The organism is Ornithinimicrobium cerasi, assembly GCF_003702705.1.
In the GTDB taxonomy this organism is placed as follows: Bacteria; Actinomycetota; Actinomycetes; order Actinomycetales; family Dermatophilaceae; genus Ornithinicoccus; species Ornithinicoccus cerasi.
This window is the reverse complement of sequence record NZ_QZMN01000007.1, coordinates 1-54,971: the sequence shown is the minus strand read 5'-3', so window position 1 is coordinate 54,971 and position 54,971 is coordinate 1. Positions and strand designations below refer to the sequence as shown.

The following is a 54,971-nucleotide window of genomic DNA, read 5'->3' as shown; positions in this document are numbered from 1 at the left end:
GAGCATGGTGTCGGCGATCGCGGCGTAGTCGGGCCGCGGCGCCTCGATCGCCGGACGCTCCTGGGCGGGGGCGTCGAGGGCGGGCTGGCCACCGACCCCACCGACCAGCTCGACGAGGCGGGCCTTGGTCACCTGCAGGTCGAGCACCGGCACGACGAACCGGGACGTCTTGCCGTCGCGGATCGCGCGGCGCTCGATGAGGTGCAGGTTGGCCGGGACCAGGTCGCCCACGTGCATGGCCAGCTCGGCCATGGCGGGGATCTCGGCGGCGGCGTTCCACCCGTGGGACTCCATGCGCCAGACGCCCAGGGTCTCGATCTCGGTCAGCATGACGGAGAGGCGGGTGGTGGGCTTGGCGTTGACGTGGTTGGGGTCGCGCGGGTCGCACGGTTCGTCGGTGAGGACGTTGCGCTCCCCGTCGCAGCGGTGGACGCACCCGCCGCCGGACCAGGTCTCCATCCACTGCGACAGGCCGCCCTTGGTGACGATGACGGGGACGGACGTGGCGTCGGTGATGACCTCGTGCTCGGGCTTGCCGCCGTTGTCCCAGGGGCGGGCGGTGCCGCCGTACTGCTCGGCGATCGCGGCGATGAGGCCGGCGTTGGGGGAGGTGAAGCGGAACGTGGAGAGCTTGGCGGGGCGGGTCTTTCCGCTGGTGCCGACCGGGGCCTTCACCCCCAGGCGGATCCTGCCCTGCTCGGCCATGCGGCGCTGGATGTTGATGATCGGCATGTCATGCCGCCTTTCCGTCGGTACTGCTCTTCTTGGTCCTGGTGGTGGTGCCCTTGGCGACCGGCGCCCCGGTGGGGGTGATGCGGGGGACGTCCTTGGTGTGCTCGCCGTGCAGCCACTGCGTGCCGGCGAGCAGCCCGCGGTAGGCGGTCCACTCCGGCGTGCCGGAGGGGAGCGGGATGAGGGCGTAGTCGTTCGTGCGCAGGTTGAGCACGGCGGCACCCTTGATGGGGGCGGGCATCGGCGCGACGGTGTCGTCGGGCAGCCACGCCTCGGTGCAGTGGCGCAGCGCGGTCAGCTGCAGCGCCATCTCGGGGTAGACCGTGGTGGCGGACTTGGTCGCGGACGTCTTGATGTCGACGACCCACAGGGCCCGCTGGCCCTCGGGGAGCGCCTTGACGCGCCCGTCGTTGGTGCGTCCGTCCAGGCGCAGGTGCAGGAGCAGGTCGAGCGTGCCGGCCAGTCCCAGCTTGGGGTGGGCGACGGTGAGCTCGGCGGCCTCGACGTCGCGGGTGAGGTCGATGTCGAAGTCGGTCAGGAACCGCAGGTACTGCTCGAGGTAGGGCTCGACCTCCTCGTCGTGCTCGAGCTGGGCGCCGGTGACGTGGGCGTCGGCGTGGTGGTGGATGCGGGTGCCGAGGTCGGAGGCCTTCTCCTTGACGAGGTTGACCTCGCGCTTGGCGGCCTTGACGAGGCAGTCGGTGCAGGTGCCGCACTCGTCGGCGACGCGGCGGGGCTTGCACGGTGCGACGAGGGCGGCATGGACGAACGCGGGGAGGAGGTCGAGGGCCTTCTCGGCGGTGATCTTGGCGGCCCAGGGCACGAGAGCGGGCTTGGCGACGGCGGTGGACAGGACGTTGGTGACGGAGACGAGCTGCTGTCCGGTGACGGGGTGGAGGTAGTACCTGCCGGTGTCGCCGGTGTCGAGGGCGTGCCTGGGGGAGGTCATCGGCTGTGCCGTCCTTCGGTGGTGCCGACGCCGTCGAGGATGTCGAGCGGTGAGAGGTCGGCGTGGGTGGTGTCGTTGTTGTGGGCGCGCGGTGCGAACGCGGCGGCCAGGAGCACGAGGAGCGCGAGGGCTCCGGCGCTGTAGAGGAGCGTGCGGACGAGGGCGTCGGCGAGGTCGGCGAGGGTCACCGCGACTCACCCGCCTCTGCGACGGCCTGCTTCACGCGGTACATCGCGGCCGGGTCGACGTCGCCGCCAGAGGTGTCGAGCAGGTCGGCGAGGTGGGGTGCGGCGGCCAGAAGCAGCTCGACGAGGCGCAGCGCCTTGTCCTCGGGCAGGGTGTGAGCGAACCAGGACGGGGTGCCCCAGCCCTCGGTCAGGACGTGGAGGGTGGCCATACCGTCCTCGTCGCGGGTGACCTGCAGGTCAGGTGCGTCGTCGAGGGCGCAGCGCAGCAGGTCGGCCGCGGTCGTCGCGGGGGTGGTGGTGGCGTGCATGGTCAAGCTCCCTTGCGGGCGAGGTGGGTGGGGTGGGCCGCGTCCCGCAGGGCGTCGGCCAGGGCGTCCGCGTCGTCGACGCCCAGCTGGACCGTGGTGGCGTCCAGCAGCCACGCGGCGAGGACCGCGGCGGCGGCGTCGGTGCCGGTGCGGTAGTGGACGGCTTCGAGGATGCGTTCGGTGGCGCGCTGGTTGGCGCGCAGCCAGGCCAGGAGGTCCTTGGCCTGGGCGACGACCGCGTCGCCGTCGGGGGTGACCTCGACGTAGGGGTGGCCGTTCTGGCCGACCTGGGCGGTGACGGTGGGCGGGCGGTTCATGCCGACACCGCCTCGAGCACGGCGAGGGCGTCGCGCAGGCGGGTCGCCTCGTCGGGGGCGAGGTTGCCGCGGCGCAGGACTCCGGCGATGGTCTGCCGGGCGAACCCGACGGCGAAGGCGTCGTTGAGGGTGACGCCGGTGAGGGTGTAGCCGGAGGGGAGGGTGAACCCCGGGGAGGCGGGGGCGGTCGGGGGAGCCGCCACCGCCTCACCCGGGGCCTCGACCCCGGCGCCACCGTGGGGAGCGGTGGGGGGTACTGCCGGGGGAGTGTGGGAGGCGGCGTGCGCGGCCTCGGCCAGGGCCGCCCGGCCGAGGGGGGTGAGGCTGGGTGCGCCGTTCGGGCCGCCGATGCAGTCGGTGAGGCCGCGTGCGTGGAGTGCTCGCTCGCGGGTTGGGTTGACCATGGTCCACATGCCGTTGGCGATGTCGCGCAAGGCCTGGACCTGGGGCCGGGTGAGCGGCGGGCCGGTGTAGGTGTAGCCGGTGATGGTGTCGGTGCTGGGAACGGTTCCCATCTCGGGATACCTTTTCTGTGAGAGTTGGAGCCCCTGGTCTGTCTTGTCGGATGGCCGGGGGCTCCGGCTTGCGGAGGGGGTGGGTCAGGCCGGCTTGCGGCCGGTGGCCCGGTGCTCGGTGACGGACCTGCGGATGCGGGCGGCGATCGAGGTGATGAGGTGGTCCGGCAGCGGTCCGCGCTCGGCGATGAGGCGTGCCGCCACACGGGCGCCGGGGGAGTCGGGAGCGGTCGGGGTGCTCATGCCGCTGTCACTGTCGTCCGACGCTTGCCAGGACGTCCGGTGTCGTGCGACTTGTTGGGCGCGAAAAGGGTGTGGGGGAGCACGCGCAGGCCCTCCTCGATGCGGTCGGCGACCGCAGGCGTGCAGGTGGTGCGCTCCCCCGTGCAGAGCTGGTTGATGAACTGGCGGCTCACGCCGGCGTAGCGGCCGAGCCGAGCCTGGGAGAAGTCGCCGAGCTTCATGTACTCCAGGAGCAGCTCGCGGTCCTTGAGCTTCATCCATCGTCCTCTCGCGTTGCGGCGGCGCCTGTACGCCTCTGTCCTCATCGTGGTCTCCCTCGTCCTGGTTGTCAAGCGGTACATGACAGATAGTTGCACAACGCTTGTCATCGTGTCAACGGATCACACGAATGTGCTTCTGCACTTCACCGTTCACCTGCGGTTTCGAGGTGTCGCAGGTTGCTTGACGGTAATACGGGGTATGTACCGGTTAACCTGCTTGACACGTCCGGCACGGAGGAGTGGCCGGCACCCGAGCCGGTAGGAGAACGTCGTCCCATGCACGCGCTGCGTCGGTACCTGCAGGACGGGATGGATGCCCGTGGCTGGCAGCAGTCCGAGCTCGCGCGCAGCAGTGGGTTGACCCGGCAGCGGGTGTCGCAGATGTTGGGCGACGACCGCGAGCTCCTGCCGGCGGTTCCTCGGCGGGAGACGCTGCAGGCGATCGCCAGGGCGTTCGGGGTCAGCGAGTCCACGGTCACGGCCGTCGCCTTCGAGGCGATGGGTTACGACCTGGACGCGGTCCGCCGGGAGACGGACCTGTCCACTGCGACCGACGAGCAGCTCGTCCGGGCGCTGGCCGACAGGCTGGGGGTCGGACTCGGCACAGAGGACGTGATGGGCAATGCACAGCATCCCGCCCCCACCAGCAACGTGACGGAGCTTCACGCCAGGGTCGGCGACGTCGACGAGACGCCGCCGGCCGACGTGGCCGCCCGGACCACCGGCAGGAAGTCTCGCGCCCAGCGAGCGCGGGAGGAGCAGGATCGAGACGGGGACGGATCGTGAGCAAAACTAGTGGCCCGAACGGTCCTGACAGCACTCAGGGTCCTGGGGTACCGTCGGAGAATGGCAAGGAAGGGGACCATGTTGACCACCGTGCGACGAGGCGTGAAGACAGGTCGATTCCTGTCGGCGACCGGCAGCAAGACGATCATCCGAAAGCGCCGCAAGCAGGTGGAGAACCAGAATCTGGTGAACGTAGCGTGGAGCGCTACCGGCAAGTCGATGAGCCGCGCCATGGGGTCATCTACGACCCAGAAGGCGATCCAAACGCGCGTCAGCTGACCGGTCTGGAGCTGGGGAGGTCCTTCTCCTACTCCCACTCGGGGCCGCTCCCCGACCCGTCTCAGCTGGGGCACTACGAGCAGATTCTCCCCGGCCTGGCTGACCGCATCGTGTCGATGGCCGAGCAGGAGATGACGAGCCAGCAGAGTGACCGTCGGACGTTGGTCAATGCTGAGTCTCACTCGACGGTGGTGGCCACCTGGATGCTGGGGCTCTTGCCTTACGCGCTGGCGATCATGGCCGCCTGGTTCGCATGGCAGGGGCTAGACGCGGTCGCAGCCATCACTGCGATCGGTGTCGTCGCGGCCCTGCTCCCAAGGCTCATGGAGGCGTGGCGGGGACGGCCCGGCGATGACGCCAGCCTGACCGACGAGGAGTGAGCCCGCCACTGTCGGTGGCCGCGTCTACGGTCTCCGGGCATGGGGATCCACTATCACCCGTGGCGTGAGCTGCGGACGCTGACACACGTCGCCCTTCACTGGCGCGAGCTGCACCCGGGCGTCTGGGGCGTCAACGACGGGCGCACCCGCATCTGGCTCGACCACAGCCTCGGCCAGGTCGAACGCCGCTGCACCCTCGCCCACGAGCTCGAGCACATCCGCAGGGGGCACCGCGGCTGCCAGCCACCTGCCGTCGAGGCGTCCGTCAACGCGGCGGCGGCCCGACGGCTCATCCCCGACCCGCACACCCTCGCCGACGCGATCGTCTGGGCCCGCGGCAACCTCGACCAGGCCGCCGAGGAGCTGTGGGTCGACGAGCCGACGTTGCAGGCCAGGCTCGACCCGGCGCACCTGCACCCGGCAGAGAAGGCCATCATCACTGCGCGCGTGGACGGGCTCCACGGATGGCACTGAGTGACGTCGACCGGGCCATCGTGCGTGCGGCCGCCGGCACCTACCGTGATGCCGGCGCTGAGCTGGAGGCGCTCACGTGGGCGTCGGGGCAGAGCCTGACCCGGACGTGGCAGCGGCTCAACCAGCTCATCTCCGACCCGGAGGCGTGGGAGGCGGAACCAGCTGCGCTGCTCGAGCTGCGCCGTCGCCGGGACCGGGGGTCGCGCTTCACCAGCGGGGGGTGACGTCGACGCGGGTGTCGTCGAGGCCCCGCTTCCCCCAGTTGCCCCTGCCTGCCGGGCGAACGGTCACGGTGACCAGTTCCCGCACGAGCTGGCGGCGGGCCACGATGTCGGTGCACGGCGAGTCCCACCAGGTGGCAGGGTCGGCTTCGGTGAGGTCGGGGAGGGTGCGCGGCAGCAGGAGCCGGCGGACGTCGCGCTCTGCCGTGGCGATGCGGGGCGCCAGGTCGGCCTCGACGGCGGACAGTGTGGCGGGGGAGAGCCTTCCCGCACCGGCCTCGGTCACGAACCCGGCGAGGCGGGCCCGCAGGTCCTGCAGTTGCGTCCGGGCCGTGTGGAGCTCGGTGTCGTGTCCGGTGTCGGCGACGCCGGCGGCGAGCGCGTCGCGGTGCTGCTCGAGCAGGGTGAGGACGACGTCACGGACGAAGGCGTCGAGATGGGGGGCGGCGATCGCCACGCCGTAGCAGCCTTGCCGGGCGCACCCGTACGTGCCCCACCGGCCGCGGTTGCGCAGGTGCCGCAGCTCGGCCCCGCACTGTGCCCCGACCTCGTCGGTCTTGCCGCACCGGGCGATGCCTGCGAGGAGGTGGCGGGAGGTCGAGTCACCGGTGCGGGTCGCCCGGGCGGGGTCGGTCAGGATCGCGACGGCCCGCTCCCAGTCCTCGAGGGGCACGAGCGGTTCCCAGTCGGCGTCGCCGACCACGACGCCACGGTGGGTGCGGCGGGCCGCGTACGTCGGCGACGTGGCGATCCTGCGCAGGGTGATCGAGAGCCACTCCTGCTTGCGGTCGTGCCTCTTCGTCGGCGGCCGCGGCGGCGTGACTTGGCGGGCGGTCAGGTCGTTCGCGATGCCGTAGAGGCTGTCGCCGGCGAGGACGCGGGCGTAGATCTCCCGCACCACCGGCGCCTGGTCCTCGTCGGGGACCTGCTGCAGCAGCCGCCCCGTCGTCGGGTCGTACTCGCGCCGGTAACCGTAGGGCAGCTTCCCGTGGGGGCGACCCTCCCTGGCCCGCGCGCGCACGGCCCGCTGCACCCGCTCGGACGTGCGGGCCGAGGCGTCCTCGGACATGAGGGCGTCCAGGCCGGTGGCGAACCGGTCGGAGGGGTTGCGCAGGTCGTAGGTGCGGCCGGAGTACCCCCAGAGCACGCCGTGGAGGTCGCAGAGGTTGCGCAGCTGGGCGTACTCGCCCAGCTGGCGGGTCGCGCGGGATGCCTCCCAGGTGAGGAGGATGTCGTGCTCGCCGGAGGCGACGGCGGCGACGAGGTCGGGCCAGCGGGTGCGGGCACCGGTGGAGCGGGCGTACCGTGAGGCGGACCCGGTCTCGGTGATGACCCGGGTGACGGTCCACCCCTCCCGGGCGGCCCAGGCGCGGCACTCGGTCTCCTGCTCGACGACCGAGCGGCCCTCGGCTTGGTCGAGGGAGACACGGGCGTAGATCAGGGCTCGCATGCGAACAGGTGTACACATCGGCTCCGACATACCTACACATCTCCTCGACGGACGTTCATCCCGCTGACGGCCGACAGGTGGGTCATCCCGGTGGCGCGCATCGCCTCCGTCAGGTCCTCCGGGGTGAGGGAGGTGTCGCCGATGACGAGGCCGGGCACGAGGCCGCGGGCGTCCGCGGGGAGCGGCTGCACCGCGCTGCGGAACCGGTCCCGCACGTGGTCCACCCCGGCCAGCAGGCCGGACGGCTCCGCGCGCTGCTGCGGGGCGCCGACGGGGGTGAGCACGGCGACGTGACGCTCCCCGGGCTCCGGGGGACGCAGCCGCCCGGTCGCGCGGACCGACCCGCGCCAGCTGAGGTCCTCCCAGCCCTCGCCCGCGTTCGCCATGACCAGCACGGGGGTGCGGACGGCCGACACGACCCCGCGCCCTCGCACCACGGACAACCGCGCGTGCAGGACCACGAGGTCGGTCCGCTCGTCACCGCGGCTGACCACCCTCGGTTCGGTGGTGACGACCCCCTCGACGGACACGACGGCACGCTCCTGCGCCCACGCACCCACCGGGCCGGCCCGGTCTGTGGCGAGGTGGGCGGACGCGCCGGTGCAGACCAGGCCCGTCGCGGCCAGGGTGAGGCTGAGGAGGCCGCGCACGCCCGGGCCGGCCGGGCGGGCACGGTGCCGGGGTGGCGACCGGGCCGCGCGCCGCCAGCCCGCCGCGGCCAGGGTGAGGCCCAGGCAGGCCAGCCCCACTCCCGCGCTGACCTCGACCGGCCGCGGGAGGAGGGCGGTCAGCACCGCCCACGCGCTGAGCGCGGGGACGAGCAACCGCCCGTCCAGCCGCGTGACGGGCAGCCGCTCGTCACGCCCGCCCGCGCGCCCGACGTCGGGGACGCGATCGTCCGGGGCCGTGCCGCGCCCCCGGTCAGCCACCGACGGTCACCAGCGGCTCGAGCCGCTCCAGCGTCCGTTCGCCGATCCCGCTTACCTCGAGGAGCTCGTCCACCCGGGTGAAACGACCGTGGGCGTCCCGCCAGGCGAGGATCTGCCCGGCCGTCACCGGGCCGACGCCCGGGAGCTCCTCCAGGTCGGCCTGCGTCGCCGCGTTGAGGTCGAGCAGCGTCCCGGCACCCACGCCGGGAGCGCCGCCAGCCCCGCCGCCACCGCCACCGCCGCCGGCGCCGGACCCGCCGGCGGAGCCCGGCGGCATACCTGGCGGGAAGGCGTGCGCCGGAGCGGCCTCGCCGGGACGCCCGACCCACACCTGCTCGCCGTCGACCACCGGGCGCGCCAGGTTGAGGGCGGCCTGGTCCGCGTCCTCGGCGAAGCCGCCAGCAGCGTGCACCGCGTCGATCACCCGCGCGCCGGCGGGGACCTCCACCACCCCGGGGTCACCCACCCGCCCCGCGACGTGCACCAGCAGGAGGGCGGGCGTCACCGTCGACGGGGCGGAGCCGCCTGCAGCCACGGACCCCTGCCCGTCGCCCGCCGTCGCCGCGACGGGGTCCACCGGCGGGACGGTCGTGCCAGGACCGCTCTCCTCCACCGCAACAGCGTCGGGCGCACCGGGTCCGGCCACGACCGGGCCGACGACCTCGCCGGTCGTCGGCGACGCCTCGCGGAGCGCCCAGGCCCACCGGCCGCCCAGGACGAGGGTCACCACCACCGCCACGACGAGCATCCCGCGCACGGCGCGCAGCCCCACGCCGAGGTCGACCGAGCGCAACGACGGCGGGAGCGAGACGAACCGCACCGGTGACGGCCGGTGCCGACCCCCGTCGCCGAGGTCGGGGGCAACGGGAGGGTCCGCCCCGGGCGCCGGGCCGGCTGCGTCCGGCGCACCGTGCGACACGCGGGCGTCCGCGCGGAGGTCGCGCAGGAGGCCGGCGAGAGGGTCCGGCTCGTCGTCAGGATCAGGTGCGACGCGGGTCATGTCGCGACCGTAGGAGCCCGTCCCAGCGACCGACAGGCCTTGCGCCCAGGCTGTGGACGGTCACCGCGCCGACCCTCGGCGTGTGGACGGTCACCCACCAGCGGACGCCTCCGTCGGTCACGTGTCACCTGCTGGCCGCCCGCAGGTCGGCGCGGTATTCATCCTCCCGTCACCGGTGCACGGTTGCGTGGCAGGGTGCTCCACCACGGACCAGGACACCCGCCCTCGGCCTCGGCCGACCTCGCCTCGGCCCAGCTGGAGGCGGCCCGGGCCACCGCGCACCACGGACCCTCGGCCCGCCGTCCCCGCACCGGGACGGCGCTGTGCCTCTCGGGCGGCGGCTTCCGGGCCGCCCTCTTCCACCTCGGCGCCGTCCGCAGGCTCGACGAGCTCGGGATCCTCGGGCGGCTCCGCACGATCTCCGCGGTCTCCGGCGGCTCGGTCGTCGCGAACCTGCTCGCCCACCCCGACCTCGTGTGGCCCGACCCGCTCGGGGCGCCCGCGCGCGTCGGCGGGATCGAGGAGCTCGTCGCCGAGCCGCTGCGCCATCTCACCGGGCGCAACGTGCGGACCCCGGCCATGCTCGCCCGGCTGCGTCCCCACGCCTGGGGCCGTCCGGACGTGACGTCCCGTGTCCTGGCCGACGAGCTCGAGCGCGCGGTGCCGTGGTGGGGGACGGACCTGCGCGAGCACCGGCGCGGCGGGCCGGTCATCCTCACCGGCGCGACCGAGACCGGCTACGGCGTCTCCTGGGTCTTCGCCGACGCCCGCTCCGCCGCGCCGCGCGGGCGGGTCGGCGACCACCGGCTGGGGTATGCCGCGCCGCCGCCGGGACTGCGCATCGTCGACGCGGTCGCGGCGTCCTGCGCCCACCCTCCGTGGTTCGCGCCGTTCTCCCTGTACGGCCGCACGCTCGGGCTGACCGGCGGCGTCCCCGACCTCGACGAGGCGCCGGAGGCGCGCGCCTCGATCCTGCGCCGCGTGGAGCTGGCCGACGGCGGGCTCTACGACAACTACGGGCTCGAGCAGGTGTGGTCGGACCACGCGACGGTGCTCGTGAGCGACGGGGGGGGGGGGGGCGGTCTTCCGCGGTCGCGCGACGAGCTGCCCGGTGGGGCGTCTGTGGCACCTGCTCTCGATCGCGGCGAACGGGGGACAGACGACCCGGCTGCGCTGGCTGCGGGCGAGCTTCTCGGCCGGGCTCCTCGACGGCGCCACGTGGTCGCTCGAGACGCCCAACCCCGTCTCGGCCGTCCCGGGCCACGGACCCGAGGCGGGGCTGGCGGGGTGCTACCCCGCAGCCCTCGTCTCGGCGATCAACCGGGTGCGGACGGACCTCGACGCCTTCGCCCCGGGGGAGCGGATGGTCCTCGAACGTCATGGGTACGTCGTCTCCGACGCCTCCGTGCGGCGCCACAGCCCGGCGTCCGTGGCGCTCGAGGCACCCGTCGACCCGCCGCACCCGCAGGTCTCGGACGAGGCCAGGGCGGCCGACCTGCTCGCGGGCTCGGAGCGGATCACCGCCCTGGGGCGGCGCTGACCCGTCCGCCCTGGAGCGCGGGCACCGACCCGGTGGACGACGTCGTACCGTTGTCGGGCGAGGCCCGACCCCCGGCAGGGGCGGGGCGTGCCCGGACGAGGAGGAGGACGCGTGAGTGCTGGGCCGGTGCCGCTGGAGCACACCATGCCGCCGGGCTCGGACGTGGACGAGCAGGGGTATGCCGTGCTGCGCCGCCTCGTCGGGGACGGCGGGGTGGTGGCGCTGACCGGGGCCGGGATGTCCACGGCGTCCGGCATCCCCGACTACCGGGGTCCCGACGGCCGACGCCGGGTGCAGCCTATGCAGCACGGGGAGTTCGTCGGCTCCGCGGAGGCGCGGCAACGCTACTGGGCGAGGGCGTTCGCCGGGTGGACGGGCTTCTCGAGCGCCCGCCCCAACGCCGCGCACGTCGCGGTCGCCCGGCTGCAGGAGGCCGGCCTCCTCGAGGGGATCGTGACCCAGAACGTCGACGGGCTGCACCAGCGGGCCGGGGCCGAGGAGGTGCTCGAGCTGCACGGCAGCCTCGACCGGGTCACCTGCCTCGACTGCGGGGAGCCGGTGTCCCGTGCCCACGTGCAGGAGTGGCTCGACGTCGCGAACCCCGGCTTCCTCGCGCGCACCGCCAGCTCCGGTGAGGTGCGCCCGGACGGGGACGTCGTCATCGACCCCGGGGCGGCCCAGCTCTTCCGCGCCCCGAAGTGCCTCGTCTGCGGCGGGGACCGGCTCAAGCCCGACGTGGTCTTCTTCGGGGGGTCGGTGCCCCGGCCCGTGGTCGAGCAGGCGTTCGCGATGGTCGAGGACGCCTCGACGCTCGTCGTGCTGGGGTCCTCGCTGCGGGTGATGAGCGGCTACCGGTTCGTGCGGAGGGCCGCGCGCCTCGGCATACCCGTGGCGGTGGTGACCCGGGGTGAGACGCGTGGCGAGGGGGAGCCGCTCGTGCACCTGGACAGCCTCCTGGGGGACGTCCTGCCCCGGCTGGTGGAGGACCTGCTCGGGCCGTGACCTCCGGTGCGCCGATGCTGGCGTGCGGAGGATCGGTGTGGTGTGCTGTGCCGCGAGGCGCCGCACGGGTGGCGCACCGGCGGTGAGGAGGTCGCGGATGATCTCGAACGAGGAGCTCAACACGCTCTACGACGCGGAGATCCTGGACCAGGACGGCGAGAAGATCGGGACGTTGGGCGAGGTCTACCTGGACAACCGCACGGGCGATCCCGCGTGGCTCACCGTGCGGGCGGGGTGGTTCGCCGGGCGCAAGGTCTTCGTGCCGATGTCGACCGCGGAGGTGCGCGAGGGACAGATCCAGGTGCCGTACAGCACGGACAAGGTGAAGGGCGCGCCCGACATCCTCGCCGACGGGCACCTGTCCGAGGACGACGAGCAGGACCTCTACATCTACTACCGCATGGACGACGGGCCTGCCCCGTCGGCCTGAGGAGGCGGGGCGGGCAGCACAGCGCCGCCCCGGTCGAGCAGGGCGGCGCTGTGGGTCGGGGGGTCGCCGGCCGGAGGCAGCCGGCCTGGGGGCGACCCGCCAGGGTCAGACGCGGCGCAGGACCGCGGTGACCTTGCCGAGGATGACGGCGTGGTCGCCGTCGATGGGCTCGTAGGCCGGGTTGTGCGGCATCAGCCAGACCTTGTCCGCACGCTTCTTGTAGGTCTTGACGGTCGCCTCGTTGTCGAGCATCGCGGCGACGATGTCGCCGCTGACCGCGGTGGGCTGCCGGCGGACGACCACCCAGTCGCCGTCGCAGATCGCTGCGTCGATCATCGAGTCACCGACGACCTTGAGGAGGAACAGCTCGCCGTCGCCGACGATCTGGCGGGGGAGGGGGAAGACGTCCTCGATGGCTTCCTCCGCCAGGATCGGCCCGCCGGCGGCGATCCGCCCGAGCACGGGGACGTAGGAGGCCTGCGGCCGGGCGTCGCCGATCCCGGTCTCGTCGTAGACCTCGCTCCCGCCCCGGGCGGCCTCAGGGTCGGCGCTCTGGTCGGCGCGACGGTACCCCGCGCCGTCCCCGGGGGTGACCACCTCGATGGCGCGCGGACGGTTGGGGTCGCGGCGCAGGAAGCCCTTGCGCTCGAGCATCTTCAGCTGGTGGGCGACCGAGCTCGGTGAGGTGAGGCCGACCGCCTCGCCGATCTCCCGCAGGCTGGGCGGGTAGCCGCGGGCGTCGACCGAGTCACGGATGACGTCGAGCACCCGTCGCTGGCGGTTGGTCAGCTGCGCGCCGCCGTCGCGGTCGGGCATCTCGTGGATGGTTGCCATGGGTCTCCCCGTCTCCTCCGCTGCCTGGCCCCGGTCGTCGACCGGGACTCCGAGGTGTCAGGACCGCTCCACCAGCTCCGTCCGACGGGTCTGTCGGTGGTCAGTGGTTTCGTTCCTCACATGACCACAGCGTACGAGCGAAGAGGCGTCGGGACAAACATCTGTTCGACCGGCGTGTCGACAACGTCGTACGCACGTGCTACAACTAGCACAGACGTGCTATCGCACGCACGTGCGAGAACGAGGAGGACAGCCATGAGCAGTGCCGTCGTCGAGTACTACCGTCCCCAGGTGTCGGTGGGAGCTGCGGTCGGGCGTCAGCGCCTGCGTGTGGTCGGGGAGGAGGAGCGTGCTCCCGCCCGAGCTCTTGCGGACCTGCACCTCACCCGCAGGGGCCGGCTCGCCCTCACCGGGACGGTCGCGCTGGTCCTCGTGCTGGCGCTCCTCTCGCTGGTCGGGGCCCTCGGCCCCGCGGGCGCGAGCTCGGCCGTCGTGGTCCAGCCGGGCATGACGCTCTCGCACATCGCCGTGACGCACCTGCCCGACGTGCCCCTGTCGCAGGCGGTCAGCGACATCCAGCGCGCCAACCGCCTGAGCACGACCAGCATCGCGGTGGGGCAGGAGCTTCTGATCCCCGGTCGCTGACCGGGTTCCCGTCCGCAGGTCGGTCCGAGGCGTTGTCCGGTCGGAAGGCGTTGTCCGGTCGGAAGGCGTTGTCCGGTCCGGGGCGCGCGGGACGGTCCGGGGCGCGGGAGGGTCCTCAGGCGCGGGAGGGTCAGCGTCAGCGCGGCGCGTCAGCGTCGGCGTGGATCGCCTCCCAGACGACCGGCAGCTGCTCAGAGGGGATGAAGTAGCCGCTCAGGTGGGGGTCGAACATCAGCCCGGCGATGCCGGCGCCCCGGTAGGCGTCGGCCGACCCCACGACGTCCGTCGGCGGCAGGGCGATCGCCCTCAGCTCCTCGGTCGGGGCGATCATGCCGTTCTGGACGGCGAAGTGACGGGCCCGCTCGCCGTTGGTGAACGTCATCAGCATGAGCTGGCCCTCGATGGAGGCCGCGGCGGGCGACTCGCTGCCCTCGTCGCCCACGGCCACGAACCACCAGTGCGGCAGGGCCATCGTGGCCCGCCACAGCTCCGTCATGCCGGCCTGGTCCTCCGGTCCCTCCACCCTGGCCGCCAGCAGGTCGGTCTCGGTCTCCGCCGGCGGCAGGAGCGGGTCGACCGGGATGTCCCGGTCCTGGAGGTCCTGCTCCGTGGACCCGGCACCGCCCTCGGGACGCCGACCCTCGTAGAGGGACTCGCCGGGCACGGTCCGGTCGTCCTGGAAGGGCACGTCTGTGGGGTCGGTCATCCTCCTATCCGACCACACGCCGGGGGTGGGAACCACACGGCGGACCGCGGGCCCCCCCGGCGGGGGCCCCTGCCGCACGACGCGGGTCCCGACGGCCCTCCTGCCTGCGAGACACTGTGCCGATGGACGAGGGGCCGGGGACGGGAGCCGCCGAGGTGGCCAGGATCATCGACCGGGTGGAGGCCTGCGGCGCGGTGTACCAGGTCAACGGTGGGTGGGGTGTCGACGGGTTGGTGGGCAGGCAGACCCGGCCGCACCGTGACCTCGACATCGTCCTCGACGACGCCCACGAGGCCGGGCTCGTGTCCTGGCTCGAGTCGCGAGGCTACCGCGTGCAGGAGGACTGGCGTCCGGTCCGGGTCGAGCTGGCCGGTCCGGACGGGAGGGTCGACGTGCACCCGATGCGCCTGGACGTGGACGGCGACGGCATCCAGCAGGGGTTGGGGGAGGATCAGTTCCTCCATGCGGCGCGGGACCGGACGCTCGGACGCATCGGTGGGCGAGCCGTGGTGGTGGCCACCGCCGGGCACCAGCGCGCGCTGCGCAGGGGTTACCCGCTGCGGGACGTCGACCGGCACGACCTCGCCCAGCTGGACCGGTGGGAGGCCTCCCGTCGGTGACGGGCTGTGGACGTCGGCGGGAGGTGTCGGTCCGGGCGGCTACGGTCGGGGTATGACGATTCTCACCGAGGACAGCGCCGTGTCCGTCGACCACGCCCGCAGCGCCCTCCGCCGGTTGGTCGGGCGGGAGGACGTGGACTTCCGGGACGGCCAGCTCGAGGCGGTGCTGGCCCTGGTCGAGGACCGGTCCCGCGTGCTCGTGGTCCAGCGCACCGGGTGGGGCAAGTCGGCCGTCTACTTCGTGGCCACCGCCCTGCGCCGGGCCGCCGGGGCCGGGCCCACGGTCATCGTCTCCCCGCTGCTGGCCCTGATGCGCGACCAGATCGCCGCGGCCGCACGGGCCGGGGTGCGGGCCGTCACGATGAACTCGGCCAACGCGACCGACTGGGACGACGTGCGCGCCGCCCTGGCGGCCGACGAGGTCGACGTCCTGCTCGTCAGCCCGGAACGCCTCAACAACCCGCGGTTCCGCGACGAGCAGCTGCCGGACCTGGCCCGGCGGTGCGGCCTGCTCGTGGTGGACGAGGCGCACTGCATCAGCGACTGGGGCCACGACTTCCGCCCCGACTACCGCCGGATCCGCACTCTGCTGGAGACGCTGCCGGAGGGGACCCCCGTGCTGGCGACGACCGCGACCGCCAACGAGCGGGTGGTCGCCGACGTCGTCGAGCAGCTCGGGACGGGTGGCGCCGAGGTCGCCACCATCCGCGGCCCCCTCGCCAGGGCGTCGCTGCGCCTGGGGGTGCTGCCCCGGCTCACCCCCGAGCAGCGGCTCGGCTGGATCGTCGCGCACCTGGGCTCGCTGCCCGGCAGCGGCATCATCTACTGCCTCACGGTCTCTGCCGCGGAGGACGTCGCGCAGGCGCTGCGCACGGCGGGGCACGAGGTGGCCTCCTACACGGGGCGCACCGACCCCGAGGAGCGCGAGCGTCTCGAGGCGGCGCTGCGCGACAACGCCGTGAAGGCGCTGGTGGCGACCAGCGCGCTCGGCATGGGTTTCGACAAGCCGGACCTCGGCTTCGTCGTCCACCTCGGGGCACCGAGCTCCCCGGTGGCCTACTACCAGCAGGTCGGGCGGGCCGGCCGGGCCACCGAGCGCGCCGACGTGCTGCTCCTGCCGGGCTCGGAGGACCGGGACATCTGGTCCTACTTCGCCACCGTGTCGATGCCCCGGCAGGACCAGGCCGACGCTGTGCTCACCGCCCTCGCCGAGTCCTCGCGCCCGCTCTCCACCCCCGCCCTGGAGACGATCGTCGACGTGCGCCGTACCCGGCTGGAGCTGCTCCTGAAGGTCCTCGACGTCGACGGCGCCGTCGCGAAGGTGCAGGGCGGCTGGACCGCGACCGGCCGGCCCTGGGTCTACGACAGGGAGCGCTACACGCGGGTCGCGGAGGCCCGCGTGCGGGAGGCCGAGCTGATGACCGCCTACCAGCAGACCGCGGAGTGCCGGATGGCCTTCCTCCAGGAGTGCCTGGACGACCCGACGGCCGCCCGCTGCGGTCGGTGCGACTCCTGCTCGGGCCCCTGGTACCCCACCGAGATCCCCGACGCCGCCGTCGGGGCGGCACGGGCGACCCTCGGCGCCGTCGGCGTGCGGCTCGACCCCCGCGCGCAGTGGCCGACCGGTATGCCCCGGCTCGGGGTCGAGGTCAAGGGCAAGATCCCCCCGGGGGAGCAGGGTGAGGTGGGGCGGGCGCTGGCCCGGCTCTCCGACCTCGGCTGGGGCCAGCGGCTCCGGGGGGTGCTGGCCGAGGGCACGTCGCGGGTCGTGGACCCCGACGAGCCGGACCTGGGCGTCCGACCGGGTGCGCCCGTCCCCGAGGACGTGGTGCGCGCGGTCGTGCAGGTGTTGGCGACCTGGGACTGGGCCGTCCGCCCGGTCGGGGTCGTCGCCATGCCGTCACGACGTCGACCGGCCGTCACCGGCTCCCTCGCGCAGCAGATCAGCACGATCGGACGGCTGCCGCTGCTCGGCACGCTCGACCACGTCCACGGCGGACCGGTGGGGGAGTCGGGCGGCAACAGCGCCTTCCGCCTCGCCAACGTGTGGGGACGCCTCGGCGTGGGTCCCGAGCTCCGCGACGCCCTCGCCCGGGCGGGCGGCCCGGTGCTGCTCGTCGACGACACGGCCGACTCGAGGTGGACGCTGACCGTGGCCGCCCGCGAGCTGCGCCTCGCCGGGGCGCCGGCGGTCCTGCCGCTCGTCCTCGCTCTCGAGGCGTGAGCCACCGACACCGCCTCCTGCCCGGCAGCTGGGCGTGCCACAGCTTCGGACGGGGCGGGGTCGACCGGTAGTACGGCGGGACGCGCAACATCCGGGCCGCTCGCGGCATAAGCAGGACATCCTCACCGTGCCAAGGGAGGGTGCCCGGTCGACGCACCGGGATCCACGGGGCCACGCGCGGCTTTCCCCGGTCTGCCGGGTCCCTCGGGCGCGGGCGGGCCGGTGTCTGCGACGCCGGTCCGCCCGCCCCCGTCAGGAGAGCGTCAGAGCGTCAGCGACAGCAGGAACCCGCCGTAGCTGGCGAGGGCACCCCACGCCAGCATCTCCCGCACGCCCCGCGGTGCGCCCGTCGCGACCGCGAGACCCACCCCCGTGAGGCAGGCCCACGACGCGGCGTGCCCCCACCTCAGGAGCGCGTGCTGCAGCCCGGACGCGGCGTCGGCCTTGTCCGGCACCACGACCGTCCACAGGACCGTCATCCCGGCTGCCAGCACCGCACCGACGAGCCCGAGGGCCCGCCGGTGGCGAGCCCTCCAGGGCACGGGCGAGGGGGCCGTGGCGGAAGAGGTGGGCGGCGTCATACCGGGTCTTCCTCGTCGAGGAGCGCGGTGGCGTCCGCGTTCCACCGCAGCCCCGCCCCCACGAGCGCGAGGCCGTGGCGCACGGTGATGAGCCAGTAGGTGCGGTCGGGGGAGTCCTCGGCCGCCACCAGGCCCTCCAGACCCGCGTAGTGCGCCCGAGCCTCCTCGAGGCGCTCGCGGTGCCGGGCGAGGTGCCCGCGCAGCACCCCCGGGTCGGCGTGCCGGCCGAAGAAGATCTGCAGCAGCAGCTCGTTGCGCTCCGGGGACGGCGACTCCGCCTCGGTGGCGAGCCAGACGCGCAGGGACTGGCGGCCCGCGGCGGTGATCTCCCACGGGTCGCTGCGACCCGCGTCGCCGCCACGCCGCACCAGGCCCTCCTGCTCGAGCTGCGAGAGCGTGGGGTAGAGCTGGCCGAAGCTCTCTCGCCAGAAGTGACCGACCGTCCCCCTGATCTCCTCGCGGAGCCGGTACCCGGTCATCGGGCCGTGCGTCAGCATGCCGAGCACGGCGTAGCGGGTCCTGGCCGGCCGGGTCATGCATTGAGCATATATCTGCCAGATACACGAGCGCAAGGTCGAGCCACCCGGCGCGGCGCGGCCTCAGGCCGGCGAGGGCCCCAGCGCACGCTCCACCGCAAGACGGACGGACTGAGCGCCGTGCAGCTGGCTCGCGACGCGCCGGGCCAGGTCGGCCGTCTCGCCGGACCCGTCAGCCGCTTCCCGGCTCAGGTGCGCGAGCGCGCCGGCAACCGTCTCGTCCACGTCCTGCGATGCCGCGGCGAGGAGGACGCACGAGAGGAGCGCGGGGTCGAGCTGCACGGCGTCCAGGTGCTGGGCCAGGACCCCGGCGGCTACCTGCGAGCGAGCACCGCTGACCACGACGGCCCCGTGAGCCATCGCTTGCGCAGCCGTGGGCGAGTGCTCGCCCAGCGTCAGGGGGTCGAGCACGAGATGGTGCCCGGCGAGGTCCGGGGCCGGACCGCCCCTGGTGACGTCCATCCGCGTCACGCGGACCGCGGGATCGTGCGCCAACCGGGCGACGAGCGCCTCCACGTGCTGCTGCTCGGAAGGGGTCCGGGGACCGGGTGCGACCAGCACACGCAGGGTGGCCGTTCCAGGCCCGCTCCGGGTCGTCGGCGCCACCGGGAACGGCAGCCAGACGGCCCGGGGCAGCAGGCCTGCTGCGTTAAGACCGGTCGTCAGCAGCGTCGCGTCCAGGTCCTCGAGCTGGGCGCGGTTGCGGCGCACCTGACGGGCGTAGCGCGCGCGCACCTCCTCCGCCCGCGCGTCGAGCGGATGACCCGGGACGGCCGCGAAGAGGTCCTCGGGCCGGACGTGGGTGAGCGGTTCGAGGAGAACCGCGACGTTGTGACCCATCGCCCGCAGCGCGGTCACCTCTGTGAACAGGCGGCGGTGGATCAGCGGGCAGTGCGGCGCGGGCTCGGTGTAGATCAACCGCCTTGGGCCGTCCTGCAGACGCAGCCAATGCACGAGCGAGGCACGGATCTGGCCCGTGCTCGCCGAAGGGTCCACGACCGGTTCGCTGGCGGGGCCGACCCGGTGTGCCCGTTCCCCCGCCGCCTCCAGCGCGTCCTGCAGCGGCGTCGAGACCGCCGTGGTAGGACCGACGATGCCGACGGACGCCGGGTCGTGCCCCGGTGTGCGCAGGTCCTCGGGGCGCTCGCCGGGCAGGACGTGCCCGGCGGCGGTGCCCGTGGTGGGCACGAGGGACCGCCACAGGGCCACGAGCCGGCGCTCCTGCCCCTCCCAGGTGTGCTCGGCGAGCAGCTCCTGGGTGATGGCCGCACGGTAGGCCGCGAGGTCGTCCAGGACGGTGCGCGCCGCCTCGGCCAGCGAGCGGGGGTCCCCCGGGCGGTGCACGGCCCCCACGCCCGTCTCCCTCACGAATGATCCTTGCGCCCGCATGTCGGACACGACGAGGGGCAGCCCTGCCTGCAGGCACTCCCGGATCTTCGTCGGGAGGGCGGCGTGGTGCGCGGCCGTGGGCAGCAGAGGGGAGAGCCCGATGTCCGCCGAGGCGATGTACCAGGTGACGCACCCCGCCGGCACGTAGTCCAGCAGGTGGACCCGGTCGGCCACCCCCAGCTCCTCCGCGAGGGACTGCAGATCTGCGCGGATCCGGTCCTGCGACCCGACGAAGGCGGCGTGGACCCCGGGGAGCAGGGGCAGGGCCTGGACCGTCGTGAGGACGCCGCGGAGCTCGGACAGCTTGCCGACGTAGACCAGCAGCGGCACCTCCGGCTCCAACCCCACCTCCTCGCGCAGCGGTCGCCGCTCGGCGGGATCCATCGCGACCCGGGTGGAGACCGGGGCGTTGAGCACGACGGTGGGGCGTTCGCGCAGCCCGTGACGGGCCCGCATCCGGTCGGCGAGCTCCTCCGAGACCGCGATCACCCCGTCGGCCCGGGGAGCCAGCTCGTGCTCGGCCGCCAGCCACGCCGTCTTGGCGTAGGGGGCTCCGTGCAGCGTCTGCCCCGGGATCCACTCGTGCGCGTCGTAGATCCAGCGCACCGGTCGTCCCTCCGCCTGGCGGACGCCTGCGTAGGTGGCGGCGGCGACCAGGCAGAACCGGTCCGCGGCATGGATGAGGTCGGGGTCCAGGTCGAGCAGCGCCTCGACGAACGCCTGCTCCACGTCCTCCATGTGCGGCCACAGCCAGCGGTAGCGCCCGTCGACGAGGACGTCCGGGTTCCACTCCGCAGCCGCGGTGCGGGCCGTCTCCTCGTCGAGCGGCCCTTCGTAGAGGAACTCCAGCTGCGCGCGGAATCCCCTGGCGAGGCGCGGCCGCTCGATGTGACGGGACAGCGACCGTGCCCGCGAGCGCAACGGCGTGCGCCCGCCCACGCCCCGCACCGCCCACGCAGCCATCCGGTTGACCGCCCGGGCCGGGAGCTGCGTCGGCCAGGGGCTGGCCGGCAGGACGTCCCCGAGGCGCTCCCGCAAGCGCTGCCCGGACTGATAGCCGTGGTGCCGGTGGGCCGGCACGGTCACCCGGTAGAGCGGCACGGGGCCGTGACGACCTGCCGGCGGCGTCCGCTTCGCCAGCCCGAGCAGCGTCACGTCGTACCCGGCGTTGAAGGCCGAGTCCGCGGTCTTGAGCATGCGGGAGTCGCCGATGACCGGGTTGTCAACCATGACGACCAGGTGCGGACGGCGGGCGGCGGCGGGGTCACGTTGCCTCATCGTCGAGGATCGTAACCGTGCCGTAGCCTCGCTGGGGTGACCCGGCCCGCCCACGTCCTCTACGTCGCCTGGGGCTTTCCCCCGGCCCGCGGGGGCGGGGTCTACCGAGCGCTGGCCACGTCTGCGGCGTTCGCCGACGCCGGAGCCCGGGTCACCGTCCTGACCGCGGCGCGCGAGGCCTTCGAGCGGTACACGGCCGTGGACGCGGCCCTCGAGGCCCACGTCCACCCGGAGGTCTCGGTGCGCAGGCTCCCCTTCGACTGGCCGGCACGCGAGCCGGACCGGGCGCGGTGGTCGGCGGTCCGCCGGGCCGCGCCGCGCGTGTGGTGGCGGGTGCGAAAGGAGCTCGACCGGGTGTCCTTCCCCGAGGTCGGATACGGCCCGTGGCGCCGGGTGCTGGAGGCGGGGGCGCGGCAGGTGCATGCCGACCGCGCGGTGGACCTCGTCGTCGCCACCGCCAACCCCTACGTGGACCTCGTGGCTGCCGACGTGCTGCACCGCGACCACGGGGTTCCTTACGTCGTCGACTACCGCGACGCCTGGCAGCTGGACGTCTTCACCGGTCGGCGCACGCACCGGCGGGGGAGCAGGGTCGACCGGCTCGAGGGCCGTCTCATGCGGGACGCCCGCGAGGTGTGGTTCGTCAACGAGCCGATCCGCGCCTGGCACGCGGAGCAGCACCCTGCTGCCGCGGCGCTCATGCACGTGGTGGCCAACGGCTACGACCCGCAGTTCGCCCCAGCGCCCCGTCTCGAGGCGCCGGACCCCGCGCGTCCCCTGCAGTTCGGCTACATCGGGACGATGTCCCGGCAGGTGCCGCTCGAGGCGTTCCGCGCGGGCTGGGCCGCCGCCGCCGCCCGCTCGGCCGAGGTGGCCTCGGCCACGGCGCACCTCTGGGGCCACAGCAGCCACTACGCGGTGGAGCACCCTGGGTCCTCCTCGATCCCGGGCACCCCGGGCACCCCGGGCACCCCGGGCGCCCTGCCGACGGGCGGCTCGGGAGGCGGTGTGGTCGTCCACGGACCGGTCTCCAAGACCGCCGTCGCGGAGGTCTACGCGCAGCTCGACGTCCTGCTGCTGATCCTCGGCACCGGGCGTTACGTCACGAGCGGGAAGGTGTACGAGTACCTCGCCAGCGCCCTGCCCGTCGTCTCCGTGCACGACCCGGGCAACGCGGCGACGCAGGTGCTGGGCGACTACCCGTTGTGGTTTCCGGCGCGCGACCTCTCTGCCGAGGCGGTCGCCACGGCGCTGGTGTCTGCTGCCGCCGCCGCGCGCACCGCCGACCGCGCCACGCGGCAGGCCTGCGCGGACTTCGCCCTGGCCAGCTCACGTGAAGCGCAGCTGGGTCAGCGCGTGTCCGCCCTGCTCGACGCGGCCCGCTGAGGTCCGCGGTGGACGCGCACCGAGGTGGGCCGGGGGGCTGCAGCGCCCAGTGTCACCTCAGCTGCGGATGTTGTCCTCCCGGTCGGTGACGGCCTCGTCCTCCACCTGCGTCCCGTCGTCAGCGGTCGTCTCCGGGTCGACCGCGTCGACCCGAGACTCCGGCGCCACCCCCTTGTCCTCGCCCGGCGACTCAAACGCGGCGCGCAGCACCCTGTCGGCGTAGATGTGCGCGACGGCGCGGCGGGGCCAGCGCGCGCGCACCTCGAGGTCCGGGTTGACCCGCAGCGCGCGGACGACCAGGGGGGTCATGAACTCGTCCGGGAGGAGCGCGCAGTCCAGGTTCTCCACGTCCAGCGTTTCGAAGGTGCCGGCCAGCTCGAGCTTGCGCGCGGCATACCAGGGGCCGACGTTGCGCCACAGGAAGGCGTAGGGCCCGCGGTGGCGCACGGCGTGCGCGACGCTCCGGTGCTTGGCCTGCGCCCGCGCGACGAGCGAGCTGGCCCGCTGCCCGGCCGGTGCCGCCACCCGCCCCACGAGGCGGGAGGCCCGCCCGGCCCCGCGCAGGGCCACGGCCGGCAGCTGCAGGACGAGCAGCCGCTCGAGCCGGCTGACCAGCGTCCGTTGCTCGATGCCGGAGATGTCCACGACCCGGACGCTGGCGGGCAGGCGGTGCTGGGGCGGGACGCTGGTCAGGTAGACCCCGCCACCGCCGAACGCGGCGAAGTTGGCCAGGGCGCCCTCGGCAGCCCGCGCCTGCTTGACGGACATCGCCACGGCCAGCAGCCGCAGGCCCTCGAGCACAGGTGCCTGCGGCAGATCACCATCGGACAGCACGAGGTGCAGGAGGCCGCCGACAGTCCTCGCGCCGTAGACCTGCTCGAGGTGGTGGCGGGAGAGGGGGAGGTTGTCGGGGTCGATGCTGCGCTGCAGGCGGACGAGCGCGTCGATCACCGGCCGCACGTCGTGCTCGTCGACCGAGACCGGGACGAGCTCGGCGAGCCCGAGCGCGGCGTGCACCGCAAGGGTGTTCTGCGGGCCACCCGACTCGGTGGCCAGCACGGGGAGCCCGACGGCGGCCGCCTCCACGCAGGTCAGGCCGAAGGTCTCCATGTAGGACAGGTGCACGAGCAGGTCGTGGTCGAGATAGACCTCACCGACCCGGTCGGGCTCGACGCGGCCGGCGAACGTCACCCGGTCGGCGACGCCGACCTCCTCCGCGAGGACGGCGAGATCGTGGCGCAGCGGGCCGTCACCGACGATCGTCAGCGTCGCCCGCGGGTCGCCGGAGCTCGCCACCCACGCGGCGAAGGTGCGCAGCAGCCGTCGCACTCCCTTGGGTTCGACCAGGTTGCCGACGAAGAGCCACCGCGACACATCGCCGGTCAGGTCCGTCTTGACCGGCAGCGCGTCGAGCGGCACCGGGTTGGGCACGACGCTCACCCGGTCGATGACGTCCGGGAACGCCTCCTCGATCAGCCGGACCGTGCTGTCCGAGACCGCAGTGACGGCGTCGGCGCGGCGCAGGAGCTGCCCGTAGAGATCGCGGCCGACCGGGTCGGCCAGGACCCTCGACAGGTATGACGCGTGCTCGGTGACCACCAGCCGCGCCGTGGGCGCGACCAGGGTGGCCAGGGCGGCCCCGGTGGGCGCACCGGCGTGGCAGTGGATGACGGGCACGTGCTGCAGCCAGGGCATGGCGTGCCGCTCGAGAACCTCCCGCTGCTTCAGGATCACCTCGCCGCGACCGGTCATCGGGTCCATCGGGGCGGGGATCCACAGCACCCGGCCCTCGGGGGTGCTCGACCACCGCGGCTCCCGGGTGTCCTCCTCAGGCACGTTCTCGACGTGGATCACCAGCACGTCGTCGTAGTGGGGCAGCAGGGCGCGGACGGTCTCGCGGACGAAGGTGCCGGCGTACGGGTGGTCCGGGGTCGGGTACCAGGGCGTGACGACGAGCAGCTGCGGCAGGTCGCCCGGGCGGGGCGCGGTCGGCGGCACGGCGTGCGTGGGGTCGGTCATCGGGCGCCCTTCCTCGCGTGTCCGGAGCGTCTCGTCGCCTGCATCCTCTCCTCGAACGGGGCGAGCAGCGTGCGGCGGTCGTAGCGGCGTGCGTGGGCCAGGGCGGTTTCGTGGTCGGCGCGCGTCGCCGCTCTGGCGAGCCGGGCGCCCTCGACGAGCGCGTCCCGCACGGCCTCGGGGGTCATCTCCGCGACGGTGGCCCGCAGCGGGTAGTCGCGCAGCGGCTCGCCGGCGGCCGACTCGGGGGTGTGGACGGCGACGATCGGCTTGCCGGTGGCCATGTACTCGTAGGTCTTGCCCGACGTGACGTACGGGCTGTCGGGGACCAGGAAGAGCAGCACGTCCAGGTCGCGGTAGGTCGCGGCGACGTCCTGCTTGGCCACCGGGCCGTGATAGACCGCCCGCGGGACGGAGGCGTCCGGCAGTCCGCGGGCCTGCGACGCGGCGGCAACCCCGAAGAAGCCCACGTGGCCGTAGATGTCGGCTGTGGCCCCCGCCAGCTCGGGCTCCATCTGCGCGAGCTTCCAACCCTGCCAGAAGATCCGGTTGTCGTACTGGTCGGTGAGCGTCCCGAGGTAGCCGAACCGCAGGGGCCGGTCGGGTGCGGGGGGCCGGTAGGTGTCGACGGCCAGCAGATCGGCGTCGAACCCGTTCTCGAGCACCATCATGCGGTCCGCCAGGTGGGGGTAGCGCCGGGCGTGCCAGTCGAGCATGCCCTTGTTGACGAAGCTGATCGCGGCGGCGCGCGAGAGGACGCGTGGCTCCCAGGTGTATGCCGTGTGGCCGGCCGGGAAGGCGGGCTGCTGGGTGAACTGGTTCAGCGTCCAGCTGTCGCGGTAGTCGAGGACGTAAGGGACACCGGTCGCGTGGTGCAGGGCGGCCGCGGCCGCGAACGACGTCCAGGGGTTGCCGGTGGCCAGGACGAGGTCGAACCTCCTGCGGACGTGGCGCCGCAGCCCCTCCGCGACGACCCCCGGCAGCCAGGGCGAGTACCGGTCGAACACCTGCAGGTGCCTGTAGATCTTGCGATGCAGCCGCGGGAAGTTGGCGCGCAGCGGTCCGAAGTGGCGCAGGTCCCGCTCCAGGTGCTGGATCGGCATCGGAACCCGCACCACCTCGACGTCCGGATGGATCGCCGTGAGCAGGGAGTCGTCGCGCGAGGCGGTGACCCGGTCGAAGAACTCCTCCTGCACCGTGATGACCGTCACGTCCCATCCACGCTCGGCGAAGTAGTTGCCCATCGCCAGCGGCCGGAAGACACCGCTGGCCCGGGACGGCGGGTAGAAGGCGGCGATGAGCAGCAGCCGCGGTCGGCCGGGGCGGTCGGTGGGCAAGAGGGATGCCTCCTGGAGGGCGGGGACGGGCGACCGGGCGGTGAGGGCCGTTCCGACCCTACCTACCCGGCACCTGCCCGACGCTGGTGAGGTCGCCGTGGAGCACGCGCGCCGAGAGCCGCCCGTCGTGCACCTCCCGGACGAACGCCGGCCCCCGCGCGGCCCGCTCCTGCGCGGCGGCCCTGTCGTCGAGCACCTGCTCCAGCACCTCGCGCAGCGTCTCTGGCGTGATCTCGCCGATCGGCACGTCGTGACCCGTCGTCGCCAGTACGCGTCCGCGCACCCGCTCCCCGACGAAGCCGAGCACGAGTCGCCCGGCAGCGAGCCCCTCGAGGGCGGACACGCCATACAGGCCCATCACAGCCTGGTCGACGACGACGTCCGCCGTGCGCACCTCCTCGCGCACGCGCGCGTGCGGCACCCCCTCGAGCCGGACGTAGTCGACCACCCCCCGCGCGGCGAGCGCCATCAGGACCGGGTCGATGTGGGCCGAGCCCTTGAGCGGTCCTTTGCTCGGGATGTGGACGATGCGCGGACGTGACCCTTCGAGCACGGGCGCGTCGCTCGCCCAGGCGGTCGGGTCCACCACGGTCGGGCACCAGCGCGCACCGGGGGCGTCGTCGAGCAGGTCGGGGGTCGAGACGAAAGTCGGGCCCTCGAAGGTGGCGAAGAGCCGGCACGCCGCGCGGGCGTTCCGCTCGAGCCGGGCGGTGAGTGGGTCAGCGGGGTTCTGGAACGGGGAGTGCGCGAACTGCCTGGCGTGCCGGCTGGGCAGCCGGAGGTCGGAGCCGTGCGCGATGAGCCCGACCCGCAGATCGGCCCGCGCGAGCACCGGCAGCTCGGACGCGACGGTGCGTCCGTAGAGGGTGCCGAACAAGGGGCGGGACGCCTCGGCCAGCACGTGGGTGTAGCTCCCGAGGACGTAGCGCTCCTGGGCGCGCTGCCAGGCGATGTCGCGGTATGCCACATCCGGTACCACCTGGTCAGCGGGGAAGCCCAGCGGCCCCTCGATGGCCATGCACCGGGCCCCGACCCCCGGGACGTGCGCGTCGACGGCGCGCGCCCAGGCGTGGCCCTGCCCGGCGAAGTTGGCCGGGGCGACCCACAACCGCCGCGGCTCCTCGGGGAGGGTGGGTACGGCCAGCCCGCGCGCCAGCTCCTCGTCCGTCGGCGAGGCCGGCGTCACGCCGAGGCGGCGGTCGACCTGGCGCACCACCGGGGTCGGCAGGTGGCGGCGCAGGGCGCGCACGCCGTCGCGCGCGCCCTCCGGCAGACGTGGGGTATGCCGTAGCACGGGTCAGTCAGCCCGCGGGCGTGGGCGGGTCAGCCGGTGGGCTCGGTGGGTGTGTGGGCGTGCACCCGGTGGGCTCGGTGGGGTGGGGGTGGCGGCGAGGCGAGCCACGGCGTCCGCGAAGCGGTCGTAGTGGCCGTGCAGCTCCTCGTCGCCCACGCTGGCGGCGCGGGCGTGGGCGCGCAGCTCCAGCAGCGGGGCCGGGCAGGCGGCCCAGGCGTTGAGCAGGTCCGCGACAGCGGCCCCGACGGTGGTGTCGTCGCCGACGGGCACGAGCGCCCCGGCCCCCGAGGCCTTCAGGACCGCAGACTGACGGGGCAGGTCGGTGGAGACGACGGGCAGGCCGCAGGCGAGGTACTCGTGCAGCTTGCTGGGCACCGCTCGCCGGAAGGCCGGCGTGTCGGCGAGCAGCAACAGCCCGCACCAGGCGCCGGGCGCCTCGGCCCAGGACCGTAGCGGGGGCCGGCGCCCGTGGAAGGTGACGCGCGAGGCCAGGTCCGGGTCGGCGGACAGCCGGCGCGCGAGCTCGTCGGCGTCCGCGAGGGCGACGGGGCCCACCACGTCGCAGCGCCACGCCGGCGCCGCGGTCAGCGCGTCGAGCATGGCGAACAGGCCCCGGCTGGAGCGGACGTCGCCGACGTAGACCGCACGCGGTGACGCGTCCGGCTCTGCGTGCGGTGGCAGCATGCCGGGGTAGGGCACGTTGGGCAGCACCAGCCGGTTGCGGGCGCGCAGCGGAGGCACGTCGTCGTCGGCGACGACAGTGAGCGCCGCGCCGCGCGCCACCTGCAGGTAGCCCCGCACCAGCACCCGCGCGAGGTCGCCGCTGAGCCCGTGCCAGCGGCGCGCCCACGGCCGGTCGCGCAGCAGCGCGGAGTAGTCCTCGTGCGCGTCGACGACCAGCCGCCGGCCACGGGCAGCCGCGACGGCGGCCCCGGCGAGCGCGGAGTCGGGGTCGAGGGTCACCAGCACCCGCCCCTGCGCCCGGGCCGTCATCTGTGCCGCGAGCCCGGCGCGACGCAGGGGTGAGCGGCGAGCCCATACCTGGACGTGGTCGAGACCGAGCGGCGCGTCGGAGGCGCGCCCGAGCCCCAGCACCTCCACCGACAGCCCCCTGTGCAGCAGCGCGATCACCTGGCGGTGCAGGCGCGCGTCGGCGACGTCGTGACCCGAGGTCACGACGGAGACGTCGACGGCCGGAGCCCGCCCCACCCTCAGAGATCCTCCATCGTCGAGGGCGTGCGGCCGACCTTGACGAACTCGGTGTAGGCCTTGATGCACTCCACCGGCGAGGCGTGCATCATCACCCGGCCCTTGTGCAGCCAGAGGCAGTCGGTGCACATCTCCTGGATGCTGCCGAGCCCGTGCGAGACCAGGAACATCGCCCGCGCGCTGTCCCGCAGCTCGGCCATCTTGGCGTCGGCCTTCGCCCGGAACTTCGCGTCACCGGCCGACAGTGCCTCGTCGACCATCAGGATGTCGGGGCGCATGTGCACGGCCACGCTGAACGCGAGGCGGCTGAACATGCCGGAGGAGTAGGTGCGCAGCGGGGCATCGATGAACTCACCGAGCTCGGCCCACTCGGCGATCTCCTCGGCCCGCTCCTCGACCTCGCGCCGCGACAGGCCCGCGGCCAGGCCGCCCAGGCGGACGTTCTCGCGCCCGGAGAGGTTGATGTTGAAGCCGACGCCGAGGGCGAGCAGCGTGCTGGCCCGCCCCCACACCTCGACCCGGCCCTCGGTGGGCGACAGGATGCCCGCGAGCGTGCGCAGCAGCGTGGACTTGCCCGCGCCGTTGGAGCCGATGATGCCCATCGTCGTGCCGACCGGGACGTCGAAGGTCACCCCGCGCAGCGCCTCGATCTCGACGACCGAGCGCTGCCGCCGGGTGATCGCCTTCTTGAACGTCGGCACCCGCTCGAAGCGCGTGCGGTAGGTCACCGAGAGGTTCTGCACGCTCGCCGCCAGGTCCGTGCGGCCGGTGTTGTCGCGGTAGTCGAACGCAGGACGTGCCGGCGCCGGCCCCCTGGAGCGGTCCGACCGGACCGAGAAGGTCCCGCCGACGGAGAAGCGGTCGGCCCGCTGCTCGCCCGACGCGGCGTCGCGTGCCTGCTCAGATGCGGACAGCGAAATCACGCTCCCTCGCCATGAAGAACCAGGACCCGAGCACGAAGGAGCCGACGGCCCACGCGACGGCGAGGAGCCAGATCTGCGCGGACGGCAGCACGCCCTCCTGCAGCGCCTGGTTGTACCCCCCGATCAGGGAGTAGAGCGGGTTGAACGGCATGATCGCCGCCGCCGTGGGGCGCCCCTGGATCATCTCGATCGTCCACAGCACCGGGGAGGAGTAGAGCCAGATCCGCATGATGTAGGGCAGGAAGGCGGTCATGTCGCGGAAGTAGACCTGCAGCGCGGCGAACAGCGCGGCCAGCCCGGAGGCGAAGACCGCCAGCAGCCCCAGGAAGATCGGGGCGACGAGGAAGGTGACCCAGGTCCAGGCGTTGCCGGCGAGGATGTGGAAGATCAGGTAGACCGGCAGCGTCGGCAGGAAGCGCAGCAGCCCGGTGCGCACGGCCGCCAGCGGTAGCAGCAGCCGGGGGAAGGAGGTGTTGAGGACGAGCCCGCCGGCGTTGACGACCGACCCGGCGGCGTTGTTGACCGAGCCCTGGAAGAAGTAGAAGACGAACAGCCCGCCGGTGAGGTGGGCGAAGTACTCCCAGCCCGAGGTGCGCGCGTTCTGCGAGATCACCGTGATGAGCAGGTAGTAGACGAGCGCCAGGAGCAGCGGGTTGAGGACCAGCCAGGCCTGACCGAAGAAGGTGTTCGTGGTGGCGCCGCGCATGCTCGCCTTGGACGTCTCGAACGCGAACTCCCGACGGAGCCACAGCTCGCGCAGGTAGGTCGGCAGGTGGGGCAGGCCGGTCTTGTGCGGCACGTAGCGGTGGTAGACCGTCTCGAAGGCCCGTGGACCGCTCTCGCTGCTCGTGCCGGTGCCGACCGACGTGCTGTCATCGCTCATCGGCGGAATCCTCCCACGCCTCAGCCGCTCTCGGGGACAGCGCGCGGCCCCCCGCCGCGGCCCAGTCCGTCGTAGACCTCGAGCAGCGCCCGCTCGTCCCGCTCCCAGCCCAGCTGCGCGGAGGCGGCGTCCACGCGGGCACGCAGCTCGGCATACCTCACGGGGTCGGTGGCCTCGGCCACCGCGCGGCGCAGGTCGGTGGCGTCACCGGGCCGGTAGAGCGTGCCGATCCCGTGCGCGCGGACGGTGCGCGCCAGCTCGCCGACGTCGGTCGCGACGACCGGGACGCCGGCGCGGACGGCGTGGAAGAGCTTGTTGGGCAGGGCGAGGCGGTGGTTCTCCCAGCGGTCCGAGTGCGTCACCAGCACCAGGCCGGCGGCGGTGAGCAGGTCGGTGACCTCCTCGGCGCCGACCGGCGGACGCACGGTCGCGGACCCCGGGTCGAAGCCGGCGAGCCAGGTGTCGTCCGCCGGTCCGAGGAGCGTGACGGGAAGGGGGAGGCCGGGTGCGCGGGTCGCCTCCGCGACCGTCTCCAGCTCCCGGTATGCCGCGAGCCGGCCCGCGTAGACGAGCGCCACGGGGGCGGGGGGAGGGGGAGGGTGGGGCGCGGCCGAGGGGAAGGTGTTGCGCACGACGTGGACGTGGTCCCAGCCGTAGCGGTCGCGCAGCGCCTTCGCCACGCCGTCGCCGACCGTGATCACCGCGGTCGCCTCGCGCCCGAGACGGGCCTCGACGCGCCGCTCGCGGCGGTCGGCGAGCGGCGTCGGCCGGTGCTCCCGGGGGCGCCCGGACCAGAGCTCGTGGGTGTCGTAGACGAGCGGCGCGCCCCGCTCCCGGGCCAGCTCCGCGCCGACCTCGAGGGCGGTGAAGTCGTGGGCGTGGACGACGTCGACGGGGAGCCCGCGCGCGGCCACGTCCGCCCGCACCCCCTCCGCCCAGCGCCCGAACGCCGACCGGCGGTGCTGCGGCAGGAGGGCCCAGCGCGCGAGACGCAGGTGCGGGGGCAGCCGGCGGGGGTGCCGGCCCGTGGGCGGTGCGCCACCACCGGGGCGGAACACCGACGACGTCCCCACCGAGCTGACGGTCACCCCCTCCGGCGGCTCGTAACCCTCCGGCACGCTGCGCCCGACGACGTGCACGCGGTGGCCGGCGGCGACGAGGGAGCCGGCCTCGCGCAGCACGCGGGTGTCGGTGGCGACGGGGGTGGCGACGAGCATGAGGACGTGCACGGCATACCTCCAGCTCGCCTAGTAGAGGAAGAACGGGAAGACGGAGCGGTCGTGCGCGTGCACGATGGCCAGGTAGACGATCGCGTCGAAGAGCAGGTGGATGAGCACGACGTAGGTCAGCGACTTGGTGCGCGTGAAGATGTAGCCCTGCAGCAGCGCGAACGGGATCGTCAGCGCGGGGCCCCACTCGCGGTAGCCGAGCTCCCACAGGAAGGAGACGAAGATCGTCGCCTGGAGGAGGTTGGCCAGCCAGACCGGGAAGTGACGGCGCAGCAGCGCGAAGCAGATGCAGATGAAGAACAGCTCGTCCCACAGCCCGACCGCGTTGACGCCGACGAAGAAGCGGGCGTACTCGCTGGCGGTGCTGATCGCGGGCCAGTTCTGGTAGGCCCCGGAGCGGATGAAGTAGACGGGCAGGATGAGGTAACCGAGGACCGGGACGGCGACGACGTAGGCCCACTGCATCCTGGTCCAGCGTCGTCCGGTGATCCAGGGGAAGCGGATCGCCCGGCGGCGCAGGACCAGGCGGTCGACCAGCACCGGCACGGCGACGGCGGCGCCGAGCACGAGGCCCAGGCGGAAGAACATCGGCCAGCTGATGTCCGCCTCGACCGAGGTGGTGGAGACGATGGCGATGCCCAGGCCGATGAGGAGCAGGTCCTTGAAGAGCTCACGGTGCAGCAGGTAGGCCGCGACCAGGCTGGCGACGAGCACCACGTGGCCCGGCCAGCCGATCATCAGCCCGAAGAGCAGGAACGCCGAGAAGGAGACGCCCGCCGCGGGCAGCAGGGTGCGCCAGGACACGGTCGGCGTGACGTCGGCGTCCGGGGCGTCGGTGACTGGTCCGGTGGGCGGGGAGGGCACGGGGGGAGCCTAGTGGGGCCCGTGCGGTGCCGGTCCGGGTGAGCGCTGCGCCCCCGGGGGTCGTCAGTCCGGGTGCTGCTCGAGCCAGCGTTCCTCGCGGCCGGGCGAGACCGCGATGTCGACCTCGTTGCCCTCGGGGTCGGCGATCGTGCACCACTCGGGGAACTCGTCCCGCACCATCCGGCCGCCGGCGGCGAGGACGGCGTCGACCCGCCCGCGCGCCACGTCGTGGGGGACGAAGACGTCGAGGTGGATGCGGTTGCGCTGGGCGCGGCGCGCCTCGTCGGCCGGGTCGAGGTCCTGGAAGAAGAGGACCAGGTTGAGCTGCCGGGGGTCCCCGATGTCGGTGAGGTGAGGTCGCGGGTCGTCCTCGTAGCCCAGGGCCACCCGCCAGAAGGCCCGGACCGCCGCGATGTCGACCGCGTCGATGCCGAGCTGGACGAAGCGGGGGCGGGTGACGTCGGCGGTGAGGCCCAGCCCGCGAGCGGCCTCCTGGATGCGCGCGGCCAGCGGCTGGTAGCCCTCGTCCATCTCCCAGCGGTCCTTGCCGGTGTCGATCGTGACCAGCCCCGGCCGCACGTCGATCGCGACCGGAAGACCGGCCTCGTCGGCCAACGCGGCGACCGCCTCCGCGAGGTCGGCCGCCTCACGCGGGGTGCTCGTCGGGTAGCACGCCATCGCCGCGAACGTCAGGCGCCAGTCCTCGGTGGTCCCGTCCGACCAGCGGTCGCTGCCCTCGGGGAGGGGGAGGATGTCGACCTCGTTGCCCTCCGCGTCGGCGACGGTGGCGTAGTAGCCGTGCTCGTCCACCCTGCTGGCGCCGAGCGACCGGGCCGCGGCCAGCATCGCGGCGGCCGCGGGCTGGGTGGTGACCGCGTCGAGGTGGAACCGGTTGCGCAACGGCCGCGGGGCGTCGAGGTCCTGGAACCAGATCGGCGGGTGACGTCGGCCGGGGTCCATCAGGTCCTCGTCGCCGACCGGCTCGTAGGCGAGGACCTGCTGCCAGAACGGGCTCACCGCGTCCTGGTCCGCCACGTCGAAGGCCAGCTGGACGTCCTGGACGACACCCGGGTCCGCCCGGAGCCCGAGATCGGCCGCAGCCGCGGAGACGGCCCGGGCCGCGACGACGTGGGGCTCCCGGAAGCCCCCGTCCTCGGGCGTGAGCGGCAGCCGGACCCGCACGCCGCTCGCCCGGACGTCGACGTCCAGGTCCACCTCGGGGGCGAGCCCGGCCAGGGCTTCCACGAGGCGCGTGCCCTCGCGGTGCGAGGTGGCGGCATACCAGGTGCTGGCGCCGTTGCCGAGCACTCTCCAGTCGGAGAGGCCGTCGGTCTGCTGGAACTCTCGCGCGGTCAGGTGGCTCCGGGATCCGTCCATGTCGCCATCCTGCACCTGACCGCGGACAGGGGCTGTCCGGATGGAGGTGGGGCGTACGCGGATCGTCGTAGATCTCCCGCGCGCGGGACGGCGGGAAGGTGGAGCACACCGCTCCATCTCCTCCGGAAGGCACCATGATGAAGACCCTCACGGGGGGCCGGGTCGCCCTAGGCCTGGTCGTCTCCCTCAGCCTCGTCGCGACCGCGCTACCCGCCTCCCCGGTGCCCCCTGGTCACGCGGGCAACGCCGTGCTGGGGGAGCGCGCGCCACCACCCTGCGCGCGAGCGCGTTCCATCGCCCCGGTCGACTCGCCCTGCGGCCCTTGACGAGCGCGCCTACAAGCCCCAGGCCTGCGCCAGCAGCTGGTAGGACCGCCGCCGCAGCACCGGGTCGTAGGTGTACGTCGTGACGATCAGCTCGTCGAGCTGGTGGTCCTGCACGAAGCCCTCCAGAGCGCTCACCACGCTCTCCGGCGTCCCGACCGCCCGCACGGCCTGGTGCGCCTGCGCCAGCCCGAGCAGCTGCTCCGGGACGACGGCGGCGAGGTCGTCGACCGGCGGGTCCAGCGGCGCCGGCTGGCCGCTGCGGATCCGGATCGCCATGAGCTGCGCCGTCGTGAACAGCCGGTCGGCCTCCGCCTGGGTGGGCGCGACGAGCACGTTGACCCCCGCCATCACCGTCGGCCGCTCCACCTGGGCCGTCCCGGCGTCGGCGTTGAACCGCGACCGGTAGACGAGCAGCGCCTCGCGCAGCTGGTCCGGCGCGAAGTGCGACGCGAAGCTGAACGGCAGCCCGAGCGCGGCGGCCACCTGCGCCCCGCCGGTCGAGGACCCCAGCACCCACAGCGGCACCCTCGTGCCCTCGCCGGGGATCGCGCGCACCCGGGCGCCGGCGCGCGGCATACCGAGGTAGTCGTGGAGCGCCGTGACCTCCGCCGCGAAGTCGTGCAGCTGCCCGCTCGTGCGCGCGAGCGCCGCTGCGGTCATCGGGTCGGTGCCCGGCGCGCGCCCGAGCCCGAGGTCGAACCGGTCGCCGTACAGGGTCGCGAGGGTGCCGTAGTACTCCGCGACCATGAGCGAGGAGTGGTTCGGCAGCATCACGCCACCCGAGCCGAGTCGGATGTGGCTGGTGTGCTGCGCCATGTGCCCGAGCAGCAGCGCGGTCGCCGACGACATGAACGTGTCCGACCCGTGGTGCTCGGCCATCCAGAACCGCCGGTACCCCAGCGCCTCCGCCTCCTGCGCCAGCAGCGTCGACTCCTCGATCGCCTCGCGCGGCGTCATCCCCTGCGAGCGGGGGGCCAGGTCGAGGACGGAGAGGGGGACACGAGGAGAGGTGGGGGACATGTCACCGGCAACGCGCTCGACGGGCCGGGTATGCCGCGTTCCCCCCGGACGCACGTCCCCCGCCTGCGGTCCGTCTGGATGACCCAGTCTGATTGCTCACACCCGGCCGAAATCGTGGCCAGACCCTCGCGGGAGGGACGGGGGCGGAGGATCATCGAGGTACGGGGCAGCGTCGCCCCGGAGCAGGACCCGAGCATGGAGGTGACGAGGTCATGAAGGCGCGAGCCGGAGACAGGATCGTCCTGGCGGCCAGCCACGTAGGTGAGCCGACCCGTGACGGACGGGTGGTCGAGACCCGGGGTGACGACGGCGGGCCGCCGTTCGTCGTGGAGTGGTCGGACGGCCACACCGGGCTCATCTTCCCCGGACCGGGAGCTGTGCTGCGGGTCTCCACCATGGACGATCCGGTGCCCACGGGGGCCGAACCGGTGTCCGCGGGGGCCGGACCGGTGTCCGCGGCGGAGCAGACGGTCACCGCGTCGGATCAGACGGGTACCGCGGCGGCGCAGACGGCCACCGCCGCGGGACAGCCGGCCACGCCGGCGGACGACCCGGTGCCCGTGTCGGCCGAGCAGGCGCCCGCGGTGCGGTCCGGAGGGACCCTGCCGCACGTGCGCGACTGGACGGTGCGCATCACGATCTTCGAGGGTGGTGACGACACGAGCGCCCAGGCGGTGCTGGTCGCGGACGCCCCCGACCACCTCCGGGCGCTCGGCGAGAGCCACCGCTCGGCGCGGGACCGGATGTCGCCGGAGATCGGGGACGAGGTCGCGGTGGCCCGGGCGCTGCGGCACCTCGCCGACCAGCTGATGACGGTCGCGGAGGACGACATCGCCGCGGCGACCGGGGAGGACGCCTACGTCCGCCGGAGCTGAGGGGTCACGAACCGGCGGATCGCGATGCAGGGTCCGCAGCGCCTGGGTCCGCAGTGCTTGAACCTCGGGTGCCCCGGTGCCGGGTCCCCATCGCCTGGGGTGCCGCCCTCACCTCCGGACATGCCTGTGACCCGGCCCCGGGCCGGGTGCGGGGCGGGGTGCTCAGACGTGCCAGTACACGACGTTGCCGGTGACCGTGGCGTGCAGATCCTTGGTGTGCACCAGGGTGTGGTGCCGCGGGCAGAGCAGGACGAGGTTGAGGATGTCGGTCCCGCCGTCGCGCGACCACCAGACGACGTGGTGCGCGTCGCACCAGCTGCCCGGCATCGAGCACCCAGGGAAGGTGCAGTGGACGTCGCGGACCAGGAGGTCCTTGTACTGCCCGGGGGAGGCCAGTCGCCGGGTGCGTCCGAGGTCCAGCGGTTCGCCGTGCTCACCCAGGACCAGCGGGGTCACCTCGCCCAGGCAGGCGAACCTGCCCGCCTGCGACGACGGCAGCACCTGCCCGGCCTGGGTGAAGGCGGCCCCCGCCGGGCGGCCGGTCATCGGGTCGGCCGCCACCGTGACGATGACCGATGCGCGGGCCGTGGACGGCGGAGCCCCAGGATTGCCCAGGCCGCGTGACAGCACGGTCAGCAGGGCGTCGTAGCGGCGTTGCGCGACGGAGCGCAGGTCGGCCTCGACCACCCCACCGTCCGCTCCGGTCGCCGGTGCCGGCGCGGCCAGCGGGCCGTTCAGGATGCCGTCCAGCAGCGCGGCGTCGCCGTCCGGGGCGTCGAAGGTGTAGCGGGTCAGGCCCGGCCCGACGGGGCGACGGGTCAGCGACCGCAGCGCCTCCGCCCGCTCCGCCGGAGTCCGAGGGCGACGGTCGGCGCCCGAGCCCCACGGGGATGCGCCATCTCCCGCCCCGGCGTCCCCCGACCCGGCGTCCCCCGCGTCGGTCCCAGCGTCTGCCGTGTCGGCCCCTTCGCCCCCCGCATCTTCGGTTCCGGTCCCCGCGGGGTCCGGACCCTGGGCCCCCTCATCGTCGTCACCCTCGGGCGGCTCCTCGAGGAGGTCCACGATGAGCTTGCGGCACAGGATCGACAGGTCCCTCTCCGAGATCGAGGGGTTGGCGGCGGCGTCGGCGGCGATGGTCGCGTACGCGACCTGCTGGTCGTGCCGCAGACAGGTCCGCAGCCGCTCCAGGGTCCGGACCACCTGGGCGGCGCGGTGCGGGGCGGTGGTGCCGGCCGCGACGGCGTCCGCGAGCAGGTCGGTCCCGGGCGCGTCGGCAGACCGCGCCACCGCCACGAGGTCGTTCACCAGCTGCGGCGGGAGACCGGGGCAGCGGCGCCGCCCCCAGTCGTGGACGGCCATCCCGACGTCGAGGTACAGCTTGCGGGCCACCGACTCCCGCACCAGCACGAACAACGCGGCGTGCCCGGCGGCCACCACCTCGGCCAGCGACTCCAGACCGACGGTCAGCTCGCCCTCGGCCAGAGCCACCGGCCCCGGCCTCCCACCGTGGCTCTGGCCCTGCTCCCGACCCGCCAACGTCGCACGGGCCATCCCGCGCGCGGCCTCCGCCACCCCCTCGACCAGCTCCTCACCCGCCGCACCGACCGGCCGCTCCCCGACGAACGAGGACTCGATGTCGTCGACCATCGCCTCCCACGCCGGCCCGTTCATCCCCCGCGCAGCGAGGAACGCATCCCGCTCCGCCGCCAGGTGCGCCGCGAAGGCCTGCTCCTCCTCGCTGACCGGCACCGGCACGAAGTCGCGCAGGTCCGCGGCCAGGAGCTCCTCCTGACTCCCCACCCACCCCCGCGTGATCGACATACCTCCACTCAAGCACCCCCCACCGACAGACCTGCTGACCAGCGCAGACGCACCGGTGACACCTGTCACCGGCACCACGGGGCCGGGCCTGGGACAGTGGTCCCGTGACGGCGGTGGTGGCAGAGCGACGCGACGATGCCTGGGCACGCCTGGGCTGGGTGATGGGTGCCGTCTGGCTGTTCTTCTGGATCTTCCCGCTCACCTACGTGTGGTCCAGCGACCTCGACCTCACCTTCCAGCTGAGCGCCACCGGCCTGATCCTCACCTTCTGCGCCGTCTACATCCAGACCCTCCGCACCACCAACGTCCACGTCGTCACCGAGGACTACCTCCGTGCCCGCCGCACCGGCGTCGCGGGCCTGGTCGCGCTCATCGCCATCGGCCTGGTGCTCGCCTGGATGCTCGGGCCCAACTCGATGACGGCGGGCCCCTTCATCGTCAGCCTCCCCGTCTTCTTCCTCCCGTGGCGCCAGATGTGGGTGGTCTGCCTCGGTCTCCTCGCGGCGATCTTCGTCGGCAGCGCCATCGCCTGGACGTGGTGGCCCAACCTGCTGCTCTGGGCGATCTGCCTGGCGGTGCTCTCGCTCAGCGTCGTCAGCCGCTACGTCGACGAGAAGCAGGACGCGCAGCGCACGACGGAGGCCCGCGTCGCGCTCACCGAGCAGCGCGAGCAGGTGGCCCGCGACGTCCACGACGTGCTCGGCCATTCGCTCACCGTCGTGGCGATGAAGACCGAGCTCGCCAAGCGGCTCGTCGACACCGACCCCGAGCGCGCCAAGCACGAGCTGGCCGAGGTGCAGGACCTGTCCCGCCAGGCGCTCGCGGAGATCCGCGCCACGGTCGGTGGCCTGCGGGTCGCACGGCTCACCGAGGAGGTGGAGGCGGCGCGTATGGCGTGTGCCGGCGCGGGCATCGACGTCACCTTCCCGGAGGACCTGTCCGTGGTCGACCCCCGCCACCGGATCACGATGGCCTGGGTGCTCCGCGAGGCGGTGACCAACGTCGTCCGCCACAGCCGGGCGCGGCGTTGCGTCGTCGAGCTCGGCAGCGACTGCATCACCGTCACCGACGACGGCCGCGGTCTGCAGGGCCGCCGGGAGGGCAACGGTCTGGGCGGCCTGCGCGAGCGGGTGCAGCAGGCCGGCGGCCGGCTCTACCTCGGCGCCGGGCCCGACGGGCACGGGACCCGGCTGGAGGTGCGGCTGTGATCCGCGTGCTGCTCGCCGACGACCAGGCCCTGGTCCGCGGCGCGCTGGCCGCGCTCCTCGACCTCGAGCGCGACATCGAGGTGGTCGCCCAGGTGGGGCGGGGTGACGAGGTCGTGGCGACCGTGCGGCATACCTCGCCCGACGTCTGCCTCCTCGACATCGAGATGCCCGGCCTCGACGGGATCGCGGTCGCCGCTGCGCTGCGGGAGGCGGGGCTGCCGACGCGGTCGCTGATGGTGACGACGTTCGGGCGTCCGGGCTACCTGCGGCGGGCGATGGACGCGGGGGCGAGCGGGTTCGTGGTCAAGGACACCCCCGCGGACGAGCTGGCGGAGGCGGTGCGGCGCGTGCACGCGGGGCTGCGGGTGGTCGACCCGACCCTGGCGACGGAGTCGCTCATCGGCGGCCCGAACCCCCTCACCGACCGGGAGCGCGACGTGCTCCGCGAGGCGCTCGACGGGGCGACCGTTCAGCGGATCGCGGGGCGGCTCTACCTCTCGCCCGGGACGGTGCGCAACTATCTCTCGTCGGCGATCGGCAAGACCGGTGCGGACACGCGGGTGGAGGCGGCGCGGGCCGCGGAGGAGAACGGCTGGCTGTGACGACGCACTCCGAGGGACACCAGGACACCCGCTCGCTCGGCGTCGCCGAGGCGCAGGCGGACGTGCGCCGGATCTACCACGGCGGGTGGCTCGGGCCGCTCGTCGCGGCCGTGGTCTGGCTCGTCGCCGGTCTCACCGCGGACCGCTCAGGTATGGCGTCGGGGTCCGCCGTGCTGTTCCTCGGCGGCGTGCTGATCCCTCCGCTGTCCATGCTCGGCAACCGGCTGCTCGGGGACCGGGCGGACCTGCCGGCCGGGCACCCGATGCGAGGTCTGGCGATGCAGTCGGCGTTCGGGATGGTGGCCGGGCTGCTGGCGGTGTGGCTCGTCGCGGGCGTCCTGCCGGGTGCCTTCTTCCCGCTGGCGATGGTGGTGGTAGGAGCGCACTACTTCACCTTCGCCCACCTGTACGGCGAGGTCGCCTTCCTCGTGGCAGGGGTGGTCCAGGTGGTGGCGGGGCTGGTCGTCCTCGTCGCCGACACCCCCGACACCCTGGGCGCCTACCTGATGGCGGGGCTGCTCGTGGTGATGTCGGTGGGACTGCTGCTGCGGCACCGGGCCCGCCGGGCACCCGCCGTGGCACGGGTGCGCTGAGCGGCGCCGCGCTAAGGTCGGGCATGCGCACGGGAGCGAGTGTCGGTGGGCGGGTGACTCGTCGTGGGCCCGGGGCCCGGGTGGCGATGGTGGGCGGCGTCTGCGCGGTCGTGGCGGTCGGACTCTCGGGCTGCATCGCCCCGAGCGGCTTCGAGACCGTGGGACGGACAGGGGTCATGTCCGTCGAGGGCGACCTGGCGGTCGTCTGGGACAGCTGCGGAGAGGAGGCCGTGGCCTCCGTGGTGATGCACGCCGACCGGGAGGGGCTCGCCGACGACGAGGAGAACCCGCTGGTGGGCTCTTGGCAGATGGGCGACCGCAGCCGGCAGGACAAGCTCTTCGTCCCGTCGGCGGCGGACGACCCGCCGCAGCTGGACCCCGCGCGGGGCTACATCGTGCAGGCCATCCCCGCGGGCGAGATCGAGAACCTCCCGGGGGTGCACTTCACGCTCGACCAGGTCGCCCAGCTCGGCCCGCAGGACGTGCTCCTGGGCGCCGAGGACGGCAGCATCGTCGGCACGTGGGAGGACCTGACCGACTGCTGAGCCCTGGACCCCTGCCCCTGACACCCCCAGCGGTGGTGGCGTCCGGCGGCTGGACCGCATCGCCGCCGGGCTCCGGCGGGCACACCGGTCAGGGGTAGGACGGCTGGTCCTCCGCCGGGTCGGCCGCCACGACGTCGACCGTGCTGAGCGCGAGCAGGTCCTCGACCGCCTCGCGGGTGCCACCGATCCCCGCCCAGTGCGGGTCGGTGTCGGCGGCGATGCACCAGGCCTGGTCGGAGGGCCAGACGTAGGACGGCACCAGGTCACCCCGAGGGACACCAGGAGCGAGGTCGGCCGCACCCCAGTCGCCCAGGTCGGACAGCGGGCCGCGGAAGAGGTGGTGGCTGCGGTGGGGGAGGTGGACCGTCGGCGCGCCCAGCACGCCCGGCGGGAAGGCCGGCGCGCCCGGGCGACCTTCGGCACGGCCGTCGTCGTGCAGCGTGGTCACGATGGTGGCCCCCGCGTGGAGGTCGCCCCACCCCTCCCACAGGCAGTGCCACGCGTCGTCAGGGGTCCGGGTATGCCGTCGCAGGACGTCGACGACGGTGCGCAGCTGGACCAGCTCCCGGGGGAGGTCCTCCCCGCCGTCGTGCTCGTGCTCCTCCTGCCCCGGCCGGTTCGGGTCGGGGATGAACCGGAGCCGGGCGTACGCCTCGAGACCCGCCGGGCCGAAGAGCGCCAGACGGGGCCACGGCCGGCCGCGCGACACCAACCAGGCGGCGGCGGACGGCTCGGCGACGGGCCTCAGCGTCACCGGGCAGCCCGCTCGGGCTCGGGGTCCGCCGACAACCGGCCGTGGAGATGCTCGTCATGGTGCACGCCGTCGGCATACCTGAACGACTGGCGGAGTGTCCCCTCGTGGAGGTAGCCCGCGGCGAGGGCGACGGCGCACGAGCCGGGGTTGTCCACCGCGTGGTAGAGGTACAGGCGGTGCAGACCGAGGGGACCGAACCCGAACCGGGTGGCAAGGAGGACGGCGCGCACGGCATACCCCCTGCGCCTGGCCCACGGCGCGATCCAGTAGCCGATCTCGGCGTCGCCCTGGTCGCGGTCGAGGCGGTGGATCGAGACGGAGCCGGCGAGGCGTCCGGTCGGGTCCGCGACCGCCCACGAGGCGTGGTCGCCGGTGCTCCAGTCGTTGCGGCTGGCCATGAACGCCTCGACCGCCTCGGGGTCGGGGGAGCCGGGGTTCCACCGGGCGATGTCCTCGTCGGCGAAGGCAGCGGTGAGGTCGGGGGCGTCGGTGTCCAGGTAGGCGCGCAGCAGAAGGCCCGGCGCGTCGAGCCGGACGGGGGTGGCGGGCAGGGGGTCGACCACGGGGTCAGCGTATGCCCGGGGCGCGCCGGTCAGTTGTCGTAGAGCCGGTTGGTCGAGGTGAGGACCTGGAGCGGGGTGCCGGGGCCGTCGATCGTGGCGGTGCCGGGGATCGGGCGCCAGGAGCCGCCGTCGACGCTGACCTGGCCGCCGTACTGGACGGAGATGTAGGGGGAGAGGTCGGCGGCGCCGGTGTACTCGTGGGTGATGTCGCCGTCGGGGTAACCGCCGCCGAGGCTCGTCGTCGGTCCGATCGCGCCGCCGTCGCCGGTGACGTAGGTGGCGCCGACGAGGGTCGGTCGGATGCGGACCTCGTGGCCGACGATCGTCGTGGTGTCGACCTCGTCGGGGCCGTAGCCGGCCTCGGGCCAGCCGAGCTCGAAGAAGACGGGGAGGTTGACCAGCGTGCGGCCGTCGGGCGGCTGGACGACCAGCCGGGGGAGCGCGAAGTCGGTGCGGTGGAACTGCTCGATGATCATCGCCTCGGTCAGCGCGACGGAGGGCTCTCCCGAGCGGACGGGGACGGAGTCGGTGTAGCAGGTCGGTGCGACCTCCGCCCAGGCCGACGTCGGGCCGGACCCGTCGGCGGTGCGGCGGTAGATCCAGGACCGGGGGCCGTAGGAGTCGGGGACGTTCTCCTCGCAGTAGCTGACCGCGAAGCCGCAGATCTCCAGGCGGGGTTGGTCGGGGGTGTTCGGCGGACGGCAGTCGATGACGGCGACGTATTCGTACCAGGAGTCGGGGGAGTCCGCGGTGGCGCCCGGAGGATAGGAGCTGGCGAGGGCCTGGGTTTGTTCCTGGCTGAATCCCACGGACACGCCGTCGTTATTCTCCATACAAGCCAAGATGTCGCCGGTCTCGAGACAAGGGTCGTCTGGCATGGCAGCTGCAGCCGGCCCGTGGGTAACGACGCAAGCGAGAGCGAGGCCTAGCGCCCTGCCGCTTGAATCTTTGACACGCGCCATTCGTCATCCCCCCAAGTCAATGTGAACACCGAGTCGACAGTGGAGCCATCGGATTCTTGTTCTAGAACCGTTTCGACCACAGCTTCATCTCCAACTAGAACGGGCGACCCGGAGATGAACTGCATGTACGGACCACCGAACGGCGACGCTTCGGCGACGTCCGCGAAGGCTTGGCAGGTTTGACACGTCTCCTCTGACAGGGCACGGAGAGTTTCGACGTCTTGGTTGCCTACATGCACGTCGTTCAACGTCTCGACGTAATACGCCACGAACCCCTCGGCCCCAGTCTCGGTCTGGGGGAATGCCGCCGCCTCGGTCCCCTCCGGCTCCTCCGTCGTCGGCGCGGCCTCGCTCGTGACCGCAGCCTCCTCGGTCACCGGACTGGTCGTCGTCAGCGCGTCCTCGCTCGTGGGTGGTTGCGACGGCTCGGTCGAACCCGTGCATCCAGCGAGCACCAGGCTCGCGACGGCAGCGACGATCACGGTGCGGCTCACGTCATACCCCTCCAGGCAGCGGTGCCCGGCGCTCCGGGCGTCTGTCGTCCGCCAGTCTGCCAAACCACAGCCGCCCGTTCGCCCTGTCCACAGGTAACGAATTGGTAAGAAGATGGCCTGCCACAGCTGCAGCGACAGGTCCTGGGATGCCTGTGCCTGGCTGTCGTGTCACGACGAACACCCAGGCGTTCGTCGTGGCACGACAGCCGCGCACAGGCATGCCCGGCGCGTGCAACACCCCTCCCCTCCCCAGACATGTACCCGCTACCGGGGGTACCACACAGGGTCGGCCCGTCCGGGCCGGGGGAGAAGTCAGGGGCAATACATGAACACAGTTCCAGGTATGCAGCTCGGGCGACGCTCGGTGCTGCGCGGGGGTCTCGGCGTGACGGCGGGGATGATGCTCACGCCGCTCGCGGCAGGCACGAGCCACGCCGCGACGCGTGCGCTCTACCGCGGGTGCGTGGGGGAGGACGTGCGGGCGCTGCAGAAGCAGCTCGCCACCAAGGGGTACTGGTGCGGGACCGCCGACGGCGACTTCGGCGAGCTGACGCAGCAGGCGACGTGGGCGGTGCAGAAGCAGAACGGGCTCACCCGCGACGGCGTGGTCGGCCCGCTCACCCGCACCGCACTCGCCAACGGCACCCTGCCCAAGCCTGTCGGCGGCGCCGGCTCGCGCGTCGAGGTCCACCTGCGCAAGCAGCTGTTCCTCGTCGTCCGCGACGGGCGGACCACGCGCGTCCTCAACACCAGCACCGGCAACAACCAGTACTACTGGCTCAACGGCGTCCGTCACCTCGCCGTCACCCCGACCGGGTCGTGGAAGGTCTACTCGACCTACAGCAAGGGCTGGCAGTGGGGACCGCTCGGCAACCTCTACCGGCCGATGTACTACAACTCCGGCTGGGCGGTGCACGGCTCCGCGAAGATCCCGCCGTGGCCCGACTCGCACGGCTGCTCCCGCTTGTCGACCCGCGCGATGGACATGATTTGGTCGACCGGGACGATGGCGCTCGGCACCCGGGTGACGATCGCCACCGGAGCCTGATCATGGTTTGGTGACGTTCTTGTCGTTCCCGCCCCGCGGCACCCCTCCGACCACGACGATGTGACCGTTCGTCGTCGTCAGGGGAAAGCAGGGGCTCATGCCGTCGGTCCGCTCCGTCGTGTCCACGTTCGTCACCGGTGCGGTGCTCATCGTCGGGGGAGGTGCCGCCTACTCCGCCGTGACCGCGGGACCGGCGTCCGACCGGGCCACCGTCGTGCGGGTGATCGACGGCGACACCATCGAGGTCCGCTACGACGGCACCGAGCACACCGTCCGGCTCCTCAACATCGACACGCCGGAGACCAAACACCCGGGGAAGGCCGTCGAGTGCCTCGGGCCGGAGGCGACCCGCTATCTCCAGGACCAGCTGATGCCCGGCGACGTCGTGCGCCTCGAGCACGACGTCGAGCGCTACGACCGTTATGACCGCGAGCTCGCCGGCGTCTTCGAGGGCGACGTCCTGATCAACGCCGAGATCGCGCGGCGCGGGCTCGGCATACCCGTCCTCTTCGAGCCCAACCGCACGTTCCTCGACGAGGTGACCGCCGCCTACGAGGAGGGCAAGGCGGAGCAGGCGGGGGATGTTCAGCCCGACCCTGACGTGCACCTTCGAGGCGCGGATCCAGGGGTATGCCGACTCCGTCGCCTCGGTCGAGGCCGCCGCCTCGGCCGCGGACCCGGCGCCGCCCAGCAGGCAGCCGACGCCGTGGTGGCCGAGGGCGCCACCCTGATCGCGCTGATCGGGGGTGCCGAGGCGGGGTCGCTGGCCGCGGCCGGGCTGGGTGTGGCCGAGCTGGACGCGCTGCGCGTGCAGGTCGTCGACCTCCAGGGTCGTGTCGAGGCTGCCGCGAAGGCCGCTGTCGCCGAGGCCGAGCGCTGAAGGCTGAGGAGGCGGCGAGGAAGAAGGCCGATGAGGCGAGGAAGAAGGCCGAGGACGAGGCCAAGCGCAAGGCGGAGGAGGCTAAGCAGAAGGCTGAGCAGGAGGCGAAGCGCAAGGCTGAGGAGGAAGCGCGCCAGGCGGCTGAGGCGGAGGCCGCGCGCGTGGCCGAGGAGCAGGCGCCAGGCGGCGGAGGCGGAGGCTCAGCGGCAGGCCGAGCAGGCGGCGTCCGAGGCGGAGGCCGCGCGCCGCGCCCAGGAGCAGCAGGCACGGCCTTCCCCTGCTCCGGTCCCCGCCCCCGCCCCCGCCCCCACGCAGCCGTGAGCCGGCTACACGGGATGCCGCGCCTACGTCGGCGGTCCGTACATCGACGATCAGGGGCGCTTCTACACGCCCATCGACTGCACGACCAAGCAGCCGCTCGTCCCCTGACGAGGACGACCGGTGAGGGTGTTTCGCAGACGGCCTAGACAGAGGTAGTACGGCGGGTACAGAATCTAACTGTGTTAGGTACTCCGACCCGCGATAGGCAAGCCGAACGACGTGAGGCCACCCGCCTCGAGATCCTCGACGCCGCTTGGGCGCTCGCCCGGGAGGAAGGGCTGGCCCGGATCACGCTGCGCGAGGTCGCCGACCGGGTCGGCATGCGCGCTCCCTCGCTCTACACGCACTTCGACTCCAAGAACGCGATCTACGACGCGATGTTCGGGCAGGCCTGGACCGAGTGCCTCGCGGTCTGCGAGGCCTCCCTCGCCGGGGCGCCCGGCGACGTGCGTGGCGACCTGCGGCTGGGGGCGCGGACGTTCTTCGACTTCGCGGTCGGCGACATCCCGCGGCACCAGCTGATGAACCTCCGCACGATCCCCGGCTTCGAGCCGAGCCCGGCGTCCTACGCACCCGCGGTCGCCGTCATGGACCTGACCCGGGAGCTGTTCGCGCGCCACGGGATCACGGCGGACGAGGACCTCGACCTCTACGTCGCGGTCGTCGGCGGCCTCATCGACAGCCAGCACGCCAACGACCCCGGGGGAGACCGGTGGAGCCGGCTGCTCGACCGGGCGGTGGACATGTTCGTCGACAACCTCGACCTGCGCGGCATACCCCGCGCAGTCCGGCAACCCACCCAGCAGGAGGAGGACCAGACATGAGCGTCCAGGAGTCCCGGCAGGCCACGGGCAGGAAGCAGGCGCGCCGCCCGGCGTTCGACCGCGACGTCGCCGAGCGACTCGCCACCACGGAGTACCAGCGGGTGGCCGACCTCCTCGAGCGGCTGACCCCCGAGCAGTGGGCCGCCGACTCCGGCTGCCCCGGCTGGGACGTGCGCGCCATGGCCGGCCACATGCTGGGGATGTTGCAGATGGTGGCGAGCCGCCGCGAGCTCGTCCGCCAGCAGCTGGCGTCCGCGCGTGCGGCCAAGCGCGAGGGAGGGCTCCTGATCGACGCCCTCACCGCCCTGCAGGTCCGTAAGAACGCCGGCCTCAGCACCTCGGAGCTGACCGCCGAGGTCCGCCGGGTCGCCCCGCGCGCGGTGAAGGGGCGGGTCGGCCTGCCCGCGTTCCTGCGCACCCAGACGATGCAGGACGAGCAGGACGGCTGGTGGACCTACGCCTACCTCATGGACGTGGTCCTCACCCGCGACCCGTTCATGCACCGCATCGACATCACCCGCGCCACGGGCGAGCCGATGGCCGCCACGGCCGACCACGAAGGCGTCCTCGTCGACGACGTCGTGCGCGAGTGGGCGGGCCGGCACGGTATGCCGTTCACGCTCGAGCTGAGCGGTCCCGCCGGGGGGCGCTGGCAGGAGGGCGAGGGCGGGGAGCGGCTCTCGATGGACGCGTTCGACTTCTGCCGCGTCCTCAGCGGCCGGGGTCCCGCGACCGGGCTCCTCACGACCCAGGTGCCCTTCTGAGACGACCGCGACACGCCGCGCCGGGCCTCTGACCTGCACCTGCGCGCCGACACGCCGGACGTTGCCGAGATCTGTTGCGCCTGGGGTCGGGCGGGCATAAGATCCCTACATCTAGTAGTTACACAGGTGTGGTTAATCCACATCTTGTGCACAGCCCAGGGGCGGTTCCCCACACGCCGTCCACAGCTCGTCCCCAGATCCATGCACAGGGCCCGTCCCCGGACGGGGCCCGTGCCGTGCTGCCCGTGACCGTCGAAGGAGGCGCCGATGCACTGCCCGTTCTGCCGTCACACCGACTCCCGGGTCGTCGACAGCCGCGTCCAGGAGGAGGGCACCGTCATCCGCCGGCGCCGCCAGTGCCCCGAGTGCGGGCGCCGGTTCGGCACCATGGAGACGGCGACCCTGTCGGTCATCAAGCGCTCCGGCGCGACCGAGCCGTTCAGTCGCGACAAGGTCATCTCGGGCGTCCGCAAGGCCTGCCAGGGCCGCCCGGTCTCCGAGGACGAGCTGCAGCGGCTGGCGCAGCAGGTCGAGGAGTCCATCCGCTCGCTGGGGCAGGCGGAGGTCGACGCGCACGAGGTCGGGCTGGCGATCCTGGAGCCGTTGCGCTGCCTCGACGAGGTGGCCTACCTGCGCTTCGCGAGCGTCTACCAGGCGTTCGACTCCCTCGACGACTTCCAGGCGGCGATCACGCTGCTGCGCACCGAGCGCGACGCCGCGACCCCGGCGGGTATGCCGTAGCCCGCCCCTGCGGGACCGGGTCTGTCAGACCCCGGTGCTGCACTGCATACATGACGAACTGACCGAACCCACCACCGCACCAAGGAGACACACAGATGACCGAGACGACCGGGGCGCGCTCTCGCACCCGCCGCAACGGCAAGGGCCTGCAGATCGAGCGGATCTTCACGACCCCTGGCGTCCACCCCTACGACCAGGTGGCGTGGGAGAAGCGGGACATCGTCCAGACCAACTGGAAGTCGGGGGAGACGATCTTCGAGCAGCGCGGGGTGGAGTTCCCCGACTTCTGGTCGGTCAACGCCTCGACGATCGTCACGACGAAGTACTTCCGCGGTGCGGTGGGCACCCCGGAGCGTGAGCAGGGGCTCAAGCAGCTCGTCGACCGGGTCGTCCTGACCTACGTCAAGGCGGGCAAGGAGCACGGTTACTTCGCCAGCGACGAGGACGCCGAGATCTTCGAGCACGAGCTGACGTATGCCCTCGTGCACCAGGTCTTCTCGTTCAACTCCCCGGTGTGGTTCAACGTGGGCACTAAGAGCCCGCAGCAGGTCAGCGCGTGCTTCATCCTCTCCGTCGACGACTCGATGGACTCGATCCTCAACTGGTACAAGGAGGAGGGGTTCATCTTCAAGGGCGGCTCCGGCGCCGGCCTCAACCTCTCCCGGATCCGCTCCTCCAAGGAGCTCCTCTCCTCCGGCGGCACCGCCTCCGGCCCGGTCTCCTTCATGCGCGGCGCCGACGCGTCCGCAGGCACGATCAAGTCCGGCGGCGCGACCCGCCGCGCGGCCAAGATGGTCGTCCTCGACGTCGACCACCCCGACATCGAGGAGTTCATCGAGACCAAGGCGCGCGAGGAGGACAAGATCCGCGCCCTGCGCGACGCCGGCTTCGACATGGACCTGGGCGGCAAGGACATCGTGTCCGTGCAGTACCAGAACGCCAACAACTCCGTGCGCGTCACCGACGAGTTCATGCGCGCCGTGGAGGAGGGCAAGGAGTTCGGCCTGACCTCCCGCAAGGACGGCTCGGTCATCTCGACCGTCGACGCCAAGACCCTCTTCGAGAAGATGGCCAAGGCCGCGTGGGAGTGCGCCGACCCCGGCATCCAGTACGACGACACCATCAACGCCTGGCACACCAACCCCGAGACGGGCCGGATCACCGCGTCCAACCCGTGCTCGGAGTACATGTCGCTCGACAACAGCTCGTGCAACCTGGCCTCGCTCAACCTGCTGAAGTTCCTGCGCGACGACAACACCTTCGACGTCGAGACCTACCAGGCCGTCGTGGAGCTGGTCATCACCGCGATGGACATCTCGATCTGCTTCGCCGACTTCCCGACGGAGCCGATCGGGGAGACGACCCGCAACTACCGCCAGCTCGGCATCGGCTACGCCAACCTCGGCGCGCTGCTGATGGCGACCGGTCACGGCTACGACTCCGAGGGCGGCCGCTCGCTCGCCGCGTCGATCACCTCGCTGCTCACCGGCGCGGCCTACAAGCGCTCCGCCGAGATCGCCGGCGTCGTCGGCCCCTACAACGGCTACGCCCGCAACGCCGACGCTCACAAGCGTGTGATGCGCAAGCACCAGGCGGCCAACGACGAGGTCCGCCCCCTCGACTCGATGGACGGATCGATCCACCGCGCCGCCACCAAGGCGTGGGACGAGGTCGTCAAGCTCGGCGAGAAGAACGGTTACCGCAACGCCCAGGCCTCGGTGCTGGCCCCGACCGGGACCATCGGCTTCATGATGGACTGCGACACCACCGGCATCGAGCCCGACTTCTCGCTGGTGAAGTTCAAGAAGCTCGTCGGCGGCGGCTCGATGCAGATCGTCAACCAGACGATCCCGCGCGCGCTGAAGAAGATGGGCTACACCGAGGAGACCATCGAGGCGATCGTCGAGTACATCGCCGAGCACGGCCACGTCATCGACGCGCCGGGCCTGAAGACCGAGCACTACGAGGTCTTCGACACCGCCATGGGAGCGCGCTCCATCCAGCCGATGGGCCACGTCAAGATGATGGCCGCGGTGCAGCCGTTCCTCTCCGGTGCCATCTCCAAGACCGTCAACCTGCCCGAGTCGGCCACCGTGGAGGAGATCGAGGACGTCTACCTCCAGGGCTGGAAGCTCGGCCTGAAGGCCCTCGCCGTCTACCGCGACATGTGCAAGGTGGGCCAGCCGCTCTCCGACGGCAAGGCGGCCAAGGAGGACAAGAAGGCCGAGAACGAGGCCGAGCCCACGGTCGAGAAGGTCATCGAGTACCGCCCCGTCCGCAAGCGCCTCCCCAAGCGCCGGTCCAGCCAGACGACGAGCTTCGCCGTCGGCGGCGCCGAGGGCTACCTCACGGCAGGCACCTACGACAACGGCGAGCTGGGGGAGCTGTTCCTCAAGTTCGGCAAGCAGGGCTCGACCCTGGCCGGCGTCATGGACGCCTTCTCGATCGCGGTCTCCATCGGCCTGCAGTACGGCGTGCCGCTGGAGACGTTCGTGGAGAAGTTCACCAACCTGCGCTTCGAGCCGGCCGGCCTCACGGACGACCCGGACGTGCGCATGGCGCAGTCGATCATGGACTACGTCTTCCGTCGCCTGGCGCTGGACTACCTGGACTTCGAGTCCCGCTCCTACATGGGCATCCACTCCGCCGAGGAACGGGCCCGCCAGCTGGAGACCGGCTCCTACGCCCCGGTGAACGCCGACTCCTCCGACGACGAGGACCTGGAGGACGAGCTCGAGTCGCTGAGCCAGAGCCCAGCGACCACCCCGGCGAAGAAGACGGACGCCGAGAGGGCCAAGGCCGCCGACAAGTCCGGTGCCGGAGCCGCGGACGCCCGCAAGGCCGACGCGACCGTCCACTCCTCGGCGGAGCTGATCGAGCAGTTCGTCGGCAAGGTCAACGACGCGCCGATCTGCCTGACCTGCGGGACCAAGATGCGTCCGGCCGGTTCGTGCTACGTGTGCGAGGGGTGCGGCAGCACCAGCGGCTGCAGCTGATGATGCTGGCTTAGCCAGCCTCAGAGGAGCGGGGTGACGTCCACTGGACGTCACCCCGCTCACCATTTTGTCCTGTCACACACCGTGCTCCCGCGCGGGAGTTTGCTGCCCCCGCCCGCACGCAGGGGGCGGCAGTACACGGAGCCACTAGTCAGCGCTGCCATGGGGCGGACGGGTCCTGCGTGTGCGTCACTGGCGGCGGATTGACGCGCCTCCGAGCCGTCCCGACCCGCGGCACTTCCGGACGGCGTTTGGTGCGCCTAGGCCCACTGCGCACGACCCGGTGTCGTGGCAGGCAATGTGAGGGCCCTCGCGTTTGGTTGGGCGCTGCTTTCCTCACGCACGGTTCACCCTGCGGGGCGTACCGCCACGAGAAGGGTCTCTTCCGTCATCGCGAGGTCGACGGGCGTTCCCGGTAGGGCGATGGTGGTCACCGGCTCGAGGGTGGTCGGGTCGAGCCGGACGACGGACGCGGGCTGGGAGAGGGCGACCCACGCCCCGCCGTGCACGGCTGCGACCACAGCGACGGGGCGAGCGGGCAGCAGCGCGGTCTGCACCACCTGACCTGTGGCAGGGTCGGTACGCCAGACGCGGTGCTCGTCCGCGGTCACGACCCATGCGCGCTGTGCTCCCACTGCGAGGTCCACAGGCACGCCTCGCAGGGCCGAGACGGCGCTGCCTCCGGTGAACGGGAGCGCCGTCAGCGACTCCGCGGTGAGCACCCACACCCTCTGGCCGTCCTCAGCGATTCGAACAGGCAGGCCGGTGACCTGGCGCGGGCTCGTATCGTGGTCCGCCCCTTCTGGGGCGTAGACCTCGCCGGTGACGGTCGCTACCCATGTGCCTTCCTCGCCCGCTGCGAGCAGGAGCTTGCCGGTGACCCCCTGTGTCGGCGTTGAGGGGACGGAGAGCCGACCGTCCTCGACCGTCACCGTGGTGCCCGAGAACCCGAGCGCCACCAGCGCACGCGAGTCTTTAACCGCGAGCGAGACCGGTGCGTCGGGTAGACCTACTGCGCTGACGTCGCTCCTACGACCCAGCTCTGCCGACATGATGGTGCGTGCCGTCATGGAGGTCAGCCACACGGTAGATCCGTCGACCTGCATCTCGTCGGGGTCCGCCGGGAGGTCCGCCAGCAGGGTGACGTCGCCCTCCGGGCCGACCCGCAGCAGCGCAGGTCTCTGCAGGGACTCCAGAGGCGCAACGCCCTCATCGGGCCACCACGACGCGGTCCCGAGCAGCAGGATCACGGCTAGGAGAAGGACCGCGACAACCTCCCGCCGACGCGGGGACCGCCACCGGGGGGCCTCCGGCTGCTTCGCGGAGGAGTCCGCCTCCGTCACGGGTCGGACCGCTGCTCTGTCCGCGGTCGTCGCGTCCGCCCCTCGCCGGCTCAGCTGGGCGCGGAGCTCGTCGTGGGCAGGTGAGGGGTCCATTCCGAGCTCGACGCCGAGGCGACGACGCAGAGCGTCGAGCTCGGCGATGGCGTCGTCGTACCTCCCGTCCATGCTCAGCGCCTTGGCGAGCAGGTGGACGAGGTCCTCCCGGAGCGGCTGGGACTGTACGGCGCCCTGCAGCTCGGGCAGCAAGCCGGTGGCTTGGCCGTGCGCGACCCGGTGTTGCCAGTAGCGCAGCTGCAGGCTCTCGCGTACGTTGTCGACCCGGGCCTGCTCGGCCGCCACGAACGGGACGTCGCGGCCGGCGAGGAGCGGCTCGGCCGACAGGCCGAGCGCCGTCGCCCACGCCTTCGGGTCGTCACGTCGAGCTGCGTCGTGGAGCCGGTGGACGTCGACGTGCTCCGGTGGCACGACGACGCGGTAGCCGTTGGCGACCGTCTCGATCGACGCAGCATCCCCGAGGTGGCGGCGCAACTGTGAGACGTAGGTGTGGACCAGGGCCCTCGCCGACGCCGGCGGGTCCTCCGGCCACAGGCCGTCGATCAGCTCGGAGATCCGGACGGGTCGACCGGCGCGCAGGAGAAGAAGGCCGAGCAGCAGGCTCGGCTTGCCGCCCGGCAGCGCCACCGGCTGCCCGTCCACGGTGCACCGCACGTCTCCGAAGAGCTCGAACCAGGTGCCGTCCGGCATCGACGCCACCTCCTCCGGCACGTTAGAGCCGTTATAGCCCACCTCAAGGCTCCCTGGAGGGCAGGCGTGCACGGTGGTCAGACCCGCGGGGCACACACGCACCGCCGAGCAGAAAGTCGGGATCAGCCATGAAGGGTCGAATCATCCTCACTGCGACCGCGCTCCTCATGACGGCGACCACCGCCGTGCCTGCGGCTGCGGTCGACGTCGACGTGGTCCGCTACCACCGCGAAGTCCCCGGTGCCGGGGAGTTCACAACGTGCGCCGACGGGAGCATCATCACCTTCGTGAGCACCTCCTACCGGAACTACACCGAGTGGTACCGCGACGGCGTGAAGGTGCGCGAGCACCGGCACCTCACGTTCGACGGCACCCTCACGCGGGGTGAGGTGACCGTGCCCTACACGGGTGTGTGGAACAGGGACCAGGACCTGCTAAGCGGCGAGGTACGCATCACCGGTGGCCAGTTCCGGGTCCTCTTCCCGGAGGGTCCCGTGCTCGTGGGCGCCGGCGTGCGTGCCGAGGGCAACGAGTTCGTCGGCACCGGCGACCGGTTCCTGCGCGACCTGTGCACCGGCATGGGCGCGCTGGAATGAGCCGGCCCGGCCTGGCGCTGGCGCTGCTGGCCCTCCTCGGGGCCAGCAGCTGCCAGTCGGACGTGGACTCCGGGCCCGTCACTGGCGAAGTCACCGGCACGACCGCTTCTGCCGCATCGACCCACGCAGCTGAGGACAGCGAAACCAGCGACGGGGCACCCACCTCCACCGCCGCCCCTTTGCCACCTCTTGAGACGCTGCCCTCGGACAGGTTCTCGCTGCAGGCGTCCGGGTCGATCGAGCTCGTGGCCGCCCCGGCCGCCCTGCTCCACGCGGAGGGCGCGCTGTGGGTCCAGGACCACCGGGGGTGGCTCATCACAAAGATGGACCCAGAGACCGGTGAGCTCCTCGGGCAGGCGAAGACGGGGCTTGTCGGGTGCGGCGATCTGGTCCACGCCGACGGCGGCATCTGGTGGACCGGCTGCAGGGTGTCTCCCGGCATGGTCAAGCTCGACCCCGAGAGCCTGGAGGTCGTGGAGCAGGTTCCGGAACTGGGACTCGGACCCACCGAGCACCAGGGTGGGTTGTGGAGGCCGGTCAACCTCTTGGGAGACACCTGGTCGGCCGCGCTCCAGCGGGTGCCCCTGGACGCGCCGGGCGAGGCCACCTTCGTGCCCGTCCCCGGTCTGCGAGACGGTGAGGCCGGAGCCATCTCGGCCAACGGGTCGCTCTGGGTCACCGACCGCCGTAGCGCGATCGTCTACGAGGTCGACGCGGACGCCGGCACCGTCCTCGCCGCCGTGCCGATGCCGACACCGGCGGGCAGCGTGTACCTCGTCAAGCACGACGACGCACCACTGTTCTACGACGCCCAGACCGGCCGGATCGTGACGATCGACCCCAGGACAAGGGAAGCTCGCATGCTCAACCTCCGACTCGAGAAACCGCACGAGTACTGGGGCGTGGCCGCTTCCAGCGCCGAAAAGGACGAAGGGCACCTGTGGGTGCGCAGCGGTGACGGCGAGGTCTGGCTCGTCGACACCAGGCAGGACGTCGTCCTACGCCGCATCGCGGTCGACCCGGCAGGGGGTGGAGGTGACGTTCAGCAGATCGGGGACAAACTCTGGGTGAGCGGCTTCGCCAGCCAGTCGATCGAGCGCATCGCCCTCGAACCCGGCGGGCCACCGTGACGTCGAGGCTTGTCGTCATCCCTGGGGATGCAGCGTCTCATCTCAAGGTGCCGTTGCTCTCAAACCGCTTGGGCCTCGGCGACGCCGTGACAGCCAGCAGGCGTCGAGCCGGGCTGAGTCGCTAACCAAACAACGGCCAGCAGAGGGATGCCGATTCCGGACGCGCGGCAGGCTAGCGACATCCTGGCGGCACTATCACGCGTCCCACGCTCGGTGCGGCAAAGTCGGACGAGCGTAGCCGTCCTCCACGCGGCAAAGCCGGACGAGCGTAGCCGTCCTCCACGCGGCAAAGCCGGACGAGCGTAGCCGTCCTCCACGCGGCAAAGCCGGACGAGCGTAGCCGTCCTCCACGCGGCAAAGCCGGACGAGCGTAGCCGTCCTCCACGCGGCAAAGCCGGACGAGCGTAGCCGTCCTCCACGCGGCAGATGCGTGCGTCGACACGAGCGCCTCGGGGAGTCTGGCAGATATGCCGATCCTTTTCCCTAT

56 protein-coding genes and 1 pseudogene (1 of these 57 running past the window's edge) are annotated in these 54,971 nt (G+C 72.8%); 25 read left to right on the top strand and 32 right to left on the bottom strand.

Going from position 1 to position 54,971, the window contains the following annotated elements; all coding sequences use genetic code 11:
• The 8 genes from D4B81_RS09455 to D4B81_RS09425 all read right to left on the bottom strand — a co-directional run.
• Positions 1-732: the 5' portion of a recombination directionality factor gene (locus D4B81_RS09455; RefSeq protein WP_122262183.1), read on the bottom strand. The gene continues 342 nt to the left of window position 1, outside the view; only the first 732 of its 1,074 coding nucleotides appear in the window; the start codon lies at positions 730-732; the stop codon falls past the left edge of the window.
• Position 733: 1 nt separating this feature from the next.
• Complete coding sequence (locus D4B81_RS09450; protein WP_122262182.1) at positions 734-1,681, bottom strand: hypothetical protein; 948 nt, start codon at positions 1,679-1,681, stop codon at positions 734-736.
• Positions 1,678-1,869 carry a hypothetical protein gene (locus D4B81_RS09445; RefSeq protein WP_122262181.1) on the bottom strand — a complete coding sequence of 64 codons (192 nt, stop codon included), beginning with the start codon at positions 1,867-1,869 and terminating at the stop codon, positions 1,678-1,680. Before D4B81_RS09445 ends, D4B81_RS09450 begins: the two co-directional genes overlap by 4 nt.
• Positions 1,866-2,177, bottom strand: coding sequence for a hypothetical protein (locus tag D4B81_RS09440; protein ID WP_122262180.1), 312 nt, complete (start codon positions 2,175-2,177; stop codon positions 1,866-1,868). Before D4B81_RS09440 ends, D4B81_RS09445 begins: the two co-directional genes overlap by 4 nt.
• A gap of 2 nt (positions 2,178-2,179) precedes the next feature.
• A complete protein-coding gene (locus tag D4B81_RS09435) occupies positions 2,180-2,494 on the bottom strand; it encodes a hypothetical protein (RefSeq protein ID WP_122262179.1) in 315 nt (104 codons plus the stop codon).
• Complete coding sequence (locus D4B81_RS09430; RefSeq protein WP_122262178.1) at positions 2,491-3,009, bottom strand: hypothetical protein; 519 nt, start codon at positions 3,007-3,009, stop codon at positions 2,491-2,493. Before D4B81_RS09430 ends, D4B81_RS09435 begins: the two co-directional genes overlap by 4 nt.
• 84 nt (positions 3,010-3,093) lie before the next feature.
• A complete protein-coding gene (locus tag D4B81_RS18070) occupies positions 3,094-3,252 on the bottom strand; it encodes a hypothetical protein (protein WP_161965091.1) in 159 nt (52 codons plus the stop codon).
• Positions 3,249-3,509, bottom strand: coding sequence for a helix-turn-helix transcriptional regulator (locus D4B81_RS09425; protein WP_122262177.1), 261 nt, complete (start codon positions 3,507-3,509; stop codon positions 3,249-3,251). The genes D4B81_RS18070 and D4B81_RS09425 overlap by 4 nt, the downstream gene beginning before the upstream one ends.
• Before the next feature lie 279 nt (positions 3,510-3,788).
• Here D4B81_RS09425 and D4B81_RS09420 point away from each other — a divergent pair, with 279 nt between their 5' ends.
• From D4B81_RS09420 to D4B81_RS09405, 4 genes are all read left to right on the top strand, one after another.
• Positions 3,789-4,298 carry a helix-turn-helix domain-containing protein gene (locus tag D4B81_RS09420; protein ID WP_122262176.1) on the top strand — a complete coding sequence of 170 codons (510 nt, stop codon included), beginning with the start codon at positions 3,789-3,791 and terminating at the stop codon, positions 4,296-4,298.
• Positions 4,299-4,495: 197 nt separating this feature from the next.
• Complete coding sequence (locus tag D4B81_RS09415; protein WP_202613639.1) at positions 4,496-4,957, top strand: DUF2335 domain-containing protein; 462 nt, start codon at positions 4,496-4,498, stop codon at positions 4,955-4,957.
• A gap of 39 nt (positions 4,958-4,996) precedes the next feature.
• Entirely contained in the window at positions 4,997-5,431 is a 435-nt protein-coding gene (locus D4B81_RS09410; RefSeq protein ID WP_122262175.1) for an ImmA/IrrE family metallo-endopeptidase, read from the top strand.
• Positions 5,422-5,655 (top strand): DUF3263 domain-containing protein, encoded by a 234-nt coding sequence (locus D4B81_RS09405; RefSeq protein ID WP_122262174.1) that lies wholly within the window; start codon positions 5,422-5,424, stop codon positions 5,653-5,655. Before D4B81_RS09410 ends, D4B81_RS09405 begins: the two co-directional genes overlap by 10 nt.
• On the opposite strand, the gene D4B81_RS09400 is transcribed toward D4B81_RS09405, so the two are convergent.
• From D4B81_RS09400 to D4B81_RS09390, 3 genes are read right to left on the bottom strand one after another with little or no spacing between them, the layout of a single operon-like run.
• Positions 5,639-7,102, bottom strand: a complete 1,464-nt coding sequence (locus D4B81_RS09400; protein ID WP_161965090.1) for a recombinase family protein — start codon at positions 7,100-7,102, stop codon at positions 5,639-5,641. The genes D4B81_RS09405 and D4B81_RS09400 overlap by 17 nt on opposite strands.
• A 32-nt stretch (positions 7,103-7,134) precedes the next feature.
• Complete coding sequence (locus D4B81_RS09395) at positions 7,135-8,031, bottom strand: ComEC/Rec2 family competence protein (RefSeq protein WP_122262172.1); 897 nt, start codon at positions 8,029-8,031, stop codon at positions 7,135-7,137.
• Complete coding sequence (locus tag D4B81_RS09390; RefSeq protein ID WP_237565921.1) at positions 8,024-9,031, bottom strand: helix-hairpin-helix domain-containing protein; 1,008 nt, start codon at positions 9,029-9,031, stop codon at positions 8,024-8,026. Before D4B81_RS09390 ends, D4B81_RS09395 begins: the two co-directional genes overlap by 8 nt.
• Between D4B81_RS09390 and D4B81_RS18820 the strand changes: the two are divergent.
• From D4B81_RS18820 to D4B81_RS09375, 4 genes and pseudogenes are all read left to right on the top strand, one after another.
• A pseudogene (locus D4B81_RS18820) lies at positions 8,942-10,006 on the top strand (patatin-like phospholipase family protein); the annotation flags it as partial. The gene D4B81_RS09390 and the pseudogene D4B81_RS18820 overlap by 90 nt on opposite strands.
• 136 nt (positions 10,007-10,142) lie before the next feature.
• Positions 10,143-10,571, top strand: a complete 429-nt coding sequence (locus tag D4B81_RS18815; protein ID WP_237565920.1) for a hypothetical protein — start codon at positions 10,143-10,145, stop codon at positions 10,569-10,571.
• Positions 10,572-10,682: 111 nt separating this feature from the next.
• Positions 10,683-11,573 (top strand): Sir2 family NAD-dependent protein deacetylase, encoded by an 891-nt coding sequence (locus tag D4B81_RS09380; protein WP_237565919.1) that lies wholly within the window; start codon positions 10,683-10,685, stop codon positions 11,571-11,573.
• Between the two features lie 97 nt (positions 11,574-11,670).
• Positions 11,671-12,003 carry a PRC-barrel domain-containing protein gene (locus tag D4B81_RS09375; RefSeq protein WP_097186706.1) on the top strand — a complete coding sequence of 111 codons (333 nt, stop codon included), beginning with the start codon at positions 11,671-11,673 and terminating at the stop codon, positions 12,001-12,003.
• Positions 12,004-12,108: 105 nt separating this feature from the next.
• On the opposite strand, the gene lexA is transcribed toward D4B81_RS09375, so the two are convergent.
• A complete protein-coding gene (gene lexA / locus D4B81_RS09370) occupies positions 12,109-12,837 on the bottom strand; it encodes a transcriptional repressor LexA (RefSeq protein WP_122262171.1) in 729 nt (242 codons plus the stop codon).
• A 255-nt stretch (positions 12,838-13,092) separates the two neighbouring features.
• Here lexA and D4B81_RS09365 point away from each other — a divergent pair, with 255 nt between their 5' ends.
• A complete protein-coding gene (locus D4B81_RS09365) occupies positions 13,093-13,482 on the top strand; it encodes a LysM peptidoglycan-binding domain-containing protein (protein ID WP_161965089.1) in 390 nt (129 codons plus the stop codon).
• 136 nt (positions 13,483-13,618) lie between these two features.
• Here the strand turns inward: D4B81_RS09365 and D4B81_RS09360 are convergent, their stop codons facing one another.
• Entirely contained in the window at positions 13,619-14,188 is a 570-nt protein-coding gene (locus tag D4B81_RS09360; protein ID WP_122262169.1) for a hypothetical protein, read from the bottom strand.
• Positions 14,189-14,310: 122 nt separating this feature from the next.
• Between D4B81_RS09360 and D4B81_RS09355 the strand changes: the two genes are divergently transcribed.
• Both D4B81_RS09355 and D4B81_RS09350 read left to right on the top strand, forming a co-directional pair.
• Positions 14,311-14,808, top strand: coding sequence for a nucleotidyltransferase domain-containing protein (locus tag D4B81_RS09355; protein ID WP_122262168.1), 498 nt, complete (start codon positions 14,311-14,313; stop codon positions 14,806-14,808).
• A gap of 52 nt (positions 14,809-14,860) precedes the next feature.
• A complete protein-coding gene (locus tag D4B81_RS09350) occupies positions 14,861-17,032 on the top strand; it encodes a RecQ family ATP-dependent DNA helicase (protein WP_122262167.1) in 2,172 nt (723 codons plus the stop codon).
• Between the two features lie 263 nt (positions 17,033-17,295).
• On the opposite strand, the gene D4B81_RS09345 is transcribed toward D4B81_RS09350, so the two are convergent.
• The 3 genes from D4B81_RS09345 to D4B81_RS09335 form a co-directional block, all read right to left on the bottom strand.
• The gene (locus tag D4B81_RS09345) at positions 17,296-17,613 is read right to left on the bottom strand and encodes a hypothetical protein (RefSeq protein WP_122262166.1); all 318 of its coding nucleotides are present in this window, start codon (positions 17,611-17,613) and stop codon (positions 17,296-17,298) included.
• On the bottom strand, positions 17,610-18,149 hold the full coding sequence (locus tag D4B81_RS09340) for a PadR family transcriptional regulator (RefSeq protein WP_122262165.1): 540 nt from the start codon (positions 18,147-18,149) through the stop codon (positions 17,610-17,612). The genes D4B81_RS09345 and D4B81_RS09340 overlap by 4 nt, the downstream gene beginning before the upstream one ends.
• Positions 18,150-18,212: 63 nt before the next feature.
• Positions 18,213-20,816 carry a glycosyltransferase family 4 protein gene (locus D4B81_RS09335; protein ID WP_122262164.1) on the bottom strand — a complete coding sequence of 868 codons (2,604 nt, stop codon included), beginning with the start codon at positions 20,814-20,816 and terminating at the stop codon, positions 18,213-18,215.
• Positions 20,817-20,852: 36 nt separating this feature from the next.
• Between D4B81_RS09335 and D4B81_RS09330 the strand changes: the two genes are divergently transcribed.
• Complete coding sequence (locus tag D4B81_RS09330) at positions 20,853-22,202, top strand: glycosyltransferase family protein (RefSeq protein WP_122262163.1); 1,350 nt, start codon at positions 20,853-20,855, stop codon at positions 22,200-22,202.
• A 57-nt stretch (positions 22,203-22,259) separates the two neighbouring features.
• On the opposite strand, the gene D4B81_RS09325 is transcribed toward D4B81_RS09330, so the two are convergent.
• The 10 genes from D4B81_RS09325 to D4B81_RS09280 all read right to left on the bottom strand — a co-directional run bounded on the left by D4B81_RS09325 (position 22,260) and on the right by D4B81_RS09280 (position 34,680).
• The gene (locus D4B81_RS09325; protein WP_122262162.1) at positions 22,260-24,221 is read right to left on the bottom strand and encodes a glycosyltransferase; all 1,962 of its coding nucleotides are present in this window, start codon (positions 24,219-24,221) and stop codon (positions 22,260-22,262) included.
• Positions 24,218-25,555 carry a glycosyltransferase gene (locus D4B81_RS09320; protein WP_122262161.1) on the bottom strand — a complete coding sequence of 446 codons (1,338 nt, stop codon included), beginning with the start codon at positions 25,553-25,555 and terminating at the stop codon, positions 24,218-24,220. Before D4B81_RS09320 ends, D4B81_RS09325 begins: the two co-directional genes overlap by 4 nt.
• A gap of 58 nt (positions 25,556-25,613) precedes the next feature.
• A complete protein-coding gene (locus D4B81_RS09315) occupies positions 25,614-26,804 on the bottom strand; it encodes a hypothetical protein (RefSeq protein WP_122262160.1) in 1,191 nt (396 codons plus the stop codon).
• Positions 26,805-26,852: 48 nt separating this feature from the next.
• Positions 26,853-28,058, bottom strand: coding sequence for a glycosyltransferase (locus tag D4B81_RS09310; protein WP_237565918.1), 1,206 nt, complete (start codon positions 28,056-28,058; stop codon positions 26,853-26,855).
• Between the two features lie 2 nt (positions 28,059-28,060).
• Positions 28,061-28,981, bottom strand: coding sequence for an ABC transporter ATP-binding protein (locus D4B81_RS09305; protein WP_122262159.1), 921 nt, complete (start codon positions 28,979-28,981; stop codon positions 28,061-28,063).
• Complete coding sequence (locus D4B81_RS09300) at positions 28,959-29,864, bottom strand: ABC transporter permease (protein ID WP_122262158.1); 906 nt, start codon at positions 29,862-29,864, stop codon at positions 28,959-28,961. Before D4B81_RS09300 ends, D4B81_RS09305 begins: the two co-directional genes overlap by 23 nt.
• 20 nt (positions 29,865-29,884) lie before the next feature.
• Positions 29,885-31,093 carry a glycosyltransferase gene (locus tag D4B81_RS09295; protein ID WP_122262157.1) on the bottom strand — a complete coding sequence of 403 codons (1,209 nt, stop codon included), beginning with the start codon at positions 31,091-31,093 and terminating at the stop codon, positions 29,885-29,887.
• Positions 31,094-31,111: 18 nt separating this feature from the next.
• Positions 31,112-31,957, bottom strand: a complete 846-nt coding sequence (locus D4B81_RS09290; protein ID WP_237565917.1) for a CPBP family intramembrane glutamic endopeptidase — start codon at positions 31,955-31,957, stop codon at positions 31,112-31,114.
• 63 nt (positions 31,958-32,020) lie between these two features.
• On the bottom strand, positions 32,021-33,334 hold the full coding sequence (locus D4B81_RS09285) for a VOC family protein (RefSeq protein WP_122262156.1): 1,314 nt from the start codon (positions 33,332-33,334) through the stop codon (positions 32,021-32,023).
• A gap of 335 nt (positions 33,335-33,669) precedes the next feature.
• Entirely contained in the window at positions 33,670-34,680 is a 1,011-nt protein-coding gene (locus D4B81_RS09280) for an LLM class flavin-dependent oxidoreductase (protein WP_122262155.1), read from the bottom strand.
• Positions 34,681-34,892: 212 nt separating this feature from the next.
• Between D4B81_RS09280 and D4B81_RS18495 the strand changes: the two genes are divergently transcribed.
• On the top strand, positions 34,893-35,555 hold the full coding sequence (locus D4B81_RS18495; RefSeq protein WP_202613638.1) for a dsRBD fold-containing protein: 663 nt from the start codon (positions 34,893-34,895) through the stop codon (positions 35,553-35,555).
• A gap of 162 nt (positions 35,556-35,717) precedes the next feature.
• Here D4B81_RS18495 and D4B81_RS09265 read toward each other — a convergent pair whose 3' ends face one another.
• Entirely contained in the window at positions 35,718-37,376 is a 1,659-nt protein-coding gene (locus D4B81_RS09265; RefSeq protein WP_122262154.1) for an HNH endonuclease signature motif containing protein, read from the bottom strand.
• Between the two features lie 104 nt (positions 37,377-37,480).
• Here D4B81_RS09265 and D4B81_RS09260 point away from each other — a divergent pair, with 104 nt between their 5' ends.
• The 4 genes from D4B81_RS09260 to D4B81_RS09245 are packed head-to-tail and all read left to right on the top strand — an operon-like array spanning position 37,481 to position 40,324.
• Positions 37,481-38,584, top strand: coding sequence for a sensor histidine kinase (locus D4B81_RS09260; protein WP_202613637.1), 1,104 nt, complete (start codon positions 37,481-37,483; stop codon positions 38,582-38,584).
• Complete coding sequence (locus D4B81_RS09255; protein ID WP_122262153.1) at positions 38,581-39,186, top strand: response regulator transcription factor; 606 nt, start codon at positions 38,581-38,583, stop codon at positions 39,184-39,186. Before D4B81_RS09260 ends, D4B81_RS09255 begins: the two co-directional genes overlap by 4 nt.
• The gene (locus tag D4B81_RS09250) at positions 39,183-39,779 is read left to right on the top strand and encodes a DUF7010 family protein (RefSeq protein WP_122262152.1); all 597 of its coding nucleotides are present in this window, start codon (positions 39,183-39,185) and stop codon (positions 39,777-39,779) included. The genes D4B81_RS09255 and D4B81_RS09250 overlap by 4 nt, the downstream gene beginning before the upstream one ends.
• 53 nt (positions 39,780-39,832) lie before the next feature.
• Positions 39,833-40,324 (top strand): hypothetical protein, encoded by a 492-nt coding sequence (locus D4B81_RS09245; protein WP_161965088.1) that lies wholly within the window; start codon positions 39,833-39,835, stop codon positions 40,322-40,324.
• Positions 40,325-40,412: 88 nt separating this feature from the next.
• Here D4B81_RS09245 and D4B81_RS18810 read toward each other — a convergent pair whose 3' ends face one another.
• From D4B81_RS18810 to D4B81_RS18490, 4 genes are all read right to left on the bottom strand, one after another.
• Entirely contained in the window at positions 40,413-41,078 is a 666-nt protein-coding gene (locus D4B81_RS18810; RefSeq protein WP_237565916.1) for a hypothetical protein, read from the bottom strand.
• The gene (locus tag D4B81_RS09235; RefSeq protein WP_202613636.1) at positions 41,075-41,641 is read right to left on the bottom strand and encodes a GNAT family N-acetyltransferase; all 567 of its coding nucleotides are present in this window, start codon (positions 41,639-41,641) and stop codon (positions 41,075-41,077) included. Before D4B81_RS09235 ends, D4B81_RS18810 begins: the two co-directional genes overlap by 4 nt.
• 29 nt (positions 41,642-41,670) lie before the next feature.
• Positions 41,671-42,474, bottom strand: a complete 804-nt coding sequence (locus tag D4B81_RS09230) for a hypothetical protein (RefSeq protein WP_161965087.1) — start codon at positions 42,472-42,474, stop codon at positions 41,671-41,673.
• A 92-nt stretch (positions 42,475-42,566) separates the two neighbouring features.
• Positions 42,567-43,097 (bottom strand): hypothetical protein, encoded by a 531-nt coding sequence (locus D4B81_RS18490; RefSeq protein ID WP_122262149.1) that lies wholly within the window; start codon positions 43,095-43,097, stop codon positions 42,567-42,569.
• Between the two features lie 325 nt (positions 43,098-43,422).
• On the opposite strand from D4B81_RS18490, the gene D4B81_RS09220 reads away from it, so the two are divergent.
• From D4B81_RS09220 to D4B81_RS09195, 6 genes are all read left to right on the top strand, one after another.
• Positions 43,423-44,145, top strand: coding sequence for a L,D-transpeptidase family protein (locus D4B81_RS09220; RefSeq protein WP_161965086.1), 723 nt, complete (start codon positions 43,423-43,425; stop codon positions 44,143-44,145).
• A gap of 97 nt (positions 44,146-44,242) precedes the next feature.
• A complete protein-coding gene (locus D4B81_RS09215) occupies positions 44,243-45,025 on the top strand; it encodes a thermonuclease family protein (protein ID WP_122262147.1) in 783 nt (260 codons plus the stop codon).
• A gap of 500 nt (positions 45,026-45,525) precedes the next feature.
• Entirely contained in the window at positions 45,526-46,170 is a 645-nt protein-coding gene (locus tag D4B81_RS09210; protein ID WP_122262146.1) for a TetR/AcrR family transcriptional regulator, read from the top strand.
• Positions 46,167-46,934: a maleylpyruvate isomerase family mycothiol-dependent enzyme gene (locus tag D4B81_RS09205; RefSeq protein ID WP_122262145.1), complete on the top strand. Its 768-nt coding sequence runs from the start codon at positions 46,167-46,169 to the stop codon at positions 46,932-46,934. Before D4B81_RS09210 ends, D4B81_RS09205 begins: the two co-directional genes overlap by 4 nt.
• A 267-nt stretch (positions 46,935-47,201) precedes the next feature.
• Positions 47,202-47,675, top strand: a complete 474-nt coding sequence (nrdR, locus tag D4B81_RS09200) for a transcriptional regulator NrdR (protein ID WP_122262144.1) — start codon at positions 47,202-47,204, stop codon at positions 47,673-47,675.
• A 95-nt stretch (positions 47,676-47,770) separates the two neighbouring features.
• A complete protein-coding gene (locus D4B81_RS09195) occupies positions 47,771-50,671 on the top strand; it encodes a vitamin B12-dependent ribonucleotide reductase (protein WP_122262143.1) in 2,901 nt (966 codons plus the stop codon).
• A 347-nt stretch (positions 50,672-51,018) separates the two neighbouring features.
• Here D4B81_RS09195 and D4B81_RS09190 read toward each other — a convergent pair whose 3' ends face one another.
• Positions 51,019-52,758, bottom strand: a complete 1,740-nt coding sequence (locus tag D4B81_RS09190; protein WP_161965085.1) for a BTAD domain-containing putative transcriptional regulator — start codon at positions 52,756-52,758, stop codon at positions 51,019-51,021.
• A 128-nt stretch (positions 52,759-52,886) separates the two neighbouring features.
• On the opposite strand from D4B81_RS09190, the gene D4B81_RS09185 reads away from it, so the two are divergent.
• Together D4B81_RS09185 and D4B81_RS09180 are read left to right on the top strand one after the other, a co-directional pair.
• A complete protein-coding gene (locus D4B81_RS09185; RefSeq protein WP_122262141.1) occupies positions 52,887-53,354 on the top strand; it encodes a hypothetical protein in 468 nt (155 codons plus the stop codon).
• A 179-nt stretch (positions 53,355-53,533) separates the two neighbouring features.
• On the top strand, positions 53,534-54,484 hold the full coding sequence (locus tag D4B81_RS09180) for an NHL repeat-containing protein (protein ID WP_161965084.1): 951 nt from the start codon (positions 53,534-53,536) through the stop codon (positions 54,482-54,484).
• The last annotated feature ends 487 nt before the right edge of the window (positions 54,485-54,971 follow it).

What these genes read in the sequence shown, in the direction of transcription:
- D4B81_RS09205 (WP_122262145.1), top strand. Translation starts at nt 46,167, where the DNA reads ATGAGCGTCCAGGAGTCCCGGCAGGCCACGGGCAGGAAGCAGGCGCGC.
- D4B81_RS09220 (WP_161965086.1), top strand. Translation starts at nt 43,423, where the DNA reads ATGAACACAGTTCCAGGTATGCAGCTCGGGCGACGCTCGGTGCTGCGC.
- D4B81_RS09185 (WP_122262141.1), top strand. Translation starts at nt 52,887, where the DNA reads ATGAAGGGTCGAATCATCCTCACTGCGACCGCGCTCCTCATGACGGCG.
- D4B81_RS09410 (WP_122262175.1), top strand. Translation starts at nt 4,997, where the DNA reads ATGGGGATCCACTATCACCCGTGGCGTGAGCTGCGGACGCTGACACAC.
- D4B81_RS09375 (WP_097186706.1), top strand. Translation starts at nt 11,671, where the DNA reads ATGATCTCGAACGAGGAGCTCAACACGCTCTACGACGCGGAGATCCTG.
- D4B81_RS09190 (WP_161965085.1), bottom strand. Translation starts at nt 52,758, where the DNA reads ATGCCGGACGGCACCTGGTTCGAGCTCTTCGGAGACGTGCGGTGCACC.
- D4B81_RS09400 (WP_161965090.1), bottom strand. Translation starts at nt 7,102, where the DNA reads ATGCGAGCCCTGATCTACGCCCGTGTCTCCCTCGACCAAGCCGAGGGC.
- D4B81_RS09435 (WP_122262179.1), bottom strand. Translation starts at nt 2,494, where the DNA reads ATGAACCGCCCGCCCACCGTCACCGCCCAGGTCGGCCAGAACGGCCAC.
- D4B81_RS09430 (WP_122262178.1), bottom strand. Translation starts at nt 3,009, where the DNA reads ATGGGAACCGTTCCCAGCACCGACACCATCACCGGCTACACCTACACC.
- D4B81_RS09285 (WP_122262156.1), bottom strand. Translation starts at nt 33,334, where the DNA reads ATGGACGGATCCCGGAGCCACCTGACCGCGCGAGAGTTCCAGCAGACC.
- D4B81_RS09425 (WP_122262177.1), bottom strand. Translation starts at nt 3,509, where the DNA reads ATGAAGCTCAAGGACCGCGAGCTGCTCCTGGAGTACATGAAGCTCGGC.
- D4B81_RS09265 (WP_122262154.1), bottom strand. Translation starts at nt 37,376, where the DNA reads ATGTCGATCACGCGGGGGTGGGTGGGGAGTCAGGAGGAGCTCCTGGCC.
- D4B81_RS09325 (WP_122262162.1), bottom strand. Translation starts at nt 24,221, where the DNA reads ATGACCGACCCCACGCACGCCGTGCCGCCGACCGCGCCCCGCCCGGGC.
- D4B81_RS09280 (WP_122262155.1), bottom strand. Translation starts at nt 34,680, where the DNA reads ATGTCCCCCACCTCTCCTCGTGTCCCCCTCTCCGTCCTCGACCTGGCC.
- D4B81_RS09405 (WP_122262174.1), top strand. Translation starts at nt 5,422, where the DNA reads ATGGCACTGAGTGACGTCGACCGGGCCATCGTGCGTGCGGCCGCCGGC.
- D4B81_RS09345 (WP_122262166.1), bottom strand. Translation starts at nt 17,613, where the DNA reads ATGACGCCGCCCACCTCTTCCGCCACGGCCCCCTCGCCCGTGCCCTGG.
- D4B81_RS09450 (WP_122262182.1), bottom strand. Translation starts at nt 1,681, where the DNA reads ATGACCTCCCCCAGGCACGCCCTCGACACCGGCGACACCGGCAGGTAC.
- lexA (WP_122262171.1), bottom strand. Translation starts at nt 12,837, where the DNA reads ATGGCAACCATCCACGAGATGCCCGACCGCGACGGCGGCGCGCAGCTG.
- D4B81_RS18495 (WP_202613638.1), top strand. Translation starts at nt 34,893, where the DNA reads ATGAAGGCGCGAGCCGGAGACAGGATCGTCCTGGCGGCCAGCCACGTA.
- D4B81_RS09195 (WP_122262143.1), top strand. Translation starts at nt 47,771, where the DNA reads ATGACCGAGACGACCGGGGCGCGCTCTCGCACCCGCCGCAACGGCAAG.
- D4B81_RS09335 (WP_122262164.1), bottom strand. Translation starts at nt 20,816, where the DNA reads ATGAGGCAACGTGACCCCGCCGCCGCCCGCCGTCCGCACCTGGTCGTC.
- D4B81_RS09420 (WP_122262176.1), top strand. Translation starts at nt 3,789, where the DNA reads ATGCACGCGCTGCGTCGGTACCTGCAGGACGGGATGGATGCCCGTGGC.
- D4B81_RS09365 (WP_161965089.1), top strand. Translation starts at nt 13,093, where the DNA reads ATGAGCAGTGCCGTCGTCGAGTACTACCGTCCCCAGGTGTCGGTGGGA.
- D4B81_RS09390 (WP_237565921.1), bottom strand. Translation starts at nt 9,031, where the DNA reads ATGACCCGCGTCGCACCTGATCCTGACGACGAGCCGGACCCTCTCGCC.
- D4B81_RS09230 (WP_161965087.1), bottom strand. Translation starts at nt 42,474, where the DNA reads ATGGAGAATAACGACGGCGTGTCCGTGGGATTCAGCCAGGAACAAACC.
- D4B81_RS09440 (WP_122262180.1), bottom strand. Translation starts at nt 2,177, where the DNA reads ATGCACGCCACCACCACCCCCGCGACGACCGCGGCCGACCTGCTGCGC.
- D4B81_RS09350 (WP_122262167.1), top strand. Translation starts at nt 14,861, where the DNA reads ATGACGATTCTCACCGAGGACAGCGCCGTGTCCGTCGACCACGCCCGC.
- nrdR (WP_122262144.1), top strand. Translation starts at nt 47,202, where the DNA reads ATGCACTGCCCGTTCTGCCGTCACACCGACTCCCGGGTCGTCGACAGC.
- D4B81_RS09300 (WP_122262158.1), bottom strand. Translation starts at nt 29,864, where the DNA reads ATGAGCGATGACAGCACGTCGGTCGGCACCGGCACGAGCAGCGAGAGC.
- D4B81_RS09360 (WP_122262169.1), bottom strand. Translation starts at nt 14,188, where the DNA reads ATGACCGACCCCACAGACGTGCCCTTCCAGGACGACCGGACCGTGCCC.
- D4B81_RS09340 (WP_122262165.1), bottom strand. Translation starts at nt 18,149, where the DNA reads ATGACCCGGCCGGCCAGGACCCGCTACGCCGTGCTCGGCATGCTGACG.
- D4B81_RS18070 (WP_161965091.1), bottom strand. Translation starts at nt 3,252, where the DNA reads ATGAGCACCCCGACCGCTCCCGACTCCCCCGGCGCCCGTGTGGCGGCA.
- D4B81_RS09355 (WP_122262168.1), top strand. Translation starts at nt 14,311, where the DNA reads ATGGACGAGGGGCCGGGGACGGGAGCCGCCGAGGTGGCCAGGATCATC.
- D4B81_RS09215 (WP_122262147.1), top strand. Translation starts at nt 44,243, where the DNA reads ATGCCGTCGGTCCGCTCCGTCGTGTCCACGTTCGTCACCGGTGCGGTG.